A 54,627-nucleotide genomic window follows, 5' to 3' on the forward strand; every position below is an offset into this window, starting at 1 on the left:
AGGCCAAGCCGATCGCCGGCAAGAAGAAATAAGATCAGAAAATCGTCCGGGGGACGATTTTCCTTATTTCTCCGCCGGAGGCCGCTCTCGTCATAGCGCCCCGGCCGTTCAGGATTTAGGATTAGGAATTCAAAATGGCTCGTGAACCGCAGCGCCTTCGTCGGCGCGAACGCAAGAATATCTCGTCGGGTGTGGCCCACGTCAACGCGACCTTCAACAACACGATGATCACCATCACCGACGCACAGGGCAATGCGATTGCCTGGTCGAGCGCCGGCATGATGGGTTTCAAGGGCAGCCGCAAGTCGACCCCCTATGCAGCGCAGGTTTGCGCCGAAGACGCCGGCAAGAAGGCCGCCGAACATGGCGTCCGCACGCTGGAAGTCGAAGTCAAGGGCCCCGGCGCCGGTCGTGAATCGGCCCTCCGCGCCTTGCAGGCGGTCGGTTTCCACATCACGTCGATCCGCGACGTGACGCCGATCCCGCACAACGGCGTCCGCCCGGCAAAGCGCCGCCGCGTCTGACGTCTCTTCGGGCACGCTCCGCCGGAGCGCCGCCCGTATAAAATCCTCGCTGGACAGGTGGCCGACCCCCACCCGTCCCGCTCAAAGCAAAGGGAAATCCATGACTGTCAATATCCGGAACTGGCAGGAATTGAAGAAGCCCAGCAACCTGGAAATCAAGGCTGGCAGCGACGGCAAGCGCAAGGCGACCTTCGTCGCCGAACCGCTCGAGCGCGGCTTCGGCCTGACGCTCGGCAACGCGCTGCGCCGCGTTTTGCTCTCGTCGCTCCAGGGTGCGGCTATCACGTCGATCAAGATCGAGAACGTCCTGCACGAATTCTCGAGCCTGGCCGGCGTGCGCGAAGATGTCACCGACATCGTCCTCAACGTGAAGCAGATCGCGCTCAAGATGGAAGGCGAAGGCCCGAAGCGGCTCCAGCTTTCGGCCACCGGCCCCGCGACGGTCAAGGCCGGCGACATCATGGTGTCGGGTGACATCAAGGTGATGAACCCGAACCACGTCATCTGCCACCTCGACGACGGGGCGACGCTGAACATGGAACTCGTGGCCGACACCGGCAAGGGCTATGTCCCCGCAACCGCCAACCGTCCGGTCGACGCGCCGATCGGCCTGATCCCGGTCGACTCGCTCTACTCGCCCGTGCGCCAAGTCGCCTACAAGGTCGACAATGCCCGCATCGGCCAGGAACTGGACTATGACAAGCTGAACCTGACCGTCGAAACCGACGGCACGGTGACCCCGGAAGACGCCGTCGCTTACGCCGCGCGCATCCTCCAGGACCAGCTCCAGGTCTTCGTCCACTTTGAAGAAGCGATGAACGACAGCGGCCTCATCGGCATGGCGGCATCGCCGACCACCGCCGATGAATCGGACGTCAACCAGCTCAATCGCTTCCTTCTCAAGAAGGTCGACGAGCTCGAACTGTCGGTCCGTTCGGCGAACTGCCTCAAGAACGACAACATCATCTACATCGGTGATCTCGTTCAGAAGACCGAAGCCGAAATGCTCCGCACCCCGAACTTCGGCCGTAAATCCTTGAACGAAATCAAGGAAGTACTGTCGTCGATGGGTCTGCGCCTGGGCATGGACATCCCCGGCTGGCCGCCGGAGAATATCGAGGAAATGGCAAAGAAGCTCGAACAGGAACTTCTCGGCTAAAGATAGCCGTCGCCCCAGCGACAGCTGGGGCCGCTATCGTGGCATCGTGCCGCGAGCGATCCCAGCTTTCGCTGGGATGACGATTTCGGGAAAGGGTCGGCCCGCAATCGACCTGGTCTGGGCTACCTCACACGGGCCTTTAACGAACGAAGGAATATATTATGCGTCATAAATCGGGTGGCCGGAAACTTCAGCGCACGAGCGCGCACCGCACGGCCCTGTTCCGCAACATGTCGGCCTCGCTCATCAAGCATGAGCAGATCACGACGACCGTCGCCAAGGCGAAGGAACTGCGTCCCTATATCGAAAAGCTGATCACGCTCGCCAAGCGCGGGGGCCTTGCCAACCGCCGCCTCGCGATGAGCCGCCTGATGGACGATGCGCAGCTCGTGAAGCTGTTCGACGTCCTCGCCGAACGCTACAAGGACCGCAACGGCGGCTATACCCGCGTGATCAAGGCCGGCATCCGCGCCTCGGACGCCGCGCCGATCGCGATCATCGAATTCGTCGACCGCGATGTCGATGCCAAGGGCCAGGATTCGGGCCCCGTCGAACAATATGACGAGGCACTGGAAGAAGCATAAGCTTCACCTCCTTGCACAGGATCAGGGGCGGCGTCCGCAAGGACTGCCGCCCTTTTTCATGCGCAGCGGCCGCGGCTGCTTGGGGATGGAAAGTTGACGTTCGCTGGCCGTCTTTCGTCACCCCGGACTTGATCCGGGGTCTATGACTTCGGCGCCGTGATGGATCCCGGATCAAGTCCGGGATGACGAAGAAACAGGGTCCGCTTTCGGTCTGTTTCAGCCCTTCGGCGCCGCCGTCGACCCGCGCACGATCAGTTCGTGCGGAAGCTGCCGCCGCTCGATCGTCTCGCCGAATTCGAGCAGCAGGTCGGCGGCGGCATAGCCGAGGTCGCGGATCGGCTGGCGGATCGTGGTGAGCGACGGCCAGACGACCTGCGCCAGATCGGTATCGTCGAAGCCCGCGACCGAGAGCTGGTCGGGCACCGAAATGCCCATGCGGTGCGCAGCGGCAAGAACCCCCGCCGCCATTTCATCGCTGCTGGCAAAGATCGCGGTGGGCGGTTCAGGCAGCGCGAACAGAGCTTCGGCGGCGGCCGCGCCCGACTGGAAATCGAACTGGCCGGGATGGATGAGTGCCGCGTCGAAGCCGATGCCCGCGCGCTGGAGCGCCTGCCGGTAGCCGGTAAGGCGCTGGCCGCTGGCGAAATAATTGGCGTGGCCGGTGACAAGCCCGATCCGCCGATGTCCCAGCGAGATGAGATAGGCGGTCATGTCGTCGGCGGCCTGCACATTGTCGATGTAAACCGCGGACGTCGCGGTCAGATCGGTCCCCGGCTGGACGCGCACGACGGGGATTTTGCGGCGGAACAATTCGGCGAGCGCGGTGCCGACGTCGGTCACCGGCGGAGTCATGATGATGCCGTCGAGTTGCGCCTGGTCGATCAGCGCGCCGATGTCGTCGACAAGGCCGGGCGAATTGATGTCGCACGGCTGGATGATCATGCGGAAATTGGCTTCGCGGCATCGCTGACCGACACCCGCCTGCATGTTGAAGATATAATAGGGGCTGGGATTGTCATGGATCAGCCCGATCTGGAACGAGCGCCGCCCGGCGAGCGTGCGCGCGGCGAGGCTGGGGTGATAGTTCAGCCGCGCGACCGCCTCCTCGACCTTTTGCCGCATGTCGTCGCTGACATAGCGTTCCTTGTTGAGCACGCGCGACACGGTCTTGATCGACACGCCAGCGACGCGCGAGACATCCTTGATCGTCGCGCGCGTCATGCGCTGGGCCGCTCCATTCCCGGCTGGAAAATCGCTGTCACGGCTCCGCTTCTCCCCGTCCGGCCCTGCTGACCACGCTGTCTGCTTTGGCGCGTCGCGTCCAGCTCCGCAAGAGAAGCCTTGCGCCCTCGCCTCGCTTGGCGATATGGCCCGACCCTATGACAGCGTTAGACAGAAATGAGCTGACGGCGATGCGCCACGCGCATTGGAACAATCTGCCGAGCGGCGGCGACCTTTTCGGCGAATTGCATCTGGCCCAGACGATGGCCGGAACGGCGCCGAAGAGCAGCCTGTTCCCTGGGCTGGCCGCTTGCGCCGCAGCGTCGGGGGCGGCGGCGTGGCTGTCGGACCATTATGGCTTTCCGATCATCCTTCTCGGCCTGCTCGTCGGCCTCGCGCTCAACTTTATCGCGGCGAACGAGGCGACGCACCGCGGGCTCGACTTTGCGTCGCGCAGCTTTCTGCGCCTCGGCATCGTCGTGCTGGGGCTGCAAGTCACGTTCATGCAGATCGCGGTGCTCGGGCCGGTGCCGTTCGCGGCGCTGATCGTCATCATGGGCGTGACCATGGGGGCAGGATTTGTCGGCGCGCGATTGTCGGGGCAGACCGCTTATGCAGGCCTGCTCGCGGGCGGCGCGACGGCGATCTGCGGCGCGAGCGCGGCGCTCGCGCTATATGGCGTGATCGGAAAGCAGCGGTTGCCGCAAGCCCAGTTTGCGCTGACCCTCGTCGGCGTCTCGCTCGCGAGTGCGCTCGCCATGACCCTCTATCCGTTGCTTGCCGCGCGGTTCGGGCTCAGCGATGCGCAGGCGGGATTCCTGATCGGCGCATCGGTCCACGACGTCGCCCAAGCGATCGGCGGCGGTTACGCCTTTTCCGACGCCGCCGGGGCGAGCGCAACGATCGTCAAGCTGGCGCGCGTCGCGCTGCTCGCCCCCGTCGTCGCACTCGTCGGGCTGTTGCTGAGGCCCGAAGATGGCGGCGAGCAGCGGATCTGGCGCCGCCTTGCCCTGCCCTGGTTCATTGTCGCTTTCTTTGCGATGGTGACGCTGAACAGCCTGGCACCGATCCCCGATGTCGTGCGCGGCGGCGCGCTGACGGCGTCGAAGGCGCTGCTGCTGCTCGCGGTCACGGCAACCGCGATGCGGACGCGGATGGACCTGCTGCTCGACATGGGATGGCGCGCCGGCGTGCCGGTGCTGCTCGCCTCGCTGACCAGTTTTGCCGCTTCGCTGCTCTTCTCGCTCGCGATCGTTTAGAGGCCGAGCAGTTTCCGGGCGTTGCCCGAGCGGATTTTTGCGCGTTCCTCGTCGGTGAGGTCGAGCTTCGCGAACGCCTCGAGCGTTTTCGGGAGCGAGATTTGCGGAAAGTCTGACGCGAGCAGCACATGATCGACCCCGACATTTCGGATCGTCCAGACATATTCGGCCTCGATCGGCGAATCGGCGGCAAGGATCACGCTCGCCGAAATGTCGAAATAGATATTGTTGCCGAACAGGTTTTCCGCGGTGCGCGCAAGAGCAAGGATGTTCCAGAAGCGGAAGCCGAGCCCGCCCATATGGCCGAAGATGAACTTCGTCTTCGGCGCGGCCAGCGCAAGATTGAAGAGTTTCTCATTATCGGCCGGAACGATGCTCGCATTGTCCATCACGACGATCATCCCCCGCGCACCCGCACGTTGGACCAGCGCCAGCACGCGCGGGTCGGCGGCGTCGAATTTCTGTGTGTGCGGATGGATTTTGAGCAGCTTCACGCCGAGCGCGGCGACGCGATCGACCTCGGCGAGCGCGGCGTCGCCGTCATAGGGATGAACCGTCGCGATCGCGATCATGTCGGGATTTTTTGCCGCAAGCGCGATCAGCGCGTCGTTACGTCGGGCGATGTCCGCGGGGTTGCCCGCCAACGCCTGGTTCGGACCGCCGAACCACATTGCGCCGAAGGCATCGACCGATTGGCCCGCCGCCTTCAACTGCGCCCGATAGGCATCGAGCGACGCCTGGCCCATATGCAGGTGGACGTGGGTGTCGACGACGCCGTCCTGCGCAGCGACGGGGACAGCGGGGGTCAGCAGGGCAATCGAAAGCAGCAGGGCTCGCATGATGTCTCCAGTGCGCAGGGAATGGGGGCGCGGGAAATAGGGATGCCCACGACCTGCCACAAAGCGACGCTGCCGCCAATTGCCTGTCGACGGCGGTGGCCGCCGCCGTTGGAACCTTATCTACTTGCCATCCTCGCGCCCTGCCCCACGGCGCCGATGCTTCACAAACCGTCGGCGTCAGTTGGTCCAGTAGATATAATCCTGTCCGTCTTTCCACGGCGCGTTCAGCGGCACGTCGATGCGCACCGGCCCTTCGATGAGGCCGGGCCAGATTGGTTTCGCCATCCCCCGGTTCTGCGCCTCGATCATCGCACTGAGCTGTGCCACGCGCTGCGGGTCGGTGGCGGCCAGGTCGTGGCGCTCGGTCGGATCGGCGGCGAGGTTATAGAGCCGTGCCTTTTCGGGCCGCCTTGTCACCTGCAATTTCCAGTCGCCAGCGCGCACAGCGCGATAATCGCCCGAACGCCAGAACATCGCCGGGCGTTTGGCGGGTCCGGCCAGTATATCCTCGCTGTCGATCGTCCGCCCCTGCGGCAATTTTGCCCCCGCGGCGGCGGCTATGGTCGCGAAGATGTCGAGATGGCCCGTCACGTCGTCCCGTTCGGTCGCGGGCGCGATGCGCCCGGGCCAGCGCATGAAGAGCGGCGCGCGAATGCCTCCCTCGAAAAAGGTCGCCTTCCAGCCGCGGAAGGGCGCATTCAAGTCGGGGATCCCATTATACCAGGCCCCGCCATTGTCGCTGGTGAAGATGACCAGCGTGTTGTCGTCGATGCCTGCCTGTTTCAGCTTTGCCATCACATCACCGATGCGGCGGTCGAGCTGTGCGATCATGGCGCCATAGACGCGCGTCTTGTGGTCCTTGATCTGCGGCAGCCGGTCATAATCGGCCCGCGTGGCCTGTAGCGGCGTGTGCGGGGCGTTGAAAGCGAGATACATAAAGAAGGGCCGGTTCTTGTTCGCTTCGATCGCCTTGATCGCCTCGTCGGCGAAATAGTCGGTCATATGCCCCTTCGGCTGGAAACGCTTGCTGCCGTTGAAGGTCACCGCGTGGCGCAGATTGGCCCAGATAAAGCGGTCGATCGGGTCCCACGCCAGCTTGGCGTTGATGCTGGCGGGGTCATCCTGCGGCAGGAACATTGCGCCGCCGGCCAGAATCGCGAGGCTTTCGTCAAAGCCCTGGCTCTGCGGCTGGAGTTCCGGCGATTCGCCAAGATGCCATTTGCCGATGTGCAGCGTGTGATAACCCGCAGCCTTCACCGCCTCTGCGATCGTGACCTCGCCGGCGGGAACGCCCATGTCGGGATAGGCCGGGATGTCGGGGGTGATCAGTTCCTGATGAAAGATCGCGCGGTGCGGGCCGACGCCTTCGCCGTGCGCCAGATTTTCGGCAAATTCGACCGGCACCGCAGTAAATTCAAACCCGAAGCGCGTCGGATAGCGTCCCGTCATCATCGCGGCGCGCGACGGCGAACAAGTCGCATTGGCAGCATAGGCGGTGGTGAAATTGACCCCTTCGCGCGCGAGTGCGTCGATATTCGGGGTCTTGACGATCCCCCCCGCAACCCCGCCGCCGTTCAGACTGATATCGTTATAACCCAGATCGTCGGCGACGATCAGGATGACGTTGGGCGGCCGCTTGCCTCCCGCCGGGTCGGCGGCCACCTGCGCCGGTCCTTGTTGCCATGCCACCGCCCGGTTCGGCTGCACCGGATTGCGCCAATCCTGGATCATACCGGGCAGACGATATTTATTCGCCTCGAACGCCCAATATCCACCGGCCCCCGCCAGTGCCAGCACGCCGAGCGCGACCCACCTTTTCTTCATCCTCATCCCTTATTTTCCGCGCTGTCGGCAAGTAGTCAACTATTGACACTATATGTGTCATTATATTGGGTGACACGCAAGATTGTTTGACCTGGACGTCAACGGGCGTCAGCAGGGGACCATGGAAACAAGGGTGAGGAAATCGACCGCTTCAAAGGCGACGCCCGAACGCATCGACGGCCGACGCGAACGCGGACGGTCAAGCTACCGGCGCATTGTCGAGGCGATGATGGAGTTGATCGTCGCGGGCGATTTGTCGCCAAGCGCGGCGCGGGTCGCCGAAGAGGCCGGCATCGGGCTGCGCACCGTATTTCGACATTTCGACGACATGGACGCGTTGTACGCCGAAATCACGCGCACGATCACCGAGCGCGTGATGCCGATCGTGATGGCGCCCTATCCCGACCAGCCATGGCGCGCCAACATCGGCGAACTGGTGCGCCGCCGCGTCGATGTGTTCGAGACGACACTGCCCTTTCGCCTTGCCGCCAACATCAAACGATATCAATCGCCCTTCCTGATGGGCCAATATAGCCGCGTCGTGATGCTGGAGCGCGAACTGATCGTCCGTTTGCTCCCCGCTTCGGTGCGCAACGACCGCATCGGGGTCGAGGCGCTGTGTGCTGCGCTGTCCTTCCACACCTGGCGCACCCTGCGCCACGACCAGAGCCTGTCCGCGGACGAGGCGGGGACGGTGATGGGGCAGATGGTCGAAGCCGTGATGGCAAGGATCGTCGAAGAGGCTTAAGCGCTGGGGTCCTGACCCTAGACCCGGCGGCGCCGGCGACGAAAGCCCCAGACGAGCCCCGCCAGCAGCAGGATGATCCCCCCGGCCCACAGCCCGATCCGGATCAGCCGTTTCCGGCCCTGCTGTTCAAACGCATAACGGTTGATCTGTTCGTCCGCCGTGTAGCCCGCGGGCATATCCAGCACCCCGTTCGCCTTTGCATAGGCGCGGTAATCGGCCATCATCGCGGCAAAACGGTCGGGCATCGCCGCGGCCAGGTCGCGTGTCTCGCCCGGGTCGGTTTTCAGGTCGTAGAGCCGCCAGCGGCCATCGCCGGTCGGCGCGAGGTTGCGCACCAGCTTGTAATCGCCGCGGAACAGCGCCGCATTGCCCGACAGTTCATAACCCAGCGGGGCGTCGCCATGGACGCTGCCCGCCGCACCGCCCAGCATGGGCGCAAGGCTGCGCCCGGTGACCGGCTCGACCGTTCGGCCGCGCCAGTCGCCGCCATGACCCGGCACACCGGCAAGGTCGGTCAGCGTCGGCAGAATGTCGGTGACATGGGCAAGCCCATCGCTGATCCCTCCCGCGCGGACGCGTGCGCTGCCCGGCCAGGCGATGATCAGCGGAACGCGAAGCCCGCCCTCGGTCGCGCTGAACTTATATCCCGACAGGGGTGAAGACGCGGCGCTTGCCCAGCCGGGGCCGATCGCCGCAAAGCTGCCGCGCCGGCCGATATTCGCGGTCGACAGATCATATTGAAGCCCCAGGAACAGGCGATTGCGCAGGCTCTGGAACGGGTTGGTCGGCTCGGCGCCATTGTCCGACAGGAAAACAAAGATCGTGTTGTCATAATCGCCCGTCGCCTTCAGGTGCGCGACGAGGCGTCCGACCTCGCGGTCCATCGCGGTCGCCATGCCGCCATAGGCCTGCATCACCCGCACCGCCGCGGCGCGTTCGTCGGTCGTCAGGCTGGCCCAGTCGGGGGTCGTGGGCATCGTCACCAGCGGCGCCCCGGCCGGCATCACGCCCATTGCCGCCGCGCGCTTCGCCCGCGCCGCGCGCAGCGCCGTCCAGCCATCCCGGTACATGGCCGAATAACGCGCGATGTCGCTGTCGGGCGCCTGCACCGGAATATGGTTGGCGAGGAAGTTGACCGACGCGAGGAAGGGCTTGCCGCTGTCCCGGTCGGCCTCGATGTAATCGATCATCCGCTGCACGACGAAACGCGACGAATAATAATCCCTGGGCAGCGTCGCGGGCTTGCCATTTTCGGTCCAATTGGCCTGGTCGTACAGGCCTTCGATCGGGCGCTGCTCGAAATTGTCGGCCCCCGCGTCGGCCAGACTGAAGGCACGATCGAATCCGCGGGCGTGCGGCAATCGGGTCCGGTCGCTGCCAAGGTGCCATTTGCCCGTCAGATAGGTGCGGTAACCCGCCGCCTTCAACAGTTCGGCCATCGTCACCACGCGGTGGTTCATCACCGTATCATATCCGGGCTTGCCGCGATGTTCGTCGGGGATGGTTTCGGGCATGTTGCCGAGCCCGTTGCGGTGGTTCATCACCCCGGTCAGCAACATCGCGCGCGTCGGCGAACAGGACCCCGCGACATGGAAGTTTGAAAAGCGCATCCCCGCGTTCGCCAGCGCGTCGATATGCGGGGTCGCAATTTCGGACCCGAAGGCCCCGACATCGGAAAAGCCCCAATCGTCGGCAAGCAGGATCACGATATTCGGATGCCGCGGCGTGGCGCTTTCCGCGCGCTGCGCCTGAACCGGAAAAGCAGCGACCAGCGCGCCGAACAGGATGATGGCAGCGCGCCGGGACCCGCCTAAGCGACCCGGCATTTAGTGGTCCTCCTGCGCACTGCCATCACTCCCACCCCCTCGGGATATGGCACTTACTATGTCAATATATTGGCGAGTCAATGGGGAGGTTGCGGGGCGGATGGCGCGCGCCCATCCTTACCGCTCGCGATAGTCCGGCGCGCGTTTTTCGAGGAAGGCGGCGAGGGCTTCGCGATGGTCCTCGGTCGCCGAAAGGATCACCTGTTGGCGATCCTCGATCGCCATCGCCGCTTCAAGGCTCGGCGCATCGATGTTGAGATTCAGCGCCTGTTTGGAAAGGCGCAGGCCATGCGGTGCGGTCGCGAGCATCTCGTCGGCCAGGGCAAGGCCGCGATCGAGCAGCGCATCCTCCTCGACGATCTCGCTGACCAGCCCGGCGCGCAGCGCGCGGTCTGCGTCGATGAAACGGCCGGTCAGGATCATTTCGGACGCGAGGCTGGCGCCGACCAGGCGCGGCAGGAAATAACTCGACGCCATGTCGCATCCGCCCAGACCGATGCGGATATAGGCAGCGTTGCATCGAAAGGAGGGCGCCGCGTACCGGACATCGGACGCCAGCAGCAGCGACAGTCCGCCGCCCGCGGCCGCGCCGTGCCCCAGCGCGATAACCGGCTGCGGGCAGGCGCGCATCTTGCGATAGATATTGCCGATGCGCGTCTGGGTGCGCAGCGTGCGCAGCACCGGTGTTTCGTCGCTCGACCGGTCCTCCTGGATGTCGAGCCCGGCGCAAAACCCGCGCCCCGCGCCGCGCAGGACGACCACGCGCACCTCGGGCCGCTCGGCCAGCCCGCCGAAATAGCTGTTCAGTTCGTCGACCAGTCCTTCGTTCAACGCATTGAGCCGCGCGGGCCGGTTGAGCGTCGCAATCTCGACCGCGCCGCGCGCCTCGATCAGCAGTTCGCTCACAATGTCTGCCCATCGTCGACGGTGATCACACTGCCCGTGATGCCCAGCGCGGCGTCGGAACACAGCATCAGCAGGGGCGCATGGAGATCGCTCGGCGGGCGCATCCGCTGGCGCGGAAAACTTTTGACCATCGCCGCGCCGACATCGCTGTCGAACAGGTCGGCGGTCATTTCGGATTCGAAATAGCCGGGCTGGATCACGTTGACGCTGATCCCGCGCCGTGCCCATTCGCGCGCCAGTGCCTTGCCCAGATGCCGGACCGCCGCCTTCGTCGCGCCATAGACCGATGTTGCCGGAAAGATTTTTTCGGCAGTGATCGAACCGATCAGGACGACGCGCCCATGCTGTTTCTCGCGGCTACCCGCCTTGTCGAGACGCCGGGCGCCCTCGGTCGCGGTCAGGAAGACCCCGCGAACATTGGCGGCGAGCAGGAAATCGACATCGGCCGCCGACAGGCTCATCGCCATCTTTTCGGTCGCGACGCCGGCATTGGCGACGATCGTGTCGACAGTGCCGAATGCCGCCTCGGCGGCGTCATAGGCCGCGATCGTCGACGTCTCGTCGGTGACGTCCATGCTCACCGCAATCGCCTGTCCGCCAGCGGCCTCGATCGCCGCGACTTGTTCGGCCAGCTTGTCGCCACGCCGCGCGGCGAGCACCACCTTCGCCCCCGCCGCGGCGAGCGCCTTGGCAAACCCCGCGCCGAGCCCCGACGATGCGCCGGTGACCAGCGCGACGCGTCCCGACAGATCGAAATTCGGTTCAGCGGCCATGATCGTCCCTTTCCTTCGTTTCCTATGCATTGGTCTGGAGTGACGTTTACGTCAACTGGGCGAGTGCCGATGGAAAATCGTCACGCCGGGGTTGACGCCGCCACTTTGTTCCCCTATTGTTCTTTTTGTGCACAACCAACCTCATCCCCCGTCGCGGCTGCCGAGTGCGGCGGACGGGGGATAAAGGGTTCCCATTCGCGGTCCCGCCGCAACGCCCCTCTTCGCAGCACCCGCGGTTTGCAGACTCTGCGTCCACAGCATCTGCGGCATTGATCGTCGCCGCAAAGGGCGCCACACATGCGGTCGTGGGATGGAAAGAAAATTGAGGGGCCGCATCATGCTATCGTCGCCGCCTGGCATCGCCGTGGACCGGAATTAGCCGTGCATGCCGTCGAAGCATTCGAGCTGGTCCTCGCCCTGCTGGTCCTTGTCATCGGGCTGCATTGGCTGGCGCTGAAGCTGCGCTGGCCGCCTGCCACGGCGCTGCTCGTCGGCGGCGGCGCGCTCGCCTTTGTGCCGGGCCTCCCGGCCATCTCGCTCGACCCCGAACTCGCGCTTGTCCTGTTCTTGCCGCCCCTGTTGATGGATGGCGCCTATTACACGGCGCTCGGACGTTTTCGGCGCCACCTCCCCGGCATATTGTCACTGGCCGTCGGCGCGGTGGTTTTCACCACCCTTGTCGTCGGGGTGGTCGTGCGCTGGATCATCCCCGATCTGCCGTGGGCCGCCTGCTTCGCGCTCGGCGCGATCGTTTCGCCGCCCGATGCGGTGTCGGCGCGCGCGGTGCTGAAGGGGGTGCATCTGCCGCGCCGGCTCGAAGCATTGCTGGAGGGCGAAAGCCTGCTCAACGATGCAACCGGCCTGATCCTGTTCCGCTTCGCGGTCGCGGCGACGCTCAGCGGCGTCTTCCATACCGGCGAGGCGGTGCAGAGCTTCGCGGTCGTCGCGATCGGCGGAGCGGGCGTCGGCGCAGCCGTTGCCGCGGGCTGGATATTCCTTGCCAAGCGGTTGCGCGACCCGATGCTGATCATGCTCATCACCATATTGCTGTGCTGGGCCGCCTATCTCGCCGGCGAGGCGGTGCATGTGTCGGGGGTGATCGCGACCGTTACCGCGGGCCTTGCCCTGGGCTGGTATCAGCATGTGATCCTGCCGGCGGACGTGCGCCTTCGCGCCAGTTCGGCGTGGCAGATCCTGGTGTTCGTCCTCGAAGCACTCGTCTTCATCCTGATCGGATTTTCGCTGCGCGGCGCGATCGAGCGGATCGGCGGGATCGGGGCTATTCCGATGTCGATGATCAGCGTGATCGTCGCCGTGGTCATCACCGTCGCCGCCGCGCGCTTCATCTGGATATTCGGATCGGAAGCGATCTTGGGCCTCGCGCGCAAGCTGGGAATCGAACGCGCCCGGCCGCTCGGCTGGCGACAGGCGACGGTGCTGAGCTGGGCGGGGATGCGCGGCGTCGTGACGCTGGCGGTGCCGCTAACCTTACCGATCGACATGCCGGGCCGCGACATGATGCTGATCTGTGCCTTTGCGGTGATCTTCGCTACCGTCGTCGTACAAGGATCGAGCCTGGGCGCGCTGATCCGCCAGATCCAGCCCGTCGATGCCGATCCGCCCGCAAAAATGGCGATGCCCGCCGCCGAAGCGGCGATGGCACGGGCACGGCTGGCCGTTATCGAGGAACTGGCCTATGACGCCGACGGCACGCTCGTCCATCCGCAGATGCTCGAAGAGCATCGCAAACGGATGCGGTTCATGGAACGGTACGAACAGGATGCCAGCGCCGAAATGGATAATCTGCGTCCGCATTTCGACGTGCTGCTGAAGGCGATCGCCGCGGGACGCGCCGAACTGATCCGCATCCACCGCGCGGGGCTGATCGAGGATGAAGTGCTCCACGAGCTCGAACGCGACCTCGACGTCGAGGAACTCGCCATGACGTTGCAGCGCGGCGAATAGCGCGGCCGCCCGGCTTGCCCCGCCCCGGCCTGCCGCCGTCATCGGCATTCGATTTCGATGATTCGCACCGGCTGGCTGGGGCGGCAGGAACCTCACCTAAGGAAAAGCTGCACCCCAAAAAGCCCTGTTTTCGGCCAATTTCGCGTGGCACCAGTTGCGACTGGCTACACTCACTGGCTACAGTTAGTGGCATCACAGACCAACCGCAATAGAACATCGGTGCGGCGTTCCCATGCAGGCGCTCAGGGTCTTTTGCTGCGCGCTGTGACAGCCGTGCGGTAGCCGTAATTCGGACGTGGCACGTCGCCTGATCTCGCTCGAATGAAGGCATTTTCCCCGTAGCTACCCCGCCTCGCACGCCCTGTCCTACCACAGAGATCGCCCATCGCTCCGCGTCCACTAGGTTAATCCTTAAACAAACGACTGCCTGTGCGGCGACTGCACCTTAATCAGCGGCGCCAACTTACCTTAGCAACGACCAAGCACGTCCATTCACCTAGGCAGCAGCGCCGCGATGATGATCCCAGAATCTAAGTGGGGTCAACCTTGGTGCGGTCGGGCGCCCATTACGTTGCGCCCAGATCTATCGAAATTCGAATAAATGAAAAAAAAATTCTGAGTAGCTTGGTAGCAGCTTTCGACGATCCTATAACTCAGGGTCGGCGGAATAATATCGTCCGACGAGCTTTGAACATTAGCTCCAAGGAGAATGAGAATGAAGACCAGTTTTAATCGAGAAATTGCGATGGATTTCCTGATTTGTCTCGGCAGGATGATAACCCTTAGACGAGAAGTAGACGGGATCCCTTTCAGAGAGGCTGCATTCACTGTTGCTGAAGCAGGGAATGAGCATGGTTTTGAGCACGCGGTAAAAGAAGCCAACAAAGACCTGATTGTGCTTGCCTTCAAGCCCGGGAAGGAACGCCGTGGGCCCGCCAACATCGCGGTTTATGAGACCTATGACGGTAAAGTGAAGACGTGGCCTCGATGCTCGGTATGGGTTCTTTCCAGGGAAGGACCGGCTCTGATAGTTCCCAAGGGCGCGGATTTCGGCTTCGCTTATCACGATGCGGCACTTTGTCGGGTATTGGAAATCCCGTTGGACCATCGGGCTGATCGGATCAAAATGGCGCGTAAGATCCTGTCACTGATGCCGCAGATCATGGCATGCGATCCCAATCCTTATGTCAGGGTTCATTGATCTCCCTGGGCGCAACGAGAGGTCGCTGGCAAGGCCGCGCTCCCGATTGGAGACGAAATAAGTATCATGGCGCGAGCGAACACCTGCCATCTGATGAACCCCTGATATGGGGCTCGCATAATGACATATCCGCCTGGGCTCAGCAGATTCCCTTAGCGATTAGTCGGATAGAGCGAACGAAACGTCGCCATACGCATCGTCGAGCGCATGCCGGCGCGCAACAACTTCCGATCTTCCGACGCCGCGGTCCAATTCGCTGGGACTTGGCGACCGCTAACCGCTTCCACGATCTGAGTGTGCCTAGCTGCCGACAGCCGGACGGCGATCCGGACGATTAGCAATGCAAACAGGCGCGGCATTTCGCGCGTAACGAGGGCCGTGACATACGCGGCAATGACTACAGCAGTTGGTTCAACGATAAACATTCTATTTTCTCCTCCGATCTTCAGATCACCCTATCCGCTCAATTTCTCTCCTATTCTGGTCTGGAGGCCTCACTATCCGATCCTTCTGAAGCCAGAACAGGAATGCGATCCTCATGGCGTTCGGCACCGGGCGTTACCGGTGCTCGGTGCCGACACGATCAGCGGGATTTTTGCGTTGTCGCTGCCATGACATATTCGGGCGGGACGATTCCGGTCCGTTCCCACCAACGCTCGGCGAGGCGCTTGCGAGAGTTGTCCGTTCTGAGCCAGTTCTGGCGAACCTTGCCGTAATCGCGATGCTCCGGGTCATATCCTCGCAAGGTGATGAGGAAATGCACGTGCGGTGCGATTTCCGGCTGCTCATCGCTTTCCGCTTGGTAATGGATCGCCCAGTCCACGACCATGCCGCGGGCCACGAGATAATCCTCGGCAAAGCCTTCGATCAGATTGCGCCAGAAGGCGAGGTCCTCATGGCGCGGCAGGCTGCCAACGCAATGCGCGATTGTCGGCTCGTCGGGCCGATACCGGACCGCATTCTCATCCGCTTGTGCCCACAGCGCGATTCCCCCCAGCTTGGGGCCAGCAGCGCGGGCAGGAGCACATCGGCCCGCCGCCGCCAGGTCGGGGCGCGACGCCCAGTTCGGCGTCGGACCCCATTCATCAACGCTATTCTGGCGGTTGATGTAAGCGTAGCTCGCCTGCGCCGTGCGGTGCGTGCGCAAGAGTTCAGGCGTATATCGGCTTGAGCGTTCCCGGATTACATAGCGGGTGTTGAACGGTCGGATGTTGTGGATGGTCGTCATTTGGTACGTCTTTCTGTAAAGGACAAAGGGACCGCATCGCTGCGGTCCCCTTGCTGAGTTCATGTGTGATGGAGGGATGGCGAGAGGGCGCCGCAGCGGCTGCTGTGCGCCGATTCACCGGATGTTTAAAGCTGGTCGCTAGACCGTGCCCTGACGGGCATGAAAGCGGCCCATCGCATGCGAAGCGTTGTGCATATGCACGCTCGCAGGCCTCGCTGCTCGCGCGACCCGAGCAGCGAGGCCATTTTTTCATCGATAGTGAGTTTACGCGTTAGGCGCGCTCAGGCGTGGAACAGCCCGTCCTCGAAGCTCACCCACCGCGCGGTCTCGTCGCCCGCAGCAAGCCGTTGTCGATAGTCGCGATAATGATGCGCAAACGAGTCTGCGCGGCGGATTGGGCGTGAGTTCCCGATATCGGCGAGCGCGGCTGTCAGATACTCGCTGGCATCGATCCAGTTGCGCAGGGCCAGCATCGTCTCGAAGAAAGGTTCCGGTCGCGCGCTGCGGAACGCCTCGACATGCGCCCACAGCATTAAGCGTGCGGTCGCGACGCGCAGCGCATGGTCTTCGGCTGCCGCCGGCGCGGAGCGCGACCAGGCAAGCTCAATGTCCGCATCGCCGATCTCGGGCATCGGGATCGAGAAACGACGGCACGCTGTTCGCTCATCGAACCCACGGTCACCCATTGCGGCGGGATCGATAGCCGTATCGCCAAAGCAAAGTTCTGCAAGAGCCGGCTCGACGAAGAAGCGCCGGCTCATCGCGTCCATCGCCAGCGTCATGCGATCAGCGGTGGACACGATCTGGACCGCGCCCGGCAACAGGGTCTTGTCGAGCAAGTGCGGCAATGGGATTTCCGACTTGCGCGCGTCGGAGACGCAGATCGTGTTGATCCAGTGATGACCATCATCTTGATCGACCATCGTCAGGACCGCCGCCGCAACCGGCCTGCGTGCCAGCGCCGGATGCTCGTCTGGTATGTCGTTGACGGGAATGCATGCCAGACCGATCACCTGCAGGCATTTGGGAAGTTGATACTCGTTCACGATATTCTCCTTTCGGAGGATCAGGGATCCGAGACAGAACTCCTGCCTCTTTTCCTTTCACCCTGTTCCTCGCTTCCCGCGTCAGCGTCTCCACCGCTCGGCGGGCGCGCAGCCGCGTCCCGCTTTTCCATCCGGCGGACATGCGAGGTCGTTCTGCGGCTGCGCCGCAGGGGTGGTCGTCATTTATGGGTGGCAGGTTTTCTGGCAGCCGGTGATCGGCGGCGGCGACCGCCGGTTAGTCGCTTCCCCATAGACTGGTACATGACTAGAAGACCGACGTTACGCCTGTCGTGTCGACGAAACGTACTATGGGGATCAATCCGATCCGCGGCTTGCTTCTTCAGCGACTTCGGCCAAGGCTTCGCGCTCGTCACAGGCGATGACCGGATCACGCCCTCGTCCCCACGTGTATTCCTTGAGCACTTTGCAGAAGCAGCGGATGTCGGTGTCGAACAGCCACATCGCAGCCCGGCACGAGGTGCAAGCGGGATCGGGCGTCAACGTCACACCGGATGCCGGATGGCTGAGTACTGGGCTGACATGATCATCATTTCGCCGCAGGGTTTGGAACTGGCTTGGCTGGAAAATATCGTTGGTCGGCACTGCAATTCTCCTTGGTCAACGGTAAATTCGGTCATCGCGACCAATCAGGCGGCGACTGCCCTCGTGCCTGTTGCATGGCGGTTCTCGGCTCACCTGGCTTGATCGGCCCCGACCCGCGATCGGCATCGGTGTATTTATGCGGACCCGCGCGGGCGACGCTTGGGTCACGTTCGCGGTATTCTCCGGGATCCCAGTCCCAGCGGGCCAGCCGCTGTGCGACGAGCGCCCGGACCCGGCGACGCAGGCGCATATGCAGCCGATATCCATCCGAAGCATTGACCGGGGATGGTGCTACGTCGCGGTCGATGGTGCTCGCCCTGTCGGCCTCGGGGCTTGGGTCCGCAGTATGGGATGCAACATTTTGTCCGCGACCTGCAGCAGCATCGATGGCCGCGTACCAGCGCTCAGCACGCCGCGAACGCTTGCGCACCGGTTCGGGCTGCGCGATCGGCCGTGCTTGAACGGGGATCCCGAGTTCGGCGCCGAGCCGTTGAGCTTGGCGAATAAAGTCCTTGCCGCCAAACGCAGCGACATCTCCATGACGATCCCTTGCCACCAACAGCGCAGCCCGAAGGGTCGCATCGGAAGTATTTTGGAGCCAGATGCGGTTTCCGCGCTCGACGAATGCAGGTTGCCCAAGACCCTCTTCGATGGACCAATATTGGATCGCATTTCCCACTTCGACGGACCGATAGCCTCGCAATTCGCGCCGGCCCGGTTGGCTTGGCGCCCAGCCCAGGTCAAACGACGCATCGTTTCCCTCGAGCGATGGGAGGTCGATAGCCGCGGGATCCGGAAATTCGTCGATTTCAGCGCGCAATTGGCGCAGTGCAGTGATCCGGGCATCATATTGCGCTCGAACGTCGGCGATCCGAGATTTGAACATTGATGAGACCGCTGACTGAAGCGCGCCAACCCCGATGACCGCAGGGTCGGCCTCAAGCGCTGCAACCTCGGCGCGGCAAATCCGACGCTCAGCTTCCAGCATCGTCACCGCGGCCAATTTTTCCGCCATTAGCCGAGCGATGCGTTCTTGGATAATACCACAAGCGTCGGCGCGATGCTGGTCGCGTGTCGCCCAGGCTCCCGCCCTTTCCGGGTCGATGATGCGTGGAATGAACGGATGCTCCGGCGGTTCGGGCGCCGTCCAGGGGCCCCATTTCTTGATCAGCTTCGGCATGCTCAGCTTTCGGTCCACGACCGACATCTTGACGTGATGAAGGCCGTCCGCGCTTCGTAACTCACCGCCCGACCCAGTCTGGATCGCCATCACGCCGTGCTCGGCAAGTGCCGTCTGGGCATCGCTCCAGTTCCGGGCGGCATGCAGAAGTGGTGCGAGTTGCTTTTGGGCAAATCGCGTAAATGACTCGACGCCGCTTTCTTCCTCCCATTGCAGGGTTTTGAGCGAGGGCGAGGGATGCTTCGCTTTATCGGTCTTGGTTTCGATAGGCTCAACCCGGCGAACGTTGTGGGCATCGGCTACATAGCGAGCCCCTGGTTCCGATCTCAGTCCAAGCTCATATTCCAACCGGGCACACGCCCGCTGCATCGCTTCATGCGACAAACCTCCAGGACCAAAGGGAGTCGCTCGCCCTTCCTGGTCGAGCGTTAGGACCAGCAGATGCGGATGCAGATTGTCCGTGTCGCCATGCAGGGCCCACAGGATCAGCGCGTCTGTGCAATCGAGCTCTTCGGCCAACACCATCGCAATCCGGCTGCAGGAGTTGCCATCAAGTATTTCATCGCCATGCACCGACGCGATCACATGTCGCGCCGGCTTCTTCGACCGCGAAGAGCGCAGCGCGAGGCGACGTTCCATTTCATCGCGAGCGGCGGCCCAATCCATGTTTTGCCCTTGGGTGAGGCCGCCAAGGTCGATGACGCGTTCTTCCGGTGCGCCGGGCGACTTGTCGGTCAACAGATAATGGGCAAGATCCAGACCAAATTCGTGAGCCTGGCCATCGCGCTTGGCGATTTCCATATAGCGGGCGAGCGACCGCGCATGGCGGGATCCCGCCCCGCCCTTTTCTTTCGCCGGTTTTTCGACAATGACCATCATCGGGAGATGGAGGCGCCGTAGGGCGGCGCCAATCTAATCTTCCGTAACAATCGCCTACGGCGTAAGACTGCTGCTAACGTGGCCCAATTTGCCATGGCTGCAAGAAGCGAAGCGCCGAGCAGCCGTGGCGTCGGCTTCACCTCTCAGGTGAAGCCCCATCCTGTGTCAAATAAATGAACCGGTATTACGCTGCGCGTCAAAGCGCAATCGCACCTAATCAGCTGGAACGCGACGTGATCGTGGGGGTCATGTCCAAACATGACATAACATAACAAAGCAGTGCAATGATCCGGCAGGAGGCTCGTATGGTCAGCGACGGCATAAGCTTGCTGACACCGGGTTCGATCAACCCATCGACATCACCACGTCAGTAGTCAGGTTCCGGCATGCGAGCGGCTTTGAGGCGATCTTCAGTGCCGCGTATTCGGGCGATGCGTTTTAGCCAAGGGGTGATGTCTTTCGCTCCCAAATAGGCGTCGGCATCGTCGACACCATCGAAACCGAGCGCCTTGGCATAGGCCTCGCTAATGTCCCCATATTTGGTGGAGTGTCGACTTTCTACGATGCCCCGGGGCGTCGCCTCGGCGCGTTCGAACTTCCTCACCGAGCTGATGCTGATCCCGACCGCCTGTGCAACATCGGCCATTGAACGTTTTCCGATCCAGCGCGCAAGATAGCAGCGATAATTGCGCCATCCCCCCGGCGCGTCGCCTAGACCGGCTTCTTGAGGCAAATGTTTGCCCAACACCTCCTCACGCAAAAGAATATCGCGAAATGCGCGTGACATTTTGCGTTGGCCACTTTCGATCCTCGAGATTGTCTCCCGGCTGTAGCCAGTCCGTCGTGCGAGCTTAGCCTGTGTCAAATTGCACGCTTTCCGGGCCTTTCGTAATTCAGTCTCGGGTTCGAACAGTCGCATTGAGTATAACTTTCTCTAAAATTCCGCATGCCGATGAGACCGCAGATTAATCCTGAATAAAAAAATATGTGACATTTTGCATTTTAGTCAATGCCGCCAGACTAAAATGCAGGAATGAACACATCATCGCCCCTACCAAAGCCCGCAAGCGCGGCGCTATCCGATGGACGAACGACGTTACCTCAAGGCAAGCGTACATTGTTTGATGCCGCGGCCATCGAGACGGTGGTCAATGCTCAGCGCGAGGCAGACGTCCAAGATCCTCCCCAGCGGCGCGTCCCCCTTATGGGCGTCATTCGAACGGCAGCGCCGTTAATCCTTATTCGCCGTGCCAACGGCTGGACCGACGCGCAAATCGTCGAATTCCTGCATGAGCTTGGCGTTGCAATCTCGGCAGAGACTTTGCGGGTGTACCTCAGCCGCCTGCGCCGCGAAAATCCGGAAGAACCATCCATGGAGATGGACCAGATCGCGGAGCCGGCTGACGAAATGGATCCGCATGCCGCGGCAGCCCCGTCCGATCCCGCGCCGCCAGATAAACCGCCTGAGATCGTCGAACCACCGTCTGCCCAGGATGAAGCCATCCTGACGCCGCCCCAAACTTCATCAGCGTCCAAGGCCAAGACGATTGAGACCCCGTTCAAGCCGGGCATCGATCTCGATGAAGAAATCTGATCCGAAACGAAGGAGAAATGCAAATGACGACCAGAGGCATAAGACGCCGCATTGCAGTCATCGGCGCCAAAGATAAGGGGGGCGCAGGCCTGAGCACGACGGAGACCGCGCTCGCGACCGTTTTGCGGGCCACTGGCGAAGGTCATTTCCGTGTCCAGATCGTCGACGCCGACAAGGCCAATGGCTCTCTGACTCAGCGTTTGGGCGAGCGCGATGACTCCGGCAAACTGCTCGCTGAGCAGGATCCCTATAAGGGGATTATCAAGGCTGATCTGTTCGATCGCGACGGTGCCCGCCCAATCTTTCACGCGATAGAATCAGATGCCGAATTTGTAATCATCGATACGCCGTCAGGGTCGCTCGATCGCTTCGGATCCCTGTCTGAATCGCTGACGGCCCGCGATCTTGTCGATCATATTCGTCACAATGATCGCGAGCCGATCGTTCTTGTCCCGTTTGGACCGACCGTTGCTGCTATCCGCGGCGTTGGCAAGGCGATCGATACCTTCGGCGAGGTGTCCTATGTCGGGGCGCGCTATATGGCGGGAGTGCGCGATGACGACTATCGGCTCTGGTCGTCCGATCCTCTCATCAATTTTTATGGCCGCACGGTCGGCGGCAACGTCCGTCGTAAGTTCGAAGAAGCAGGCGGTCAGGTTATCGACATGCCACCCGCCCCCATGCGGCCGTTCGCGCTGGCGGAAGCGCTGAGCCTGACATTTGCCCAGTCCGCGACTCATGTCGGAGGCGATTATGAACAATATGACCGGCTCAACATGGCATCATGGCTCAGCAAATGGGTTCGCGAGTTCCAGAAGATCGAAGACCTGCTGGGCCTCGAAGGCATCGAATGGAGGCCTTTCTGATGAAAAAGCCCCATATCGATCTGCAAACTCGGTCCTCTACCTCGGCGCGAGAGCTGCTCGAGAAATATCTGTACGGCAGCGGCGACGTCGAACTGATCCTGCGCTTCGCCGAAGAACACAACCTTGAAAAGGACAATCTCGTCTGGCTGTTGACAGGCATATTGAAGGTCGGGAGCAACCTCGTGAACGATCTGCTGAGGGCTACCCAATACACGGGAGAGGTAATTGCAGTCGCGGAAACGCAGCGGCGGACGAGTATGCAGGACGCTGAAGAATTGGCGGGTCGACTGGTAGCTCAGATTTCTACCGCCGCCAGTCAGAGCGCCGGACAACTCGACATGCGGATTGCAAAAATTGAGCGGCTGGGGCGCGACGTCAGCCAACTTGCCGCCCACTTTGCGTCGGCGCACGGGGAATTCAAGTACACGCGTGATTCATTCCAAAAATTCATCGAAACGGAAATGCGCGTATGGGCCATAGAGTTTCTCGCAAGAGCCCGCGAGCAGCTCAATCCGCAGCCCTGGAGGCTTTATACCATTAGCGCAGTCCAGACTGCGCTGATCATCGGCCTGTTAATTTGGCGATGATACTGATTGCCCACCTTGTCGCCGTGAAAAACCGTGCGCCCCAAGCCTCGGCGCATGTCGATCTGCCACCCTCAAAAAATTAACGGCGCGGTCATGTGCCATTGGAGCCTAACGCAATGAAAATGTGGTATAGACATGAGGGCAGGAGCAAAGCGTCCAAGCTCGCACTTGAAATACTTGAATATGTGAATGAGCATTTGAGGGGTTTCGAGTGGCGTCCCCGAATTACATCGATCGGTATAAGGGCAGACTGCGGTGATATTTATGACTTCGAGGTCGAGCTTGAATTCTCCCCGGGCGCATTTGTCGTTGTTCGATATGGCGATTGCGACGACACAGAACGAGGAGGGATATGCACCGACAGCGATGCGATCGGTCAGGCTATATTCGCCGTGTTTGAGGACCTTCGCAACAGAGGGATAAGTGCACTCTCCGCGATGCTTTATGACGCCCGCCATGAGGCACTGAAGACGCTTTCGACTTGGTCAGGAGGCGCAACGCATGCCGAACTGGTAAAACCGCGGCTGTTGAGAGACGAATGGTGCGGAAGACAAGAATACCTGTCAGATTTAGAATTTCGAGTGCTTGATAATAAACTCAGCCCTTCTGAACTCAATATTGTTGCAGACCATCCAAGTTTGCTGAACGCGAAGCTCAAAACGCACAGAGAACTTATGGACTTAAGATTCGCCAGGAAAACCGAACTGGCGCGCCAAGGAGCGGACGGGTCGATTGACCAAATCGCAATCAATGCTATCGCGCAGCGATGTGATATCGCTGACGGAATAAGGTGGGTCGCCAATCGGACTGTTGAAGCACGTCATCCTGATTTGTACTTGTATGTCCGAGACGGACACATTGGCTGCGAAGGTTACGACGCGCAAAATTCCAATTTTCACTGGAATGGTAGCTCGCTCACGTTGTGGAATTGCACCCTTCCCGAGATCGCGATCAGCCAATTGGCGGGTCAGCCGATAACTCGCTTGATCGAGCATCCCATACTGTCCAGCGACATGATCATCACTGAAGCCAGTTCGATAGAAATTGGCGATCAACAGGCCATCCAGGTAAATTTCGACCAGCCGAAGCGACTATTTTGCAAAGTGTCCGGTCGTTCATGGTGAACATTTATATGGAAGGTTCCTACATCCAGTTTAGCATTATCCCAACAAGATCGCTGCCTTGCCGGGTGATATAGATTTCGCTTTCGACTTGTTCTGAACAGCTTCCTTGCCGAGACATCCCTCCGGAGAAAGCTGTCATGTCCTACGCGAATACAGAAGCTCCGTCATCGCGCGGACACGCTCAATTGGCCGTCGGCTCGACGACATGATAGACCACGCTCAACGGCCAGCTTGCATCTTCCCCGCGACGAGCGATCACCGAGCCAGGCCGCCCGCTCCGACGATGACCGACAACAAATGGCTTGTCAGCGCAGACGCGCCCTTTCGGTAGGCGATTTCACCCCAATCATCCCAACGGTGCACCCGCCCGGCGAGCCAGGCGAAGAGATCATCGCGCGAATTTGCATCGGCGAAGGACTGCGACCACGCGATATTGCGCGTCGGCATCCGCGCGCCAACCTTAAGTCCGGTCAACGTCACCAGGTATCGCCTTCCCAGATTTTCGCGCGCGAACAGATGGCGACGAAACCCAACCTGCTGCTCAAAAGTGTTTAGTGCCCGCTCCCGTGCCTCGGCGTCGGGCCCCGCGCTCGCACTTACCGCGGCAACAACCGCCGCCATTGGCAAGCGCTCGAATTCCGGCTCGCGCGTGGCCTGCAGCATCATGAGGACGGACCTGCCCAATGAGCTCAGCCCCCCACCGAAGAGGTCCCTCCCCGCCGATGTCTCGACCATACCGATGCTGGCGAGCCAGCACAGATGGAATCGCCAGAACATCATGTCCCCGCCGAAAACGTCGTGGTTGCTCTCCGTGCCAAACCAGCGCGCATCGATCGCGGTCATGACCCTCAGCATCAGTTCATGCTGTTCGGGTGCGAAGTGGACCGGCGGGAATCCAAGTTCTCCCTCCCAGAAGGCGTCCCTGACGCTCGCCCAATTTCGCCCAGAGGCATCCTCGTAGCCGCGCGGATTGGCTCGAAGCCACCAGCCCCATGGGAGTTCGCCGACGTGACGCTCAAAGTCAGCCACGGCCACCCCCGCGACGAGGGTCGAGGCCGAGCGGCGGCGGCGCGCCATCGCGCGCGGGCGCCGCGTCTCCTTCAGCGATTGCTCGCAGCTGAGCTGCGAGGGCGACCGTTTCCCTGACAACATATGCGTCGTCGCGATATATCCGTCCAAGCTCCGAGGACTTCGATCCGGAGGAATTCGGCCTAGCGTTTGGAATAAGATCGTAGGCATGATCGCAACTGAAGCCGAACCACCACGCATGCGAATCTTCGACCCGGTGGTCGGTTGCGTGTTCTACCGGATGGTAGACCGCCGGTCGTAATGTCACATGGCAGATGCGGCGCGCCTCGACGGCTAACCGACGCGTCGGACTCGGCCCTTCTTCGCATAGTCTTGAATAAGTCAAACCGCCATGCACATCGATCCCGATGTCCGGCGGAACTGCGTTTGCATCCCAGCCCCAGAGAGGGTGATCCTTGGGAATGCCGACATATCCGCAGAGAAAGCCATTGTCCGTGTTACGCAACATGATGCAGTCATAGCCACTCGCCCCGTCGCGCCAGCTGATCTTGTCCGCCTCTCCGAGCCACGGACCCTTGCCATCGGGCCGCGCCGCCTGATCGTAGAATATTTCTTCCGCGGGAACGACGCACGCGCGGGTCGCATAAGCGCGACCGGTTACGAGAACGACGCCGCCCTCTCGCATGACATCGCCTCCGTCGCCGATCAGCTTCGCCAGAGCGAGGTCGGAGCCGAGGATCGGCAGCAGTGTGCCGTCCGTGGCCGGCGCAACGGCAACCGTGGCTGCCTTTCGCATCACGGACGTCTTGCGCTGCCCAGCGGGCACTAGCGCCTTGGACTTGGTGGTTTTAGCCATTTCTTCTCTCCAGCTTAATCTGCGGCACGGATGCTGATCGCTTCCGGCTACGCGTCATGGTGCTGCCCCCGGGGCGGTCTCCGAGTGCGTATCATTTTCGCATGTCGGCCAAGCGATGATCGGTCCGAGACCCCAGGTTTCGCTGCCGAGTGGACTGCCCAGATGCGAGGGTGGGGAATGGTATCCCGACGGTGGTTCATGCGATGCCATCAGTAAGATTCGTAGTTACGTTATCGTTCGCTATATCAGACAACGACTAGAGTCAATCGGTCGGACGAAGTCGTTCGTTTGACCGAACGCTCTTTGATTCCTATGGCGTTGCTCTCATGTTAGGTTGTGTCGAGGGAGGTCATGGACATGTCGTTGGCGATGAGGCTGCAGAACCTTCGCACGGCAAAGCGGCAATCGCTTCAAACAGTGGCTGACGCCATCGGTGCGTCGAAGGCGCATATCTGGGAGCTTGAGAAAGGCACCGCCAAGAATCCGTCGATCGAACTTGTCCGAAAGCTCGCCAATCACTTTGAGGTATCTATCGCAAGCCTTGTCGGGGAGAAGCCGGACGAAGATAGCGATGACGAGCATTTGCTCGTCATGTACCGTGATCTGAAATCTCTCGATCACCAAGATCGCTTGGTTCTTGGAGACATTATAAAGGGAATGCAGAACCGTCGGTCCGGGCGGTAGCGGAGCGGGCGCTCTTAGCACTGGTTCTAATGCCCTACCCATACCGTCGTGGTCGTCACCGGCGCCACGTCCGCAGCAAAGGAGTTCGGCGCGGTCGGCGCTTTGGTCGATTCGGCTATTGCCGGTTCTGTCAGCCGGTCTTTGGGACGAATATTCGCATAGCGGACATTCGGCTCGATCGATCGAGGATGTTCAAGAAATTGGTAAGTTAACCGCGCTAGAATCCTTCCCATGAAATGGCTTTTTGTAATCGCACTCGCGCTGACCCCGCTTTCCGCGTCCGCGCAGGACATTAGTGGAACGGGCCGTGCAAAGGACGGCGACTCCCTCGACATGGCAGGGATTGCCGTCCGCTTACATGGCGTCGATGCCCCCGAGCTTTATCAGACATGTTCGCGGCAGGGTCAAAGCTGGGCATGTGGGAAAGAAGCGATGGCGAAATTGGGGCAATTGGTGAATGGTGCCGAATTGCGCTGTGAGCAGCGCGATGTTGATGACTATGACCGGATCGTCGCCAGCTGCACCGCGCGGCAGATAGATCTAGGCCAAGCCATGGTCGAAGCGGGCCTTGCAGTTGCGTTGCCTCAGTTTAGCGATCGCTATCTCGGCGCCGAGGCGCGCGCCAAGGCCCTCAAACTAGGCATCTGGAGTTCCGACTTCCAAAAGCCAGCGGACTATCGGGCCGCCAATCCCAGGGCACATCGGCCCAAGCCGCAGGCATCCGCCGTGCGTCAGCCTATTGCATCACCGGCGCCGTCCGGCGTCTATTACCGCAATTGCAATGCGGCATGGGCAGCGGGTGCTGCGCCGTTATACCGCGGTCAGCCGGGATATCGGCCAGAAATGGATGGCGACGGTGACGGGGTGGCTTGCGAGCCATTTCGGCGGCGCTGAGCATTTAGGCTGGGTTGAAAGGCCTTCATCCAAAGTTTCTGGCGCGGTGTTGCGACTTTGGGTAGGCCAACGACATGATGATGATCGGCACGAGAATCGAAGAGACGGGAACCTTGCTCCGCGACGCGGGCGGATTCTCGCTTCGCCGTGACCTTGGCGGTCGGTGGCGCCTCGACCTCCACCGCGTTCCGGTCGACCATATCGAAAAGCGTGTTCGCATTACCGGCATCGTGGTCGGTGAAGACCTGGTCGATGTCGACGGTGTGGCTCCCGAGAATATTGCTTCTTCGCCGCTGGCGGCCGGCGCGTAGCCCCACTGCACCACCTGCACCGCTAGAACAAATATTTGAGCGCCTGCCATGCCCCGACGAGGAATGAGCCACCCATCAACGCGGTCGCAATCCAGAATTCGATAGCGAGCGCCCGGTCGCGCCATTTGGTTCCGCGTACTTGCATAGGCTCGGCATGACAGCGCGAAATATTGTAGGAAAGCGATTAATCCACGCTTGGTGGCGACAAAATCCTACGGAATAGGCGACACCCCCCGAACTCACATTCAGGCGTGCGATACCGCCGACTCTGGCCGTTTTCGGTCAGGCCGCTTTCAGTCTGAACCGAAGAGAAGCGGACGTTCGCCGTGCGCCGGCTGGCCATGGGCGACTGCGGCTCGCACAAGCGATTCTCGATCTGGCGATTTCATCCGGGCGAAGATTTTGCGTTGCATATACCCCGTAGGTTGAGCAGCTCGCGCTCAACGTCGTCGGTCGAGCAACGACCAGCATACTCATTAGCTGAACGGCACATAAATTGTCGAAAACATTGAACCAACCAATAAAATCACTTAGTTCAATGGGTTATATAAAAATTATAGGCCTTCAAACTATTGAAACTATACCGACCGGCTATTGGACATCTCTCCCACGATGCTGGATGATCAGATACCATATATTGATTTCAAGAAGAGGACGGGTGCCGTGACTCCAGTCTATAATCAATCGTTTTTGAGCGTCGCGAGTGCGGCTTTCCTGCTATCGACACTTTCGGCTTGCGGCGGCGCATCAGGGGAAGGCGAGAAATCCGACAGTGCGGAACCGCGAACGCAAGCGGCCGTCGCTCGCGACCCCAATTATCCCGAGATCGATATCCCGCCCGTTTGGGATGCCAAAGGACAGCTGGTCCAACCAAAAGACTTTCGCGAGTTGGTCTTCCTCGGGGCGCCGCTGACACCGCACGGTCTTAACGGCGGGAAAGCGTCTTTTCCCGAGTTCCACAATGTCTACACGCAGCCAGCAGCCTTCAAGGCCTATCGGGCGACCGGCAAATGGCCTGAAGGCACCATGATGATCAAGGAACTACAGCTCGTCAGTGATCCGAAAGGCGAATTTCCTGACGGATCAACGACGGCACCATCCGGGCGAGGATATTTTCCCGGTCCGCCCAATGGCCTCGACGTTTCAGTCAAGGACAGCAAACGGTTCGCCGATTCAAATGGCTGGGGCTATTTCAACTTCAATCATTCCGCTCCGCCCTATCTGGCCACGGCAGCGCTCAAATCCGTCGACGAATGCGCGGGGTGCCACATCGCCAATGCAGAAGACATGGTCTACATCAAATTCTACAAGCCCATACTCGATCCGCTACCGCTCCCCCGCGGTTGACATGACGCTGCTGCAGCCATCGGCGTCTGCGGCGCGACAGGCGATGCAAGAGCAGCGGCCATGCTCAGTGCTCATAGGAACGACGATTTGCTGACCGGGAAGACCATTGCGGTCATCTGCGCCGTCGCGCTGTTCACCACAGCCTGCGGCAAAAAGAGCGATGCGGGTGCGCCCGACGATACTTACGCGTCGCTGGTCAACAAAGATGGGACGATCTCCTTTCCCGCAGACTTCCCCGAGAGTTACATGTTCATTGGCACCTGGTCGGTCACGGCGCCCTCGGGAGAGGCAGAAATTCATTCCGTCTATTCCCGACCGGCGGATGTTGACGCCTTTCGGAGCGCGGGGAAATTTCCTGACGGCGCAGTCTTGATCAAGGAAGTCACAATTGCGAAGAGCGCCGACCTCGTCACAGGCCGCGCATCCTGGGCCGGTGATCGCAAGATTTGGTTCCTCATGGTGAAGGATCGCAAGGGACGGTTCGCGGGCAACCCCCTCTGGGGTGACGGGTGGGGCTGGGCGCAATTCGACCCGACCGACACCAAGAAGCAAACGGCGACGAATTACCAAACCGACTGCAAATCATGCCACATTCCGGCCAAGTCATCCGAATGGGTTTACACCTATGCCTACCCAGCGCTGGGTGAGAAAGGCCAAGTCGGCCTGCCGGTGAATTCACATAGAGGTAACCCGCCCGGGATAGTTCCCGCCGTCGCAACGCAGGCCATGACGAGCGGCGTGGCTTCAGGCAAGATGGCTTTCGACAAGACTTGCAGGGCATGCCACTCCATAAACCCTGGTGGTGCCGGCATCGGACCAACGCTGGCTGGCGTCGTCGGCCGCAAGGCGGGCACCGTGCCAAACTTTGATTATTCGGACCAGATACGGAATTCCGGCATAACCTGGACAGCCGACAATATTGACAAACATATCGAGGCGCCAAAATCCTTCATTCCCGGGAATCGCATGGGAAATCTCTTCCCCAACGGGATCAAGGATCCGGGTCAGCGCCGCGATATCATCGTCTATCTGAAAAGCGTCGCACAGTAGTCGACGGCGGCTTCCCGCTCGCGAGCGGCGGTAAGACGCATGAGCCACTGAAGGTGGCTAGTCAGATTGATGCTTGAGGCACAAAACAACTCAACGGACTATTCAGCCAAGGGCGATTTTTTGCCAAGGCCCGAATGTCCTCAATCAAAGGAATGACACATGGCCAAACGTGATGCGGTTTTCCCCGCAAACCGACATGCTCTCTACGAAGAGCATGGATATTCCGCAGCGATCCGGTCGGATCGTTTGCTTTTCGTATCCGGCCAGGTCGGAAGTCGTGAAGACGGTTCGCCGGAACCAGAGTTCGCGGAGCAGGTTCGGCTGGCCTTCGCAAATCTGGAAGCGACCCTGCTGGCTGCGGGATGCGGATTTGACGACATCGTCGATCTAACGACTTTCCATACCGATCCCGAAAATCAGTTCGAAACGATTATGGCCGTGAAGAGCAAGATCTTCACTGAAGCGCCTTATCCGAACTGGACAGCACTTGGTGTGAACTGGCTGGCCGGATTCGATTTCGAGATCAAGGTAATCGCCCGCATTCCAGACTGACCGCAACCCGTGCTAGGCCAGTAAAATCCGAAACGAAAGAAAGTCGCGTCATCGCTGATTTCCTCGGAGCTGGCCTTTGGGGCCTGTTTACAGCCAGCGGCCTTTTGATCGGTGCCGTTGTCGCGGACCTGTTTTCAAACCGGCTGTCTCATCGCCTCATCGCGACCGTGATGGGGTTTGGCGGCGGCGTGCTTATCGCCATTGTCGCTGTCGAGCTTATGGGGAACGCAATCAAAACTGGCATGTCCGCCGCTGCGATCACAGCGTTGCTGGGAGGGGCGGCAATCTTCAGCGGCATCAACTGGTATCTCGCCACAAGCGGCGCGAAAAATAGGAAACGTTGCGGCGAATGCGTGAAGCAAACGACCGAAAATGAGCATGCCGGAAGCGGCGTCGCGATTGCTGTTGGGACGGTTCTTGACGGCATTCCCGAAGCACTCGTGATCGGCCTGTCTATGGTTGGCGGCGGGAAGATCGGGATGGGCGTCGTCGCCGGGTTTTTCCTCGCCAACATTCCTCAGGGACTCTCAAGCGCCTCGGGGATGAAGCTGGCTGGACGATCACGACGCTACATTTACGCGATCTGGGCGGGCATCCCGCTCCTGATAGGGCTCACAGCCGCCTTCGGGAATTTTGCTTTGGGATCAGTCTCAACCGACGCAACGACGGTCATTCTCTGTTTCGCTGCAGGCACGGTGCTGGCGATGCTCGCGGAAACCATGATCCCGGAAGCCTTCGATCACGCGCCGCCGATGATCGGTTTGATTACCGTGACGGGCTTTCTTTCGGCGTTTCTGCTGGTGCAACATCATGTTTGATATGCGGGGCGGGCTTGAATAGCAGATCTTACTGCAGCTTCATCCTTAGGTCAGGCCAGTTGGAAATACATCGCCGGCAGCGTAACTCGCTACGATAACAGCCTCAGGTGACGGCCCTTGGACCGCTGTAATATTGGAGATGGAAATTGGGACCGCATTCGGAGCGCAAGGAACAACGGCTTCTCCTGTTCTCCGCCACCGGCACCCTCGCCCTTTCCCTTGTTGGCATCGCTATTGGCCTGTTGAGCGGCGCAAAGTCGATCTTGTTCGACGGTGTGTACAGCCTTGCCGACGCAGGGCTTACGCTGGCCGCCTTTTTCGCCGCGCGGCTGATCGCGCGTGGCGCAGACCGCCGGTTCCAATATGGCTACTGGCACATCGAGCCGATGCTTGGGTTCGTCAACGGCAGCGTTCTGCTCCTCGCCTGCGCCTATGCATTGATTGACGGAGTAGACACCGTGATGATGGGAGGACGGAACGTGAGTTTCGGGCCCGGTATCGGATATGCCGGCGCGAGCGCGCTCATCGGCTTCGGGATGTATATTTATATCCGGCGCCGCGCTCGCGGCCTCGGGTCCTCGCTTCTGAATATCGACGCGGCCGCGTGGCTTTTCGGCGCACTTCTCAACGCCGGGCTGAGCGCCGCATTTGTCACCGCGGTCGTGCTCGAGGGAACGCAGGCGGAGAAGCTCTCGGCCTATTTCGATCCGGCAATCCTCATCCTCCTTGCAATCTTCCTGGCTCCGCTTCCCCTTCGGGCCTTGGCAGCGGCCGGTCGCGAGATACTGCAGATCGCGCCAGCCGATCTCGATGCGCAGGTCAGCAGCATCGCACGCGAAGTCGCGGCACGGCACGGCTTCGTCGAGCATCAATCCTATGTGACCCAGGTCGGCCGCGCAGGGTTTATCGAGATCGGCTTTGTCGGTGTCGCGGCATCGACCACGATGACGCTTGGCGAGCAGGACGCCATTCGTCAGGAATTTGCGGACGCGATGGGCGGGCTGCGCCCCGGATATTGGCTCACGATCGACTTCACGGCCGATCGCCGTTGGCTCTAAGCGCGAGCAACTCCGGGGCGGCTCACGGTAACGCGCAAACGGGCGCCCGCTGTTCGGCGGACGCCCGTTAGTTTCAGACGAGCATCTTTTCGCGCAGCAGCAAATCGAGGCCGCCGTCGGCATCGAGCGCCACCAGATCATCGTAAGCGGGGCTGCGACCCCACCTTGCGTGCCTGAAGCGTAGCGCCGAGTCTTCGCGCCCTGATCGGGCGGGAGTGCGCTGCTACTATGATAATCTCGGGTGATGATCCTGTGAGCAAGGGCGCGCAGCGGTTCGAGGTGTTCACGGGCGCTGGCAAGCGGCGCGAGTGGCCGCCAGAGGTGAAGGCGTCGATTGTCGCCGAGTGCTATTCGGGCCGTGAAGGTGTCAGTGCCGTTGCTCGCCGGCATGGGCTCGATCCTTCGCAGGTTTACGCATGGCGGAGGGATCTGCGGAAGCAACTCGAGGCGGCGGGCGTAGTTCTGCCGGCGACGGAGCCTGAAGTGCCATCATTTGTGCCTGCCATTGTCGAAGTGGCTCCTGCTGCTGAGCCTGTCTCGACAGCACGTCGTTCGAAGAAGCGACGGCGTTCGAAGGCGAGTGCGGTCGAGTTGGAGATTGACGGCGTGGCGGTAAAGATCAGCCGTGGCGCCGATGCGGGCGTGATTGCCGCGGTGATCGAAGCGCTCAAGGCAACACGATGATCGGACCCGGCGCTGGCGCGCGCGTGATGGTCGCGACGCGCCCGGTAGATTTCCGCAAAGGGCCAGATGCCTTGGCCGCGCTGGTCGGTGCCGAGTACGGTGGCGATCCCTATTCCGGCGTCATTTACGTGTTCCGGGCGAAGCGCAGTGATCGGGTGAAGCTGGTCTGGTGGGACGGCACCGGGCTGTGCCTGATGGCCAAGAAGCTCGAGTCTGGCGGGTTCAAGTGGCCGGCGATCCAGGATGGTGTGATGCGGCTGACCGCAGCCCAACTGGGTGCATTGCTCGAAGGTCTGGACTGGCGCCGGGTGCATGGCGGACGACGCCCGATCGCCCCGCAGATTGCCGGTTGACGGGGCCTCGCGCTGCTGATTCATTGCTCTCATGCTCATGGAAGCGGACCTTCCCAACGATGTCGAAGCGCTCCGCGCGCTCGTCCTTGAGCAGTCCCGCACACTGGCAACAGAACGCGCGGCAAGGGCCGATCTTGCGCTCGCCAAGGACGAGGCAGATGCAGAGATCGAGCGGCTGCAGTCGATCATCGATGCCTTCATGCGCCACCGTTTTGGGCGCAAGTCCGAGCAGCTCGATCCAGACCAGCTTCAGCTTGGCCTTGAGGATGTCGAGACGGCGCTGGGCCAGGCCCGCGCCGCACGCGAGGCGGTGACGGCGAAGGCTGGAGGTGACCGCCCGCGCAAGGCCAACCGCGGCGCTCTGCCGACGCATCTTGAGCGGATCGAGCAGATTGTCGACGTGGATGATCGGGCTTGCCCCTGCTGTGGCGGCGCACTCCATCAGATCAGCGAGGACGTGGCCGAGCGCCTCGATGTCGTGCCCACCACCTTCCGCGTGCTGGTCACGCGCCGCCCGCGTTATGGCTGCCGCTCTTGCGAGAGTGCGATCGTCCAGGCACCGGCGCCCGCGAGGATCGTCGAGGGTGGCATTCCGACCGAGGCGCTGATCGCGCAGGTGCTGGTCGCCAAGTACGCCGACCATGTTCCACTTTACCGCCAAGCTCAGATTTACGCCCGTCAGGATATCCAGCTCGACCGGTCCACCCTGGCCGATTGGGTTGGCCGGGCGGCATGGTACCTGCGCCCTTTGCGTGATCGCATCCTCGAAGAGTTGCGACGATCCCAGCGATTGTTCGCTGACGAGACGACCGCCCCGGTGCTCGATCCCGGGCGGGGTCGGACCAAGACCGGCCAGCTTTGGGCCTATGCCCGCGACGATCGACCATGGGGCGGCGATGATCCACCGCTGGTGGCCTACGTTTATGCTCCCGATCGCAAGAGTGAGCGCGCCGAAGCGCACCTGGGAAGCTATTCCGGCATCCTGCAGGTCGACGGTTACAGCGGCTATGCCGCGCTCGCTAGGCGTAGTCAGCAGCTCAGCCTCGCCTTCTGCTGGTCGCATGTTCGGCGCAAGTTCTACGAACTGGCCGATAGCTCGCCGGTCGCGACCGAGGTCCTACGCAGGATCGCCATGCTCTACGCGATCGAGAACGAGGTTCGCGGCACCTCCGCCGAACAGCGCCGCGCCATTCGCAACGAGCAGGCCCGCGTCATCGTCGATGACCTGCACGTCTATCTCGAGGCGCGGCTCCGTCAGATCAGTGCCAAGAGCAAACTCGCCGACGCCGTCCGCTACGCGCTGACCCGTTGGGCCGGACTGTCGCTGTTCCTGGATGATGGCCGTGTCGAGCTGGACTCCAACACCGTCGAGCGATCGATCCGGCCGCTGGCCCTCAATCGCAAGAATGCGCTCTTCGCAGGTTCCGACGAAGGCGGCGACAACTGGGCGGTGATCGCCACGCTCATTGAGAACTGCAAGATCTCGGGCGTGAACCCACACACCTGGTTGACCGAAACACTCGCCAAGCTGGCCAGCGGTCATCCTGCAAACGCAGTCGGCCAACTCATGCCGTGGATCAATATGACATGAGGACGGCGCTCACCCTATTGCGGCGGTTTCGCAGTAACACAGTAGCCACTTGCTTGATTTGTCCGTTGAGCTGGCAGTGTTTCCTTTGTTCGCGTGTCTATGAAGACCTGCGTCAAGGGTGCTTCCACACTTCCAGTTTGAGTGATCCAGATTTTTCCTGAGGGAAGATCGCGGGAAACCAAGAAACGTAGGTAATTGTTACCATTAGAGCGAATCGACGGGCCAGATTTCTCAACCTGAACCGCTGCGTGGGCAGGCAGTATCAGGACTTGACGGTCGCTCGTAATTGTATTTTCGCCGAGGGCGATATTAAAGTTCACAACCTCAAGTGCTTCAGTGACCGTAACGCAATGATAATTTCTTGGCCAAGATGGCTCTTGAACGATTCCCATTGGCATTGCGACCTGCGCAGCAATTAGAACTGCGACAACCATGTTGAATCCCTTCGGACGTTCCGCTGGATAACCAGCGCGTTATCGCCTTAATAGCCGCCCTTCGGCGCGAGACAATGGCCAGGCCAGCGCAAGCAGCGAAAGAACCTTCATTGCCAGCTGTGGGAAGTGGACATCGCTTACAGATCATCCGACCCGCCCACATGCGTACCGTTGATGAAGATCTGCGGAACCGTCCTGCGTCCACCAGACGCTGTCTGCATTGCACGGAACTGCACCGGATCATCTTCGACGTCGATTTCGATCCAGTCGGTCACCCCCTTGGCGCGAAGATGCGCCTTGGCCCGGTGACAAAAGGGGCAATAGTCCTTGGTATAGAGGGTTATGTTCGGTTTCATTTCATGTCTCCGATCAAGCTGCCTCAGACTGCTCGCCGGCCGATGGAAGGACCCAGGCGGCGCGCGGAAAGTGGCAGGTGTAACCATTGGGACGGCGCTCCAGATAATCCTGGTGCTCCGGCTCCGCCTCCCAGAAGGGGCCAATCGGCTCCAACTCGCTCGCTACCTTTCCCGGCCAGAGGCCGGATGCGTTGACGTCCGCGATCGTCTGCAACGCGGTTTCACGCTGCGCTTCGTCGGCATAATAGATCGCCGAGCGATAGCTCCCGCCGCGGTCGTTGCCCTGGCGATTGCGCGTGGTCGGATCGTGGATCTGGAAGAAAAATTCGAGGATCCGGCGGTAGCTGATCTGATCGGGATCGAAATTGATCTCGATCGCCTCGGCGTGCGTGCCGTGGTTGCGATAGGTCGCGTTCGGCACATCGCCGCCGCTGTAACCGACACGGGTGCTGACGACGCCGGGGAGTTTGCGGATCAGGTCCTGCATGCCCCAGAAGCAGCCGCCGGCAAGGATGGAACGTTCGGTCATGATCAATTCTCCTCGATCTGGTTCAGAAATTCGGAATAGCCCTCGGCTTCCATGTCATCGCGGTGGACGAAGCGGAGTGAAGCCGAGTTGATGCAGTAGCGCTGGCCGCCACGGTCGCGCGGACCGTCGGGAAACACATGTCCCAAGTGGCTGTCGCCATGAGCCGAGCGCACCTCGGTGCGGATCATCCCGTAGCTGTCGTCGCGTATTTCATCGACATTGGCGGGGACGATGGGCTTGGTGAAGCTCGGCCATCCACTGCCGGAATCGAATTTGTCGGTCGAGGCGAACAAGGGCTCGCCGCTGACGATATCGACGTAGATGCCGGGCTCCTTATTGTGCAGCAGTTCCCCACTGCCGGCACGCTCGGTGCCGCCTTCCTGGGTGACATGGCGCTGTTGGGGCGTCAGCTTCGCAATGGCTTCGCTGGTCTTGAGGTAGGTCATTCGATATCTCCTTTGTCTGACAGTTGCGGCACGTCTTTCCACCCCGGTGCGCCGCATGCGCGCCGGTGGAGACAGTCCCGAAATTCGAAATTTGGCTCAGAGGCGGTCGAGGATGCTCATGAGAACCGCCGGGTCGAGCCGGTTGCGATAATTGGGATCGAGAAAACTATATCTGATGATCCCGTCGGTACTGATCACATAGGTTGCCGGCATCGGAATGCGCCAGTCGGCGCCGTCGTCGCCTGCGACCATCCCGTCCGCAAGCGCCGCCCGGCGCATACTCTCGGGCAGTTCGAAGGCGAGGCCATAATCGCTCGCGACCGTCATTCCGCGATCGGCGAGCAACGGAAGCGTCATTTCCTCGGCCCGCGCCATTGCGATGCTGTCGGCGAGCGGCTGCGGGGAGATCGCGAGCAGGCTCGCTCCTCTATCCTCGACCGCTTGCGCCGCCTTCGACATCGCCCGAAGTTCGGCGCGGCAGAAGGGGCACCATCCGCCGCGAAAGAAACTCAGGACCACTGGTCCGCCAATCAATCGGCCACGCAGCGAGACTGTGCCGCCGAGGGCGTTTTCCAGCAGGAACTCCGGCGCGACATCTCCGGCCTGGACAGCCGAGACCTCGATGCCCATGGCCAGGATCTGCCGATCGCCTTCGGCGATTGCCACCCTCCCCTCGTCGCCGGCTGCCTGGAAATAGGCTTGCTCGATCATGCTCATGTCCGTTCGGAAGTTCATTCGACTCTTCTGCATCGAAAATTGGGGAGGGGAAAGGCTGGCGCGGCTCGCGCCAGCCTTTCCTTCAATGTCCACCTCGAGCCGGGCGCCGGGAGTCACGCCCAGCCCAAGGTGGATCGAGCGAAGCGACGAAGCCGGGAAGGGGAATTACCGGCTCGGACGTCGCGTCCGGGCTCGAGGCTTTTGCGGCGGTAAGGGAAGGCCGCCGCAACCCGCAAGGAAACGGACCCCGCGATCCAGGGCCGCGAAAGCGGCGTCGGTTCTGATCTGGCATTCATGATGGTCATCTCAAAACTCCAGGAGGCTTTGTCTCGGGTCCGTTTTTGCGGATGAGCCGTATTTAGGCTGTAGCGATTGCTTGCGGCAGATGGGTTGAGTCGATAGGACCTATTCCGCAGGGGAATGAAATGGATCGACTTGCCGTCATGGAGCAGTTCCTCGCCGTGGCCGAGGCGGGTTCCTTTTCCGCGGCGGCGCGACGGCTCAATGTCGGTCAGCCATCGATTTCGAAAGCCGTGGCGCAGCTTGAGGCCTATCTCGGCGTCCGGCTGTTCCAGCGCTCAACCCGCAGCCTGACGCTCACCGAGGCGGGCCGTCGCTACCGCGACGGCGCCGAGCGTGCGATTGCAGCCGCCGCCGCCGCGGAGATTGCCGCCAAGGAAGACGGGGGCCGTCTCGCCGGACCGGTGCGCGTCGTGGTCCCGACTTGCCTTGCCCGGCTGCATCTCGTGCCGTGTCTCCGGGAATTCTCTGATCGCTTTCCCGAAGTCACGCTCGATCTGGAGATCACCGATCGCGAAACCGATGTCGTGGCATCGGGCGTGGATATCGCGCTGCGAATTGGCACGCTCGCCGACACCGCGCTCGTCGCCTCTCGCATGGCGCGCACGCGGATGGCGCTGGTCGCGAACAAGGCCGAAAATGGTCTCGACGCCCCGCACAATTTCATGGGGCAGCCCGCGATCATCTCGCGCCTTCATCATGCGAAGAATAGCTGGGTCTTCCGCGATGGCAGCGCGCGCATCGCGATCATGGTGCATCCTGCGCTCATTCTCGACAGCGACGACGCAGCCCGGTCGGCAGCGCTTGCCGGTCTCGGCTATGCGATGTTGCCCCGGCCCTTCGTCGCCGATCTGATCGATACCGGCGATCTTGTCGAGTTGCTGCCCAACCATATGCTCGAAGACATTGATCTATGGGCCCTGCTGCCGGCTGGCCGCGACCAGACCGCGAGAGTGCGCGCTTTTCTCGACTGGCTCCGCCCGCAGATGAACGCGATCTTTGCCGATGAGCGACCCGGCTTGCTCTCATGAACGCTATTGCGGTTGCCATCGCTGCTTCGATGCTGAGTTTTGCGATGGGTTTCGCGATCAGGCGGGGGACGGTCTGCGTGGTCGTTGCGGCGCAGGATCTTGTCGTGCGGCGCCGACCCGACAAGTTCATCGGGTTCGCGACGGCGGCTTGCTGGTCAGGGCTTCTGCTTGTTCCACTGGCATGGACCGCACCAGCTGTTTTCCATCTGTCCCCGGGCTACGACCAGCTGATCCAGGCTTTCCTGTTCGGGTGTCTTTACGGGATCGGCGCGTGGGCGAACCAGGCTTGCGGCTTTGGAACACTCGCGCATTTGACCGGCGGCAGGCTCGGATATCTTCTGACCCTCGCCGGCTGGGTAATCGGCGCCTCGTTCATATCCAAAGTCTACAGGCCCCAGCAAATTCCCGAGCCCTCGCTGCTTGCGACGTCACCGCTCGCCGCGATAGCGGCGTGGCTGGCCTTCGCCGCAGTCTGCTGGTGGAGCTGGCCGCGCCTGCGACTGTTGCGCCGCCGGTCGCGCTGGCGCAAGATGCTGCTTGGACGCGCGCGGATGCGTCCCTTCGAGGCCATGCTCATCATCGGCATCGGCGGCGGCCTGCTGTACGCCTGCGCCGGGAGCTGGACCTATCTGGGCCTCCTGTCCAGCTACGCCTCGCAGCTCGTCATGCACGATTTCGCCCCGATTTCTCCTTTGCCGGCGCTTTTGGGCACCGCGATGATGATCGGCGGCGGACTATTTGCAGCCGTCCGCTCCGCCAGCTTCCGGTTGCGCGGCACCAACTGGCGTCAAGGCTCGCGGCATCTCGTCGGCGGCACCATCATGGGGTTGGCCACCCAGCTCATCCCGGGCGGCAATGGGGTCATCATCGTCTACGGGCTGCCCTCCTTCGCTCCCCATGCCCTGACCGCCTATTTCGGGATGACATTGACCCTCATGCTCATCTTCGCCGCCACAAACTATTCCCGCAGGGCATAGAAACCATGCCCACGGGCCAACTGTTTTTGCGCGCTCGATGCGCGCAATATGCGCATCGTGTAATCAGGAAGGGACAGCGGGATGACCGATTTCGACTATGACGTGGCGATAATCGGCGCGGGCACCGCTGGAATGTCGGCGTACCGGGAAGCGCTCAAATATAGCGATCGCGTCGTCATGATCGATGGCGGCCCCTTGGGGACCACATGCGCCCGCGTTGGCTGCATGCCCTCCAAATTGCTGATCGCTGCGGCAGAGGCGCGCCACCGTGCCGAAAGCGTCGGCCTGTTCGGACTTCGCGCCGGACCCGTCGAGGTCGATGGTGTGCAGGTCATGAACCGCGTCCGCGCCGAGCGCGACCACTTTGTTAGCTTCGCCACCGAGGCGATTGCGGGGTTTGCACCCGGAGGCCTGCTTCGCGAGCAGGCGCGTTTTGTCGATGACAATCGGCTCGAACTTGCGAGCGGCAAGCAGATCAGCGCGCGCAGCATCGTGATCGCAACGGGCTCGCGGCCGGTCGTACCCGCAGGCCTGGAACCGGCGGGCGATCGGCTGATTTTCAACGACCAACTGTTCGACTGGACCGATCTGCCGTCCTCGGTTGCAGTCTTCGGCACCGGCGCGATCGGGTTGGAGCTCGGGCAGGCTTTGCATCGCCTCGGTGTCCGCACCCATATCTATGGGCGCGGCGGCAGCGTCGGCCCGCTCACCGATCCCGACGTCGCGGCTTATGCGGCGGCACAGTTCTCGAGCGAAATTCCTATCGACTGGATGGCAGCCGATGCAAGCGTCGCGCGCGACGGGGACGCTGTGATCGTCCGGTCAGCGGGGGGCGAGGAGCGGTTCGATTATCTCCTCGCGGCCGCAGGCCGACGGGCCAATGTCGACAATCTCGGACTGGAAAACACCTCGCTCACGCTCGATGCCCATGGCGTCCCCACTTATGATCACCTGTCGATGCGCGCCAGTTACAGCGACATCTTCATCGCGGGCGACTCGGCGGTCGATCTCTCGCTCCTTCACGAGGCCGCGGACGAAGGCCGGGTGGCAGGCGAAAATGCCGCGCGCTATCCGCACAGCTATCGCCGCGCGCGCCGGACCCCGTTGACGATCGTCTTCACCGATCCCCAGATCGCCATCGCCGGGCGCAGCCATGCCGACCTTCTTCGCGACCGGATGGATTTCGCCATCGGCGAAGTGTCGTTCGAAGACCAGGGACGGGCTCGCATATTGGGGCTCAACCGGGGATTGCTGCGCGTCTATGGCGATCGGCCGAGCGGGTTGCTGCTTGGCGCCGAAATCTTCGGTCCAGCGGCGGAACATCTCGCTCATCTCCTCGCCTGGTCGATCGAGAGCCGGCTCACCGTCGCCGAATTGCTCGAACGACCCTTCTATCATCCTGTCATTGAGGAAGGGCTGCGCACCGCGCTTCGCCACCTCAACCACCATCTCGGGTTCGGACCGAATCCGCCGCTGCGCTGCATCGACTGTGGTCCGGGAGGCTAGGCCAAGCGGTGCCCGCCTTCGGCTCGGATAGAATATCGGCACCTTGCAACGGTGCAAATCCGGCAGAGCCTTTGCCCGAGCCTGGATCGCGCACGGCCGAGGGGGAGATCCGCCCTGATTCCTGCTCGCGCGAGCGAAGCATAGCGTTCCGGCCTCACCTCCCCGGTGGGGCGGAAAGCCCGCGAGGATCGATGAGCAAGCTCGCGGCGCCTGTCGCTGGGGGAGCCTCACGCTCCCCGCCACAGGTCCGCATCGTAACTTGCGGTTTGTTGGTGCCTTAGACCTGGGCGTCGGCAGGCTTTTTCCGTCGGATAGCCGCCGAGAGTAATACCAGCGAAGCGGCAAGCAGAACGGCGTCTTTCAACAGAAATTGCCCGGGGATGGCCGAAATGGCCGGGAACCCGCCGGCGGTCGGCTCTGCGACACCAGGCGTTGACAAGAAGAATGTCAAGGTGATGGTATAGGTCGCCACCGACATGGCGCCGCCGAGGACCGAGAAAATCGGTTTGAATGCACCGAGGATCAGGGCAGCGGCCGTGGCGAGTTCCATCGTGCCGATGAACTGGCTGGCGCCCTGGACGCCGAACAGCGGGTGAAGCCAGCTCATAAGCGGGCTGTGTTCGATGAATGGGGCAATGCCTTGCGCCTCATAAGCCGTGAATTTCATGCCGCCGAACCACAGAAAGACAATGACTAGGGCCCATCGCAGCAGAGCGAGTTCGCGCATTTGATGCTCGGGGACGCTGAATGAATATTTCTCCAATAAGCTCATAATCAATGCCCTTTTTGTTGATGGAAATGTGGCGAGAGGCGTCAGTTTGTAATTCCGGGACCGACGATGTCGGTCGGACAGTTGGTGCACTTCTCTTCGTCGCAGAAACGGCAGGTCGTGCGCGCGCGCACTTCGTCGCGCGGCAATGACGCGAGGATGGTTTCCGCGACGCGCTCCAGCGCAGCGCGGTCCTTCTCGCCGACCGCAGCGAGCAACCCGGTGATCGCTGTGCTGCGCAGATTCAGGAGCGCCCTGCGTTCCGTCTCGCCGCCGGACGTCAACGACACGTGCATGACGCGGCGATCGCCGGGGGATTGCGATTTCGAGACGAAATTCTGAGCGACCAGCCGTTCGACCACGCGGGCAGCACCGGCATGCGACAGGCGCAGGGCCTTGCCGATCTGGTCGATCGAAAGGCCCGGTTCATGGCCGATGAGGCTCAATGCCGCCGCGGTCTCCCCGCCGGCCGGAAAGCGCTGTGATATCGCACCGCGCATCTCATCCGACACCCCCTGCGCGAGGGCGCCGAAGAGATTGATCAGCCGATCGGAAGGTGAAGCGTCCTTGGTCAATCGCATTCCAGTATATATGCGTCGCGCATATAAATAGCGCAGCGGCTGGAGAATGCAAGAGGCGATGCGAGCTTCAGAGCTTGAGCCTCTCCTTCATGGGCTCGCGATCCGTCTGTTCGATGGGGTACCAGCGGTAGCCGGATCCGTCGGCGGCAATGTGACCCACCCCCGGGAACGGAAGATGGGGCGCCGCAATCATCATACGGTCGCGAGCGAAGCGGGTGAACGCGGCTTTCCGCACGGCGCGCGCCTCGTCCTAGCGAACATCGAAAGTGATCGTCACGTCGGGGCGTGGAAATTGAACCGCGCCGGCGTGGATGACATCGCCGACGAAGACGATACTCTGCCCCTTGCTGGTCAAGGTGTAGAAGGCGGTGCCCGGGGTGTGCCCAGGCTGCAGTTCGGCACGAATGCCCGGCACGACTTCGCCATCGGTATCGATCGGCTTCACCCGGCCGGCCGTGACATAGGGCGTCAGCGTCTGCTCGGTCTGGGTCCAGAAGCGCTTGTCGATCCCGCTTTTAGCCGCGTTGGCAACATCGGAGAAAAAGCGAATATCTGCACCGCCGGCATAGACCGTCGCGCGCGGGAAGACGATCTTGCCCGCCTTCGTGAGACCGCCGCTATGGTCGCTGTGGACATGGGTGATGAGTATGTCGGTGATTGTCTCCGGCGCGGCCCCAGCTGCTGCCAGCGCTTCGAGCAGCCTGCCGCCGTTGCCTAGGCCGAAAAGATCGCCGGCACCGACATCGACAAGGATCCGCCGCCCGTTGAAGTCGATCAGATAAGCGTTGATCGAAGCCTCTGCGGGATTAGCTAGGAAACTGCGGGCAAGAATTTCGTCGATCGTTTGCGCCGAGACGCCGCGCAGCAACTGGTGCAGGTCCAGCGGGACCGACCCATCCGACAATGCCGTTATCTGGGCATCGCCAATCGTAAATCGATAAATTGCGGGAGCGGTCTGGCGGACGGTCCCGGCTATGGTGTCGGGCACCGCGGCGGGCGTCGGAGCCGCTAAACCGGGAGAAGAGGATATCGGGCCAAGCAGCGCCAGGGCGAGAGGGAGAATAGTGAATGGCTTTTTGATCATCATGGCGACGTCCTTGATTGAGTTGCGATGGATGAAGAACTGTCAGTCATTATCCCAGCGCTGGCGGGGTCTTGCGAGACATTGTCGCGATCGACAGCGTGCTCGGCGACAGAGTTCGGTTCAGGCAGGGCCACTTCCGAAAAATGCTGCCGAATATAGTCCAGCTTGGGATCGATGAAGCGGCGGCAGAAGGGTAGGCTCGGATCGGTTCGATAATAGTTCTGGTAACGCTCGTCCGAAGCCTTGAAGCTTCTGAACGGCAGAACCAGGGTATGCGCCGTATTGCCGAATTCCTCGGCAAATCGGACGATCGCCAATTCGGCCTCATGCCGCTGGTTGTCATCGAAAATATAGATCGCGCTGCGGTACTTGTCGCTAGGAGAGCGGGCCCGGGTGGCTGAATGCGTTCTCAGATGCACCTCGCACAGCGTTGCCAACGGAATGATTGAAGGATCGAAGGTGACGATCACCCCTTCTGACCAGCTATCTGCCGGAGCGTCCGATTGGACAAAGCCCTGGTCGACCTGCGCAACGCCGCGCAGCGCCTGGAACACCCCTTCGGTGCACCAATGGCACCCCCCTCCAAAGCCGATCTTCGCCATCTTCACCTCTCGCGCCTAGACGTATTTCTTTCCGCGGATCAGCGCCGTCTCGCGCGCCTGAGCCTTCTGGCTGCGGACGCAATCAATGTAAGCATCAGCGCGCCGATAAGAACGCCCAGTAGCAGTGGACTGTGGACATGCATCATCGCTGGGCGCAAATACAGGCCGACTAACCCGAGGATCACGAAAGCGACCGATGCAAGTCGCAATGCGCGCCAAGCACGGGGTTTGTTGTCTTTGAACCAAAGGGAAGTTCCGAAGATATTGATCATAAATGGTTGCCTTCCGGCAGCAAGGTTCAAGGTACGCAGTAAGTCAGAGCGGCCGTGCACATTCCGAACGAAGCCAGGTTTCCTGCACGCTGCTGAAGCCGGCCTCGCGTAATGTCTGGGTCGCCGCAGCCAACCGCTGGCCCCGCCGATGCAGGAGGTTAACGAACGCGCGGAGTATTTCGAGCCGGGGATCAGCGAGTGTCCCATTTGCACGCCGTCCCGGGAGAAGTTGATGTTTCTTGAAGAGGGCCTGCGCGAGACCGGCTCGCGATCCGAACCTTTGGCCTTTCTCGCTCCGCGCCAGTGCGATTACCGTCAGTTCCATCGGCGTGAAGATGAAGGCGCCGGATGGAAGTATCTCTGGCTCGATGAGGTGCAGCACTGTGGCGCGAGCTCCCTTGTTCTCTTCATCGTCTTCGCGGCCGTACCTATTTTAACGAACCGCGGCGCCGTTGAAGATTGTCCGTTCGGCTAAGACGCTCTCATTCATCCTGGGGCGCAGCGTCAGGCACGCCGTCGCTTCTGTGTCAGCCGTTGCGCCGACTATCGCAGTGAGCCAGACGTTTTTCCAATAGGCTGTGCCTATAGTTTTCATAGCGCCGGATAGCGTGACGCGTCACTTATTGCGGCATCTCGACATGCCCACCGAAGCCAAAGCGCATCGCCGAGAGAAGCTTGTCGCCAAAAGTGTGGTCGACGCGGCTGCGGTAGCGCGCAAACAAGGCGGCCGAAAGGACATAGGCCGGGACGGCTTCTTCCATTGCCGCATCGATCGTCCACCGGCCCTCGCCAGAGTCCGAGACCTGGCCGGTGAATTGCTCGAGCATCGGATCCCTGGCCAGGCCGATCGCGCAAAGGTCGAGCAGCCAGGACGAGATGACACTGCCGCGACGCCAGACTTCGGCCACGTCGGTCAGGTTGATGTCGAAGCGTTCATCAGGCTCGAGCCGTTCGGAGGACTTGCCCTTGAGAATGTCGAAGCCCTCGGCATAGGCCTGCATCAGGCCATATTCGATTCCGTTGTGGACCATCTTGACGAAATGCCCGGCGCCGGTTGGGCCGGCGTGGATATAGCCGCGCTCGGCGCGACTGTCGGGCGCGTCGCGTCCAATGGTGCGGACGATCGAACCATAGCCCGGCGCGAGCGTATCGAAGATGGGATCCAGCAGATCGACGATCTCCTTGTCGCCGCCGATCATCATGCAATAACCGCGTTCGAGCCCCCATATCCCGCCTGATGTGCCAACATCGATATAATGGAGCCCCTTGTCCCTTGCCGCAGCACCACATTTGATGTCGTCTTTGTAGAAGCTGTTGCCGCCATCGATGATGATGTCGCCGGGCTCCGACAATTCCATCAGCTTGTCGACCGTGTCTTGGGTGGGAGCGCCCGCCGGGAGCATTACCCAGAAGATCCGCGGCGCAGTGAGTTTGGCGACGACATCTTCAAGCGAATTCGCTCCGATGGCACCTTCACCGGCGAGCTGAGTAACCGCGGCCGGATCGCGATTGAAGGCGACGACCTCGTGGCCGCCGCGCATCAGCCGACGCGCGATATTGGCACCCATGCGGCCGAGGCCGATCATTGCAAGACGCATTGTTCAAATCCTTCTGTCAGAAGTTCACCCGGCGCGGACAGTTCCGACCAACGCCCCGCCGTCACGATCCAACGAGACCGCACCGCTCGCTGGCAGGTTACCATGAGTATGCAAATTTCGCCGCGCCTTGGCACTGAATGGAGGATGAGTTCATCGCCAGACGAAGTCCAATAACCAGGCGCTATAGTTTCGATACCCATTTAGCGACATGCGCAGTGCCGGGGCGGACATTGCGAACAGAGCAGCGACTGCGACACCCTCAGTCCGGTTGGAAGCCAAGCACGAAATCCACGACCTTTTTCGCAGACATCTCGCACGGCTTGAGCGATGTTTTGCCTGATGTGAACCGATACAGGTTGAAGCTGACGATGTCGGTCCCAGCCAACTCCCTGGCAAACAGGCTGTTGCGGCGCCCGTCGTCGGACCGCCGGACGATCAAGCCGAAACGCCGGCCTTCGTGAATGCCTTCGCTATGACCCTCGGGAAGCCTTTTGAAGGCAGCGTCGAAATCGGTAAGCTCCATCTCGTTCCACCAGTATCAGAAGACGCACAGCATGTTCGGGCCCGCCAACTCTGGCGCGCGCAACGAGCCCCAGGAACAAGCGCGCATTCGACTAGGCCCTCTCCATCTCATGTGTCGGTTCAACCCCCATCAGCGCCAGGCCGTTGCGGATGACCTGCCCGATCGCGGCGGCCAGGAACAACCGCGCGCGGCTAACCGGCAGGTTTTCCGGGTAGGCGAAGCGGCGCGTCGGGTCGGCATTTCCTGTGTTCCACAGCGCATGGAATTCCGCGGCCAGCCCCTCAAGGAAGAAGGCGATCCGGTGCGGCTCGCGCGCTGCCGCAGCCGCCTCGACGATGCGGGGGAATTCTGCCGCACGCTTCACAAGCGTAAGGCTCGGACCGTCCAGAAGAGCGAGATCGGGCGGGTCGCCCAACTCGATACCCGCTTCGGCCGCGCGGCTTGCTAGCGAGCAAATCCGCGCATGGGCATATTGCACATAGAAGACCGGATTATCCTTCGATGCCTCGACGACGGTCGCAAAGTCGAAGTCCATGGACGCTTCCGCTTTGCGGGTCAGCATCATGAAGCGAACGACGTCCTTTCCGACTTCTCGAATGACATCGGCCAGCGTGACGAAATTGCCTGCGCGCTTGGACATCTTGACCGGCTCACCCGCGCGCAGCAGCCGCACGATCTGCACCAGCTTGACGTCGAACCGCTTCCTGCCTTCGGTTAGAGCTTCGGCGGCGGCAACGATGCGCATCACGGTCCCGGCATGATCGGCGCCCCAGATGTCGATCAGTTCGTCGGCATCGCGCGCCTTCTCGAAATGATAGGCCAGATCCACGCCGAAATAGGTCCAGCTCCCATCCGGTTTACGGATAGGACGGTCCTGGTCATCGCCAAATTTCGTCGACCGGAACAGCGGCAGCGCGATCGGCTCCCAGTCCTTGGAGACTTCACCCTTCGGAGGTTCGAGAACGCCGTCATAGACAAGATCGCGCTCGCGCAGCCAGGCCTCGGCATCATCCGGCTTTCCGGCAGCGACGAGGTCCGCCTCCGACGCGAAGCGGTCGTGACTTATGCCGAGCAGCGCCAGATCTTCGCGGATCGTCTCCATCATCGCGGCAACGGTCCGCGCACGAAAGATTGCGAGCCAGTCCGTCTCCGGGGCGTCGGCATAGCGGCCCCCAAAATCGGCGGCCAGCGCCTCCCCGACCGGCTTCAGATAATCGCCCGGGTATAGACCTTCCGCTATCTCGCCGAGGCTCTCGCCCAACGCCTCGCGATATCTCTGGTGTGCCGAGCGAGCGAGAATATCGACCTGCCCGCCGGCATCATTGATATAATATTCGCGGATGACGCGATGGCCGGTGAAAGCGAGCAGGTTGGCGAGCGCATCTCCGACCACTGCCCCTCGGCAGTGCCCCATATGCATCGGACCGGTCGGGTTGGCCGAGACAAACTCTATATTCACCGTCTTACCCGCGCCGACGGGCGACATGCCGTAGCGGTCCTTCTGGTCCGCAATCACCGCCAGCTCGTTTTGCCAGGCCTGGTCGGTCAGCCGGATATTTACAAAGCCCGGGCCAGCGACGGCCACGTCTGCAACATCCTCCAACATGGCCAACCGGCCCGCCAACTTCTCAGCGAGTTGGCGCGGATGCGTGCCGGTAAGTTTTGCCAGGACCATCGCCGCGTTGGTCGACAGATCGCCATGCGCCGGGTCGTGCGGACGCTCCACGGTCAGCCCCGCCCGGTCGAGGCCCGCAGGAACGTCCCCCGCCACCTGCAGATCGCCAATTACCCGCGCGAGATGATCAAGGATGCGCGCATGAAGCGACACAGCCATCAGCGAAGGCCCGCTGCGCCTTGGCTGCTATCCAACCTCTACGCCTTTCCAGAAAGCGATGTGATCCCGGATGGCTTCCGCAACCGGATTCGGATCGGGATATGACCAAGCCGCGTCCGCGTTGAGCGCGCTGCCTACGCGGATATGGAAGTATCTCGCGGTGCCCTTGATCGGGCAGACAGAAGTGTGTGCGCTCGCTTCAAGGAGCTCCTGATTGACCGCGGAAGGTGGGAAATAGTGGTTTCCCTCGACGACGATTGTCTCGTCGCTTGCGGCGATGGTGGTGTCGTTCCAAACTGCTGAGACCAACGGAATATCCTCTCATATTGTCAATGGCACGGCGTTCGCAGCGGCCCGTGAATCAGGGGCGTTCGAGGAGTGCGACGGTGCCTTGGCCGCCGTCGGCGCAGATGCTGACGATTGCCCGTGATCCGCTCGGCATGTCCCAGAGCTCCTTCACTGCCTGGCTGAGGTCGCGCGCGCCTGTCGCGCCGAAGGGATGACCGATTGCTACCGAGCCCCCGTTGGGATTGACGCGGTCCCAGTCGAAGTCGCCCAAATCCGACTGGACACCGGCGGTTTCGCGCACCCACTCCCGGTCGGTGATGGCCGCGACATTCGCCAGGACCTGGGCGGCGAAGGCTTCGTGGATTTCCCAAAGAGCGATATCGGAGAAGCTTAGTTGATGCCGCGCGAGCAGACGTGGAATGCCATAGGAGGGTGCCATCAACAGACCCTCGGTGTGGAAATCGACGGCCGACACCTCGTAATCGATGAGCCGCGCGTAGGGGGTGCCCGCCGGCAGTCGTGCCACGCCGGCTTCGTTTGCCACCCAGCAACCGGCGGCGCCATCCGTTATCGGCGAGCTGTTGCCGGCAGTCAGCGTTCCCCTGCCACTGTCGCGATCGAAGACGGGCTTGAGTGCGGCAAGCCGTTCGGGCGACGTATCGGCGCGGGGGTTCGCATCGCGCGCCAGTTCAGGAAGGGAAATCGCGAGATCGTCGAAGAAACCTCGCTCCCAACCAGCGACCGACCGCTGGTGGCTCTTTAGCGCCCAATCGTCCTGCGCCTCGCGCGAGATCCGCCAGGCCTTGGCGGTGTCCTCCATATGATCGCCCATTGTCCTGCCGGTGATCCGGTTGGCCCATCCCTTGGTCGGGAGCACATAGTCGTGGAGGGCAAGAGACTGGAGGGCCGCAAGCGCCGCCGCTGGATCTTGCGCAAAGAGGTCGGTGAGCCGCTTCGATGCATCGGCCGTCAAAGCGATGGGAGGTCGGCTCATGACTTCGGCACCGCCCACCATCGTGAGATCGGTTCCTCCGCCCAGCATCCCTGCCGCAGCGAAAGTCGCCGTCATGCTGGTAGAGCATGCCAAAACGACCGAAAATGCGGGGACATTCGGATTGAGCTTGGCGTCAAGCCAGGTCTCGCGAGCAATGTTGCTCCAACCCAAATTCGGGATCACGGTACCCCAGATGAGAAGATCCGGCTCTGCTTGCGCCGCCATCGCCTGCACAAGAGGGACGGACAAAGAGACGGCATCATAAGCAGCCAAAGCCCCTCCGCCGCGGCCGAAGGGAGTGCGAAGGCCGGCGGCAACAAAGACGGGTTCAGCAAAGCGGCTCATGACGATCTCCAAATATTATCCGCAGGGTGAAAGGTGGGGCGCGACGGAGTATGCGCCGCTAACCACCATAGCGCTCGGTCTTGATTATCGAGGGGTCGACCCCGGCCAGCAGCGCGCCCTCGGTCGCAATGTTGACGAAATCGTTGGATCCGCAAACGAATATCTGTGTGGGCTTTCGGTGAAGCCGGGCGAGAACCTCTTCGACCATGGCGCTGTCGATCCGCCGCCCGAAATCCGATGCGCGGATCGGATCTTCGCGCGTGATCGCCAGCGCCAGGACAAATGCGGCATCGTTGATCTCGACGGAATGTAGTTCTTCCGAAAACAGAACATCCTCAGCGGTGCGCGCGGACAGGAGCAACGCGGTTGGCACGGCCGGGTCTTGTGTGCGGCGATGCCGGATCATCGCCATCAACGGCACGAGCCCGGAGCCTGCTCCGATCAACAGCACCGCGTCTACGGCAGGTTCAGGCCATAGGAAGTGCCCGCCGAGCGGACCGCGAAGCTCGATCTCATCGCCGACTATCGCGATATCGTGAAAATAGGCCGACACCTCGCCATCGGGCAGGCGTTCGACAGCGAGCTCGATGATCGGGGACGAGGCTGCCGATGACGCGATCGAGTAACTGCGCATCGCGCTATAGCCATCAGGCGCGGTCAGCCGGACATCGACATGTTGGCCTGCGATGTGCGCGAACGGCCTGCTCAATCGGAGGAAGAAGCTTTTGATGCTCGGCGTCTGCTGGACGATTTCCTCGATCACGCATGATTGCCATGACGCGGTTTGCGTGCCGTTGTCAGTCATCGGTGTATCGTTGCTCGCGCCACGGATCGCCGTAAATATGATAGCCGCGCAGCTCCCAGAAGCCGGCCTCGTCACGGGTTGTGAATTGCAGCGCCTTCACCCATTTGGCGGACTTCCAGAAGTACAGATGCGGAACCAGCAGACGCGCCGGCCCGCCATGATCGCGGGTAATCGGCTGGCCGGCAAATTTGAGAGCGACCATCGCTTTCCCGGACAGCAGGTCCGCCAGCGGGACGTTTGTCGAATAATCGTCGTAGGAATGCGCCAGGACGAAATCAGTGGGCCGGTCGAGCCCTGCATCCGCAAGGATGTCTTCAATGAGGACGCCCTCCCATATGGTATCCAGCTTGGACCAAGAGGTCACACAGTGAATATCCTTGGTCACCTTGGTCTTTGGCAGGGCGTTAAACTCGCTCCAGTTCCACACTTTGACCGGCTTCGGGCCGACTTTGACGGTGAATTTCCAATCAGCCAGCTCCACGTTCGGCGTCGGCCCCGCCGTGAGAACCGGAAAATTCTCCACGAGATGCTGACCCGGCGGAATCCGGCCGGACTGGTCGCCACTTGAACCGCGACCGGTGAAACCTCTGGTGACCATAGTGCCCCCTTTTTGCTCGATGCGACAGACGATAACCGGCTTCACTTCAGACCTGATACGCGTGGCCGCGGTACGAACCGATGGCTTGAAGCCTGAAACGCCCGATGCTTCATCGGATTTTCGATGATCGCATTTTCGTGAATCGGTGATTTGATGCTTATGGACTATAACGCGACGCCGGGCCGATTTCCCAATACCCTATCGCTATAGTTTTTATAGCTTTGAATAAATTACGCGCGCATCACGTCGGCTGCAGATTTAGGCACGGCATGAGGCTCGGTCCGCCTGCTTTCCAGGTTGGCTGCCGCGCCTCACAGCTTCGTAAGCGCCTCTCAGGGATAGAACGGCAACAAGGTATGGAAACTATGTTCCGCCGCTATTGGAAATAGTCGGTGCACATCTTCATAGTCCTGCGTGCGAAACCCTTGAACCCCGTGCGAATTTTCGAAGAAGTGGCGCTCTGATCGATCGAGACTTCGGGGCGCAGCAAGATGGAGACATTGATGAAAGCCGTTGGTTACAAGGTCCCGGGACCCATCGCCGAGGATGCTGCGCTGGTCGACATCGAGCTGCCCCAGCCTGTCGCGGCAGGATATGATATCCTGGTTGAGGTGAAGGCCGTCTCGGTGAACCCGGTCGACTATAAGGTCCGCGGCAGCTCGCCGCCAGCCGATGGTGAATGGAAGGTGCTGGGGTGGGATGCGTCCGGGATCGTGCGCGAGGTCGGCCCCGACGTGACGCAGTTCCAGCCGGGCGACGAGGTCTATTATGCCGGATCGATTACCCGGCCCGGCACCAATGTCGAGTTCCATCTTGTCGACGCCCGGATCGTCGGTCGCAAACCCGCCTCGCTCGACTGGGCGGAAGCAGCAGCGCTGCCGCTAACGACGTTGACCGCCTGGGAGGCGATGTTCGATCGCCTCGACGTGGCGAAGCCAGTCCCCGGTGCGGCGCCGGCGATCCTCATCATCGGTGGCGCGGGTGGGGTCGGGTCGATCGCGATCCAGATCGCGCGCCAGCGCACAGACCTCACCGTCATCACCACCGCCTCCCGAGCGGAAACCCAGGAGTGGGTGAAGGAGCTTGGCGCGCACCATGTCATCGACCATAGGCGCCCGCTCGCGGCACAGATTGCCGAGCTTGGCATCGGCGCTCCCGCGTTCGTCTTTTCGACCACGCATACAGAGCAGCATGCCGCCGACATCGCCGAGCTGATCGCGCCGCAAGGGCGGTTCGCGCTGATCGACGATCCCACGGCATTCGACATCATGCTGTTCAAGCGCAAGGCGGTGTCGATACACCATGAGCTGATGTTCACCCGGTCGATCTACGGCACGCCCGATATGCATGAGCAGGGCAAGATCCTCGACGCGCTGGCCGTGCTGGTCGATGAGGGCAAAATCCGTACGACACTGACCGAGCGACTGTCGCCGATCAATGCTGCCAATCTGAAGACAGTGCACGCACTGATCGAAAGTGGCGCGGCGAAAGGCAAGACCGTCCTCGAAGGATTCTGATCTTTTCCAGTCCAAGTAACGCCGGACGATAACGCCGCGGCGAAGGAAATCCCATGACCAAGTCCATTGCCACTGCCTCGATCAACCGTGAAACCGCAGTCGCCCTCATCGACGCAGCGATAACCGCCGCCCGTGCAATCGGCATCCCGGCTGCCGTCGCCGTCGTCGACGCAACCGGGTATCTGCGGGCGTTCGAGCGCACCGACGACGCGCCGTTTCTCACCGTCGATGTTGCCATCGACAAAGCGTGGAGTTCCGCCTCCTTTGGATATCCGACCCATGTCTGGAACGACTATGTGAGCAACGATCCCAAAGTGGCGCCGCTGGCCTATCGCCCCCGGATGGTCGCCGTCGGTGGCGGCTATCCGATCCTTGAGGACGGAAAGCTGATCGGCGGAATCGGCATCTCCGGAGGCACTTATCAGCAGGACCAGGATGCCTGCGTTGAGGCACTCCAGAAAATCGGGTTCGAACTGCCAGCCTGACGACTGTCAGGCCATCGTCGGTGGCGATGGCCGGCAGATCTCACCTTGCGAAGGATCTTATGATGGAAGCGTTTGTCGTATTCACGCGGGAAGACACCACGGATGTGGATGAACTCGCGGCTTATTCTGCCCGCGTCGGCCCGTCGTTCGATGGGCATGACGTCACTTTTCTCGCCGCTTATGGCGCGATGGAGAATTTGGAGGGGTCGCCGATCGAAGGCGCCGTCATCTTGCGGTTCCCCACGATGCAAGCCGCGCATGACTGGTATCATAGCCCCGCCTACCAAGCTGTTGCTGCGCATCGCTTCGCCGGTGCCCGCTACCGCGGGTTTATCGTCGAGGGGCTGCGTTGACTCCCCCGCATTATAATGGCGGTACTGACCAAGAGCTGTGCGCCCAAACACCAACACCGGGAGTTTCTAAATGATCGAGGCCGAGGCACGCATCGCTACGATCGAATCGAGTCGATATCTGACGAGACTCGCTGAGGCGTGGGTTCATACTTACCCGGTTCGATATGACGCGCTGACAGCCGAAATCCAGCTTCCGGGCGGCGAGCTTATATTAACTGCGGACGGCGACAGCCTCTCCTTGAGGCTCGTGGGCAAAGATCGCGAACGTTTCGATGCAACCAAGCAATCGGTCGCCACGCTTGTTGATCGCGTCGCGGAGCACGACACCGGGGTCCGATGCGTTTGGAATGACATATCATGATAGCGCGCACCACAATTCGCCGCGGTTCTTCATCGCGCTGGAGGATCAGATGAGCATGCTCGAACCCCAAGCGCCGGATCTTCGGGTGCAGAAATGGATCGGCGCGGACGGAGAAAGCACCGGGCCGCTCAAGCTGTCGGATCTCGGCTCCGGCCCAAA

The 54,627-nt window shown here is 61.4% G+C and carries 63 protein-coding genes (1 of these 63 only partly in view); 31 read left to right on the forward strand and 32 right to left on the reverse strand.

Annotation, left to right across the window (positions count from 1 at the left end; all coding sequences use genetic code 11):
- The first annotated feature begins 134 nt into the window (after positions 1-134).
- The 3 genes from rpsK to rplQ all read left to right on the forward strand — a co-directional run bounded on the left by rpsK (position 135) and on the right by rplQ (position 2,267).
- Positions 135-524: a 30S ribosomal protein S11 gene (rpsK, locus tag A3E77_RS03185; protein ID WP_003040416.1), complete on the forward strand. Its 390-nt coding sequence runs from the start codon at positions 135-137 to the stop codon at positions 522-524.
- Between the two features lie 100 nt (positions 525-624).
- Positions 625-1,683, forward strand: coding sequence for a DNA-directed RNA polymerase subunit alpha (locus A3E77_RS03190; RefSeq protein ID WP_058803170.1), 1,059 nt, complete (start codon positions 625-627; stop codon positions 1,681-1,683).
- Positions 1,684-1,844: 161 nt separating this feature from the next.
- The gene (rplQ, locus tag A3E77_RS03195; protein ID WP_293643455.1) at positions 1,845-2,267 is read left to right on the forward strand and encodes a 50S ribosomal protein L17; all 423 of its coding nucleotides are present in this window, start codon (positions 1,845-1,847) and stop codon (positions 2,265-2,267) included.
- A gap of 216 nt (positions 2,268-2,483) precedes the next feature.
- On the opposite strand, the gene A3E77_RS03200 is transcribed toward rplQ, so the two are convergent.
- Positions 2,484-3,488: a LacI family DNA-binding transcriptional regulator gene (locus A3E77_RS03200; RefSeq protein ID WP_293643456.1), complete on the reverse strand. Its 1,005-nt coding sequence runs from the start codon at positions 3,486-3,488 to the stop codon at positions 2,484-2,486.
- 191 nt (positions 3,489-3,679) lie between these two features.
- Between A3E77_RS03200 and A3E77_RS03205 the strand changes: the two genes are divergently transcribed.
- A complete protein-coding gene (locus A3E77_RS03205) occupies positions 3,680-4,747 on the forward strand; it encodes a YeiH family protein (protein WP_293643457.1) in 1,068 nt (355 codons plus the stop codon).
- Here the strand turns inward: A3E77_RS03205 and A3E77_RS03210 are convergent.
- Together A3E77_RS03210 and A3E77_RS03215 are read right to left on the reverse strand one after the other, a co-directional pair.
- Positions 4,744-5,586: an amidohydrolase family protein gene (locus tag A3E77_RS03210; protein ID WP_293643458.1), complete on the reverse strand. Its 843-nt coding sequence runs from the start codon at positions 5,584-5,586 to the stop codon at positions 4,744-4,746. The two genes, A3E77_RS03205 and A3E77_RS03210, sit on opposite strands and share 4 nt — an antisense overlap.
- Positions 5,587-5,763: 177 nt before the next feature.
- Positions 5,764-7,410 carry a sulfatase-like hydrolase/transferase gene (locus A3E77_RS03215; protein ID WP_293643459.1) on the reverse strand — a complete coding sequence of 549 codons (1,647 nt, stop codon included), beginning with the start codon at positions 7,408-7,410 and terminating at the stop codon, positions 5,764-5,766.
- A 133-nt stretch (positions 7,411-7,543) separates the two neighbouring features.
- Between A3E77_RS03215 and A3E77_RS03220 the strand changes: the two genes are divergently transcribed.
- Positions 7,544-8,158: a TetR/AcrR family transcriptional regulator gene (locus tag A3E77_RS03220; protein ID WP_293643460.1), complete on the forward strand. Its 615-nt coding sequence runs from the start codon at positions 7,544-7,546 to the stop codon at positions 8,156-8,158.
- A 17-nt stretch (positions 8,159-8,175) separates the two neighbouring features.
- Here the strand turns inward: A3E77_RS03220 and A3E77_RS03225 are convergent, their stop codons facing one another.
- From A3E77_RS03225 to A3E77_RS03235, 3 genes are all read right to left on the reverse strand, one after another.
- A complete protein-coding gene (locus A3E77_RS03225; protein WP_293643461.1) occupies positions 8,176-9,984 on the reverse strand; it encodes an arylsulfatase in 1,809 nt (602 codons plus the stop codon).
- 117 nt (positions 9,985-10,101) lie between these two features.
- Positions 10,102-10,893, reverse strand: coding sequence for an enoyl-CoA hydratase/isomerase family protein (locus A3E77_RS03230; protein ID WP_293643526.1), 792 nt, complete (start codon positions 10,891-10,893; stop codon positions 10,102-10,104).
- Positions 10,887-11,663: an SDR family NAD(P)-dependent oxidoreductase gene (locus tag A3E77_RS03235; RefSeq protein WP_293643462.1), complete on the reverse strand. Its 777-nt coding sequence runs from the start codon at positions 11,661-11,663 to the stop codon at positions 10,887-10,889. Before A3E77_RS03235 ends, A3E77_RS03230 begins: the two co-directional genes overlap by 7 nt.
- Before the next feature lie 381 nt (positions 11,664-12,044).
- Here A3E77_RS03235 and A3E77_RS03240 point away from each other — a divergent pair, with 381 nt between their 5' ends.
- Positions 12,045-13,628: a Na+/H+ antiporter gene (locus A3E77_RS03240; protein ID WP_293643463.1), complete on the forward strand. Its 1,584-nt coding sequence runs from the start codon at positions 12,045-12,047 to the stop codon at positions 13,626-13,628.
- A 715-nt stretch (positions 13,629-14,343) separates the two neighbouring features.
- On the forward strand, positions 14,344-14,829 hold the full coding sequence (locus A3E77_RS03245; RefSeq protein ID WP_293643464.1) for a hypothetical protein: 486 nt from the start codon (positions 14,344-14,346) through the stop codon (positions 14,827-14,829).
- A gap of 152 nt (positions 14,830-14,981) precedes the next feature.
- On the opposite strand, the gene A3E77_RS03250 is transcribed toward A3E77_RS03245, so the two are convergent.
- The 6 genes from A3E77_RS03250 to A3E77_RS03275 all read right to left on the reverse strand — a co-directional run bounded on the left by A3E77_RS03250 (position 14,982) and on the right by A3E77_RS03275 (position 20,684).
- Positions 14,982-15,254: a hypothetical protein gene (locus A3E77_RS03250; protein ID WP_293643465.1), complete on the reverse strand. Its 273-nt coding sequence runs from the start codon at positions 15,252-15,254 to the stop codon at positions 14,982-14,984.
- Positions 15,255-15,412: 158 nt separating this feature from the next.
- Positions 15,413-16,057 (reverse strand): MobA/MobL family protein, encoded by a 645-nt coding sequence (locus A3E77_RS03255; RefSeq protein WP_293643466.1) that lies wholly within the window; start codon positions 16,055-16,057, stop codon positions 15,413-15,415.
- Between the two features lie 281 nt (positions 16,058-16,338).
- Positions 16,339-17,103, reverse strand: coding sequence for a hypothetical protein (locus tag A3E77_RS03260; protein ID WP_293643467.1), 765 nt, complete (start codon positions 17,101-17,103; stop codon positions 16,339-16,341).
- A 315-nt stretch (positions 17,104-17,418) separates the two neighbouring features.
- Positions 17,419-17,706 (reverse strand): hypothetical protein, encoded by a 288-nt coding sequence (locus tag A3E77_RS03265; RefSeq protein ID WP_144036812.1) that lies wholly within the window; start codon positions 17,704-17,706, stop codon positions 17,419-17,421.
- A 31-nt stretch (positions 17,707-17,737) separates the two neighbouring features.
- Positions 17,738-19,762, reverse strand: coding sequence for a relaxase/mobilization nuclease domain-containing protein (locus A3E77_RS03270; RefSeq protein ID WP_293643468.1), 2,025 nt, complete (start codon positions 19,760-19,762; stop codon positions 17,738-17,740).
- Positions 19,763-20,132: 370 nt separating this feature from the next.
- Entirely contained in the window at positions 20,133-20,684 is a 552-nt protein-coding gene (locus tag A3E77_RS03275) for a helix-turn-helix domain-containing protein (protein ID WP_082665166.1), read from the reverse strand.
- A 198-nt stretch (positions 20,685-20,882) separates the two neighbouring features.
- Here A3E77_RS03275 and A3E77_RS03280 point away from each other — a divergent pair, with 198 nt between their 5' ends.
- From A3E77_RS03280 to A3E77_RS03295, 4 genes are all read left to right on the forward strand, one after another.
- The gene (locus A3E77_RS03280; protein WP_058803333.1) at positions 20,883-21,359 is read left to right on the forward strand and encodes a hypothetical protein; all 477 of its coding nucleotides are present in this window, start codon (positions 20,883-20,885) and stop codon (positions 21,357-21,359) included.
- Between the two features lie 23 nt (positions 21,360-21,382).
- Complete coding sequence (locus tag A3E77_RS03285) at positions 21,383-22,225, forward strand: hypothetical protein (RefSeq protein ID WP_095388652.1); 843 nt, start codon at positions 21,383-21,385, stop codon at positions 22,223-22,225.
- On the forward strand, positions 22,225-22,812 hold the full coding sequence (locus A3E77_RS03290) for a hypothetical protein (RefSeq protein ID WP_141237203.1): 588 nt from the start codon (positions 22,225-22,227) through the stop codon (positions 22,810-22,812). The genes A3E77_RS03285 and A3E77_RS03290 overlap by 1 nt, the downstream gene beginning before the upstream one ends.
- Before the next feature lie 116 nt (positions 22,813-22,928).
- Positions 22,929-23,936, forward strand: a complete 1,008-nt coding sequence (locus A3E77_RS03295; protein ID WP_293643469.1) for a hypothetical protein — start codon at positions 22,929-22,931, stop codon at positions 23,934-23,936.
- Positions 23,937-24,191: 255 nt separating this feature from the next.
- Here A3E77_RS03295 and A3E77_RS03300 read toward each other — a convergent pair whose 3' ends face one another.
- Positions 24,192-24,965 (reverse strand): hypothetical protein, encoded by a 774-nt coding sequence (locus A3E77_RS03300; RefSeq protein ID WP_255247248.1) that lies wholly within the window; start codon positions 24,963-24,965, stop codon positions 24,192-24,194.
- Positions 24,958-25,821, reverse strand: coding sequence for a hypothetical protein (locus tag A3E77_RS03305; RefSeq protein ID WP_293643470.1), 864 nt, complete (start codon positions 25,819-25,821; stop codon positions 24,958-24,960). Before A3E77_RS03305 ends, A3E77_RS03300 begins: the two co-directional genes overlap by 8 nt.
- Positions 25,822-26,178: 357 nt before the next feature.
- On the opposite strand from A3E77_RS03305, the gene A3E77_RS03310 reads away from it, so the two are divergent.
- From A3E77_RS03310 to A3E77_RS03320, 3 genes are all read left to right on the forward strand, one after another.
- The gene (locus tag A3E77_RS03310; protein ID WP_293643471.1) at positions 26,179-26,505 is read left to right on the forward strand and encodes a helix-turn-helix domain-containing protein; all 327 of its coding nucleotides are present in this window, start codon (positions 26,179-26,181) and stop codon (positions 26,503-26,505) included.
- Positions 26,506-26,736: 231 nt separating this feature from the next.
- Positions 26,737-27,399, forward strand: a complete 663-nt coding sequence (locus tag A3E77_RS03315) for a thermonuclease family protein (RefSeq protein ID WP_003045064.1) — start codon at positions 26,737-26,739, stop codon at positions 27,397-27,399.
- A gap of 80 nt (positions 27,400-27,479) precedes the next feature.
- Complete coding sequence (locus tag A3E77_RS03320) at positions 27,480-27,710, forward strand: DUF5818 domain-containing protein (RefSeq protein WP_412072800.1); 231 nt, start codon at positions 27,480-27,482, stop codon at positions 27,708-27,710.
- Between the two features lie 22 nt (positions 27,711-27,732).
- On the opposite strand, the gene A3E77_RS03325 is transcribed toward A3E77_RS03320, so the two are convergent.
- Positions 27,733-27,855, reverse strand: coding sequence for a hypothetical protein (locus A3E77_RS03325; protein WP_268801421.1), 123 nt, complete (start codon positions 27,853-27,855; stop codon positions 27,733-27,735).
- 467 nt (positions 27,856-28,322) lie between these two features.
- On the opposite strand from A3E77_RS03325, the gene A3E77_RS03330 reads away from it, so the two are divergent.
- The 8 genes from A3E77_RS03330 (at position 28,323) to tnpC (ending at position 35,163) form a co-directional block, all read left to right on the forward strand.
- The gene (locus A3E77_RS03330) at positions 28,323-29,057 is read left to right on the forward strand and encodes a cytochrome P460 family protein (RefSeq protein WP_081611190.1); all 735 of its coding nucleotides are present in this window, start codon (positions 28,323-28,325) and stop codon (positions 29,055-29,057) included.
- A gap of 60 nt (positions 29,058-29,117) precedes the next feature.
- Positions 29,118-30,107 carry a cytochrome P460 family protein gene (locus tag A3E77_RS03335; RefSeq protein WP_003045056.1) on the forward strand — a complete coding sequence of 330 codons (990 nt, stop codon included), beginning with the start codon at positions 29,118-29,120 and terminating at the stop codon, positions 30,105-30,107.
- A 159-nt stretch (positions 30,108-30,266) separates the two neighbouring features.
- A complete protein-coding gene (locus tag A3E77_RS03340) occupies positions 30,267-30,659 on the forward strand; it encodes a RidA family protein (RefSeq protein WP_003045053.1) in 393 nt (130 codons plus the stop codon).
- A gap of 104 nt (positions 30,660-30,763) precedes the next feature.
- On the forward strand, positions 30,764-31,477 hold the full coding sequence (locus tag A3E77_RS03345) for a ZIP family metal transporter (protein ID WP_003045050.1): 714 nt from the start codon (positions 30,764-30,766) through the stop codon (positions 31,475-31,477).
- A 146-nt stretch (positions 31,478-31,623) separates the two neighbouring features.
- Complete coding sequence (locus tag A3E77_RS03350) at positions 31,624-32,535, forward strand: cation diffusion facilitator family transporter (protein ID WP_003045047.1); 912 nt, start codon at positions 31,624-31,626, stop codon at positions 32,533-32,535.
- A 252-nt stretch (positions 32,536-32,787) separates the two neighbouring features.
- The gene (gene tnpA, locus A3E77_RS03355; protein WP_293643472.1) at positions 32,788-33,219 is read left to right on the forward strand and encodes an IS66-like element accessory protein TnpA; all 432 of its coding nucleotides are present in this window, start codon (positions 32,788-32,790) and stop codon (positions 33,217-33,219) included.
- Positions 33,216-33,572: an IS66 family insertion sequence element accessory protein TnpB gene (gene tnpB / locus A3E77_RS03360; RefSeq protein WP_293643473.1), complete on the forward strand. Its 357-nt coding sequence runs from the start codon at positions 33,216-33,218 to the stop codon at positions 33,570-33,572. The genes tnpA and tnpB overlap by 4 nt, the downstream gene beginning before the upstream one ends.
- Before the next feature lie 31 nt (positions 33,573-33,603).
- The gene (gene tnpC, locus A3E77_RS03365) at positions 33,604-35,163 is read left to right on the forward strand and encodes an IS66 family transposase (protein ID WP_293643474.1); all 1,560 of its coding nucleotides are present in this window, start codon (positions 33,604-33,606) and stop codon (positions 35,161-35,163) included.
- A gap of 14 nt (positions 35,164-35,177) precedes the next feature.
- Here tnpC and A3E77_RS03370 read toward each other — a convergent pair whose 3' ends face one another.
- The 5 genes from A3E77_RS03370 to A3E77_RS03390 form a co-directional block, all read right to left on the reverse strand.
- A complete protein-coding gene (locus tag A3E77_RS03370; protein ID WP_293643475.1) occupies positions 35,178-35,597 on the reverse strand; it encodes a hypothetical protein in 420 nt (139 codons plus the stop codon).
- A gap of 137 nt (positions 35,598-35,734) precedes the next feature.
- The gene (gene grxC / locus A3E77_RS03375) at positions 35,735-35,953 is read right to left on the reverse strand and encodes a glutaredoxin 3 (RefSeq protein WP_293643476.1); all 219 of its coding nucleotides are present in this window, start codon (positions 35,951-35,953) and stop codon (positions 35,735-35,737) included.
- A gap of 13 nt (positions 35,954-35,966) precedes the next feature.
- On the reverse strand, positions 35,967-36,482 hold the full coding sequence (gene msrA, locus A3E77_RS03380) for a peptide-methionine (S)-S-oxide reductase MsrA (RefSeq protein WP_003045039.1): 516 nt from the start codon (positions 36,480-36,482) through the stop codon (positions 35,967-35,969).
- 2 nt (positions 36,483-36,484) lie between these two features.
- Positions 36,485-36,928, reverse strand: coding sequence for a peptide-methionine (R)-S-oxide reductase MsrB (msrB, locus tag A3E77_RS03385; RefSeq protein WP_003045036.1), 444 nt, complete (start codon positions 36,926-36,928; stop codon positions 36,485-36,487).
- Between the two features lie 96 nt (positions 36,929-37,024).
- The gene (locus A3E77_RS03390; protein ID WP_293643477.1) at positions 37,025-37,762 is read right to left on the reverse strand and encodes a peroxiredoxin-like family protein; all 738 of its coding nucleotides are present in this window, start codon (positions 37,760-37,762) and stop codon (positions 37,025-37,027) included.
- A gap of 308 nt (positions 37,763-38,070) precedes the next feature.
- Between A3E77_RS03390 and A3E77_RS03395 the strand changes: the two genes are divergently transcribed.
- From A3E77_RS03395 to A3E77_RS03405, 3 genes are all read left to right on the forward strand, one after another.
- A complete protein-coding gene (locus tag A3E77_RS03395; RefSeq protein WP_040590183.1) occupies positions 38,071-38,976 on the forward strand; it encodes a LysR family transcriptional regulator in 906 nt (301 codons plus the stop codon).
- A complete protein-coding gene (locus A3E77_RS03400; protein WP_003045029.1) occupies positions 38,973-39,953 on the forward strand; it encodes a YeeE/YedE thiosulfate transporter family protein in 981 nt (326 codons plus the stop codon). The genes A3E77_RS03395 and A3E77_RS03400 overlap by 4 nt, the downstream gene beginning before the upstream one ends.
- Before the next feature lie 81 nt (positions 39,954-40,034).
- Positions 40,035-41,459, forward strand: coding sequence for a dihydrolipoyl dehydrogenase (locus tag A3E77_RS03405; protein WP_003045026.1), 1,425 nt, complete (start codon positions 40,035-40,037; stop codon positions 41,457-41,459).
- A gap of 277 nt (positions 41,460-41,736) precedes the next feature.
- Here A3E77_RS03405 and A3E77_RS03410 read toward each other — a convergent pair whose 3' ends face one another.
- The 5 genes from A3E77_RS03410 to A3E77_RS03430 form a co-directional block, all read right to left on the reverse strand.
- A complete protein-coding gene (locus tag A3E77_RS03410) occupies positions 41,737-42,231 on the reverse strand; it encodes a YkgB family protein (protein WP_003045023.1) in 495 nt (164 codons plus the stop codon).
- Positions 42,232-42,272: 41 nt separating this feature from the next.
- Positions 42,273-42,809: a MarR family winged helix-turn-helix transcriptional regulator gene (locus tag A3E77_RS03415; protein ID WP_003045020.1), complete on the reverse strand. Its 537-nt coding sequence runs from the start codon at positions 42,807-42,809 to the stop codon at positions 42,273-42,275.
- 250 nt (positions 42,810-43,059) lie between these two features.
- Positions 43,060-43,677, reverse strand: coding sequence for an MBL fold metallo-hydrolase (locus A3E77_RS03420; RefSeq protein ID WP_293643478.1), 618 nt, complete (start codon positions 43,675-43,677; stop codon positions 43,060-43,062).
- A 215-nt stretch (positions 43,678-43,892) separates the two neighbouring features.
- Positions 43,893-44,495, reverse strand: coding sequence for a peptide-methionine (S)-S-oxide reductase (locus A3E77_RS03425; protein WP_293643479.1), 603 nt, complete (start codon positions 44,493-44,495; stop codon positions 43,893-43,895).
- Between the two features lie 38 nt (positions 44,496-44,533).
- On the reverse strand, positions 44,534-44,767 hold the full coding sequence (locus tag A3E77_RS03430) for a hypothetical protein (protein WP_152998725.1): 234 nt from the start codon (positions 44,765-44,767) through the stop codon (positions 44,534-44,536).
- A gap of 232 nt (positions 44,768-44,999) precedes the next feature.
- Between A3E77_RS03430 and A3E77_RS03435 the strand changes: the two genes are divergently transcribed.
- The gene (locus A3E77_RS03435) at positions 45,000-45,242 is read left to right on the forward strand and encodes a hypothetical protein (protein WP_152998726.1); all 243 of its coding nucleotides are present in this window, start codon (positions 45,000-45,002) and stop codon (positions 45,240-45,242) included.
- A gap of 145 nt (positions 45,243-45,387) precedes the next feature.
- On the opposite strand, the gene gnd is transcribed toward A3E77_RS03435, so the two are convergent.
- The 7 genes from gnd to A3E77_RS03470 all read right to left on the reverse strand — a co-directional run bounded on the left by gnd (position 45,388) and on the right by A3E77_RS03470 (position 51,752).
- The gene (gene gnd, locus A3E77_RS03440) at positions 45,388-46,365 is read right to left on the reverse strand and encodes a phosphogluconate dehydrogenase (NAD(+)-dependent, decarboxylating) (RefSeq protein WP_003045013.1); all 978 of its coding nucleotides are present in this window, start codon (positions 46,363-46,365) and stop codon (positions 45,388-45,390) included.
- Between the two features lie 259 nt (positions 46,366-46,624).
- Positions 46,625-46,888 carry a hypothetical protein gene (locus A3E77_RS03445; protein WP_003045008.1) on the reverse strand — a complete coding sequence of 88 codons (264 nt, stop codon included), beginning with the start codon at positions 46,886-46,888 and terminating at the stop codon, positions 46,625-46,627.
- 91 nt (positions 46,889-46,979) lie between these two features.
- Positions 46,980-48,716, reverse strand: a complete 1,737-nt coding sequence (gene argS / locus A3E77_RS03450; RefSeq protein WP_040590197.1) for an arginine--tRNA ligase — start codon at positions 48,714-48,716, stop codon at positions 46,980-46,982.
- A gap of 33 nt (positions 48,717-48,749) precedes the next feature.
- Entirely contained in the window at positions 48,750-49,031 is a 282-nt protein-coding gene (locus A3E77_RS03455; protein WP_003045002.1) for a DUF427 domain-containing protein, read from the reverse strand.
- Positions 49,032-49,083: 52 nt separating this feature from the next.
- Complete coding sequence (locus tag A3E77_RS03460) at positions 49,084-50,349, reverse strand: thiolase family protein (protein WP_011540440.1); 1,266 nt, start codon at positions 50,347-50,349, stop codon at positions 49,084-49,086.
- Positions 50,350-50,407: 58 nt separating this feature from the next.
- Positions 50,408-51,154, reverse strand: coding sequence for a ferredoxin reductase (locus tag A3E77_RS03465; protein ID WP_003044996.1), 747 nt, complete (start codon positions 51,152-51,154; stop codon positions 50,408-50,410).
- Complete coding sequence (locus tag A3E77_RS03470) at positions 51,147-51,752, reverse strand: sulfite oxidase-like oxidoreductase (protein ID WP_003044992.1); 606 nt, start codon at positions 51,750-51,752, stop codon at positions 51,147-51,149. Before A3E77_RS03470 ends, A3E77_RS03465 begins: the two co-directional genes overlap by 8 nt.
- A gap of 503 nt (positions 51,753-52,255) precedes the next feature.
- Here A3E77_RS03470 and A3E77_RS03475 point away from each other — a divergent pair.
- From A3E77_RS03475 to A3E77_RS03495, 5 genes are all read left to right on the forward strand, one after another.
- Positions 52,256-53,269 (forward strand): zinc-binding alcohol dehydrogenase family protein, encoded by a 1,014-nt coding sequence (locus tag A3E77_RS03475; RefSeq protein WP_041382899.1) that lies wholly within the window; start codon positions 52,256-52,258, stop codon positions 53,267-53,269.
- 53 nt (positions 53,270-53,322) lie between these two features.
- A complete protein-coding gene (locus A3E77_RS03480) occupies positions 53,323-53,754 on the forward strand; it encodes a GlcG/HbpS family heme-binding protein (RefSeq protein WP_003044986.1) in 432 nt (143 codons plus the stop codon).
- A 62-nt stretch (positions 53,755-53,816) separates the two neighbouring features.
- Positions 53,817-54,107: a DUF1330 domain-containing protein gene (locus A3E77_RS03485; protein ID WP_003044983.1), complete on the forward strand. Its 291-nt coding sequence runs from the start codon at positions 53,817-53,819 to the stop codon at positions 54,105-54,107.
- 70 nt (positions 54,108-54,177) lie between these two features.
- On the forward strand, positions 54,178-54,468 hold the full coding sequence (locus tag A3E77_RS03490; protein ID WP_003044977.1) for a DUF2218 domain-containing protein: 291 nt from the start codon (positions 54,178-54,180) through the stop codon (positions 54,466-54,468).
- Between the two features lie 49 nt (positions 54,469-54,517).
- On the forward strand, positions 54,518-54,627 hold the 5' end (the start) of the coding sequence (locus tag A3E77_RS03495; protein WP_011540436.1) for a peroxiredoxin family protein. 361 nt of this gene lie beyond the right edge of the window; 110 of the gene's 471 nt are visible here — the first part of the coding sequence; the start codon lies at positions 54,518-54,520; its stop codon lies beyond the right edge, outside the window.

The sequence above is a fragment of the Sphingopyxis sp. RIFCSPHIGHO2_12_FULL_65_19 genome (assembly GCF_001830555.1).
Lineage (GTDB): Bacteria > Pseudomonadota > Alphaproteobacteria > Sphingomonadales > Sphingomonadaceae > Sphingopyxis.

Coding starts and splice junctions, on each gene's coding strand:
- A3E77_RS03460 (WP_011540440.1), bottom strand. CDS start 50,349: ATGAGCCGCTTTGCTGAACCCGTCTTTGTTGCCGCCGGCCTTCGCACT.
- A3E77_RS03325 (WP_268801421.1), bottom strand. CDS start 27,855: ATGCAAGTACGCGGAACCAAATGGCGCGACCGGGCGCTCGCTATCGAA.
- A3E77_RS03465 (WP_003044996.1), bottom strand. CDS start 51,154: ATGACTGACAACGGCACGCAAACCGCGTCATGGCAATCATGCGTGATC.
- A3E77_RS03330 (WP_081611190.1), top strand. CDS start 28,323: ATGCTGGATGATCAGATACCATATATTGATTTCAAGAAGAGGACGGGT.
- A3E77_RS03445 (WP_003045008.1), bottom strand. CDS start 46,888: ATGGAGCTTACCGATTTCGACGCTGCCTTCAAAAGGCTTCCCGAGGGT.
- rplQ (WP_293643455.1), top strand. CDS start 1,845: ATGCGTCATAAATCGGGTGGCCGGAAACTTCAGCGCACGAGCGCGCAC.
- A3E77_RS03400 (WP_003045029.1), top strand. CDS start 38,973: ATGAACGCTATTGCGGTTGCCATCGCTGCTTCGATGCTGAGTTTTGCG.
- A3E77_RS03475 (WP_041382899.1), top strand. CDS start 52,256: ATGAAAGCCGTTGGTTACAAGGTCCCGGGACCCATCGCCGAGGATGCT.
- A3E77_RS03305 (WP_293643470.1), bottom strand. CDS start 25,821: ATGGCTAAAACCACCAAGTCCAAGGCGCTAGTGCCCGCTGGGCAGCGC.
- A3E77_RS03270 (WP_293643468.1), bottom strand. CDS start 19,762: ATGGTCATTGTCGAAAAACCGGCGAAAGAAAAGGGCGGGGCGGGATCC.
- rpsK (WP_003040416.1), top strand. CDS start 135: ATGGCTCGTGAACCGCAGCGCCTTCGTCGGCGCGAACGCAAGAATATC.
- A3E77_RS03215 (WP_293643459.1), bottom strand. CDS start 7,410: ATGAAGAAAAGGTGGGTCGCGCTCGGCGTGCTGGCACTGGCGGGGGCC.
- A3E77_RS03200 (WP_293643456.1), bottom strand. CDS start 3,488: ATGACGCGCGCGACGATCAAGGATGTCTCGCGCGTCGCTGGCGTGTCG.
- A3E77_RS03315 (WP_003045064.1), top strand. CDS start 26,737: ATGAAATGGCTTTTTGTAATCGCACTCGCGCTGACCCCGCTTTCCGCG.
- tnpC (WP_293643474.1), top strand. CDS start 33,604: ATGCTCATGGAAGCGGACCTTCCCAACGATGTCGAAGCGCTCCGCGCG.
- A3E77_RS03370 (WP_293643475.1), bottom strand. CDS start 35,597: ATGGTTGTCGCAGTTCTAATTGCTGCGCAGGTCGCAATGCCAATGGGA.
- A3E77_RS03290 (WP_141237203.1), top strand. CDS start 22,225: ATGAAAAAGCCCCATATCGATCTGCAAACTCGGTCCTCTACCTCGGCG.
- A3E77_RS03415 (WP_003045020.1), bottom strand. CDS start 42,809: ATGCGATTGACCAAGGACGCTTCACCTTCCGATCGGCTGATCAATCTC.
- A3E77_RS03295 (WP_293643469.1), top strand. CDS start 22,929: ATGAAAATGTGGTATAGACATGAGGGCAGGAGCAAAGCGTCCAAGCTC.
- A3E77_RS03490 (WP_003044977.1), top strand. CDS start 54,178: ATGATCGAGGCCGAGGCACGCATCGCTACGATCGAATCGAGTCGATAT.
- A3E77_RS03255 (WP_293643466.1), bottom strand. CDS start 16,057: ATGACGACCATCCACAACATCCGACCGTTCAACACCCGCTATGTAATC.
- A3E77_RS03205 (WP_293643457.1), top strand. CDS start 3,680: ATGCGCCACGCGCATTGGAACAATCTGCCGAGCGGCGGCGACCTTTTC.
- A3E77_RS03190 (WP_058803170.1), top strand. CDS start 625: ATGACTGTCAATATCCGGAACTGGCAGGAATTGAAGAAGCCCAGCAAC.
- A3E77_RS03285 (WP_095388652.1), top strand. CDS start 21,383: ATGACGACCAGAGGCATAAGACGCCGCATTGCAGTCATCGGCGCCAAA.
- A3E77_RS03395 (WP_040590183.1), top strand. CDS start 38,071: ATGGATCGACTTGCCGTCATGGAGCAGTTCCTCGCCGTGGCCGAGGCG.
- msrA (WP_003045039.1), bottom strand. CDS start 36,482: ATGACCGAACGTTCCATCCTTGCCGGCGGCTGCTTCTGGGGCATGCAG.
- A3E77_RS03480 (WP_003044986.1), top strand. CDS start 53,323: ATGACCAAGTCCATTGCCACTGCCTCGATCAACCGTGAAACCGCAGTC.
- A3E77_RS03235 (WP_293643462.1), bottom strand. CDS start 11,663: ATGGCCGCTGAACCGAATTTCGATCTGTCGGGACGCGTCGCGCTGGTC.
- A3E77_RS03245 (WP_293643464.1), top strand. CDS start 14,344: ATGAAGACCAGTTTTAATCGAGAAATTGCGATGGATTTCCTGATTTGT.
- A3E77_RS03485 (WP_003044983.1), top strand. CDS start 53,817: ATGGAAGCGTTTGTCGTATTCACGCGGGAAGACACCACGGATGTGGAT.
- A3E77_RS03435 (WP_152998726.1), top strand. CDS start 45,000: ATGTTTCTTGAAGAGGGCCTGCGCGAGACCGGCTCGCGATCCGAACCT.
- A3E77_RS03225 (WP_293643461.1), bottom strand. CDS start 9,984: ATGCCGGGTCGCTTAGGCGGGTCCCGGCGCGCTGCCATCATCCTGTTC.
- A3E77_RS03335 (WP_003045056.1), top strand. CDS start 29,118: ATGCTCAGTGCTCATAGGAACGACGATTTGCTGACCGGGAAGACCATT.
- A3E77_RS03210 (WP_293643458.1), bottom strand. CDS start 5,586: ATGCGAGCCCTGCTGCTTTCGATTGCCCTGCTGACCCCCGCTGTCCCC.
- A3E77_RS03405 (WP_003045026.1), top strand. CDS start 40,035: ATGACCGATTTCGACTATGACGTGGCGATAATCGGCGCGGGCACCGCT.
- A3E77_RS03430 (WP_152998725.1), bottom strand. CDS start 44,767: ATGATCAATATCTTCGGAACTTCCCTTTGGTTCAAAGACAACAAACCC.
- A3E77_RS03275 (WP_082665166.1), bottom strand. CDS start 20,684: ATGCGACTGTTCGAACCCGAGACTGAATTACGAAAGGCCCGGAAAGCG.
- tnpB (WP_293643473.1), top strand. CDS start 33,216: ATGATCGGACCCGGCGCTGGCGCGCGCGTGATGGTCGCGACGCGCCCG.
- A3E77_RS03250 (WP_293643465.1), bottom strand. CDS start 15,254: ATGTTTATCGTTGAACCAACTGCTGTAGTCATTGCCGCGTATGTCACG.
- grxC (WP_293643476.1), bottom strand. CDS start 35,953: ATGAAACCGAACATAACCCTCTATACCAAGGACTATTGCCCCTTTTGT.
- A3E77_RS03340 (WP_003045053.1), top strand. CDS start 30,267: ATGGCCAAACGTGATGCGGTTTTCCCCGCAAACCGACATGCTCTCTAC.
- A3E77_RS03310 (WP_293643471.1), top strand. CDS start 26,179: ATGTCGTTGGCGATGAGGCTGCAGAACCTTCGCACGGCAAAGCGGCAA.
- gnd (WP_003045013.1), bottom strand. CDS start 46,365: ATGCGTCTTGCAATGATCGGCCTCGGCCGCATGGGTGCCAATATCGCG.
- A3E77_RS03425 (WP_293643479.1), bottom strand. CDS start 44,495: ATGGCGAAGATCGGCTTTGGAGGGGGGTGCCATTGGTGCACCGAAGGG.
- msrB (WP_003045036.1), bottom strand. CDS start 36,928: ATGACCTACCTCAAGACCAGCGAAGCCATTGCGAAGCTGACGCCCCAA.
- A3E77_RS03470 (WP_003044992.1), bottom strand. CDS start 51,752: ATGGTCACCAGAGGTTTCACCGGTCGCGGTTCAAGTGGCGACCAGTCC.
- A3E77_RS03320 (WP_412072800.1), top strand. CDS start 27,480: ATGATCGGCACGAGAATCGAAGAGACGGGAACCTTGCTCCGCGACGCG.
- A3E77_RS03410 (WP_003045023.1), bottom strand. CDS start 42,231: ATGAGCTTATTGGAGAAATATTCATTCAGCGTCCCCGAGCATCAAATG.